At 47.3% G+C, this 57,671-nt stretch carries 52 protein-coding genes (2 of these 52 cut by a window edge); 24 read left to right on the top strand and 28 right to left on the bottom strand.

Annotated elements, in window-relative coordinates; genetic code table 11:
* The 4 genes from OU814_RS24150 to infC all read right to left on the bottom strand — a co-directional run.
* Positions 1-1,289, bottom strand: partial view of a DEAD/DEAH box helicase family protein gene (locus OU814_RS24150; RefSeq protein ID WP_190651992.1) — the 5' portion only. 190 nt of this gene lie to the left of the window's left edge; 1,289 of the gene's 1,479 nt are visible here — the first part of the coding sequence; its start codon is at positions 1,287-1,289; its stop codon lies off the left edge, out of view.
* A gap of 202 nt (positions 1,290-1,491) precedes the next feature.
* Complete coding sequence (locus OU814_RS24155; RefSeq protein WP_017288769.1) at positions 1,492-1,968, bottom strand: Crp/Fnr family transcriptional regulator; 477 nt, start codon at positions 1,966-1,968, stop codon at positions 1,492-1,494.
* A 36-nt stretch (positions 1,969-2,004) separates the two neighbouring features.
* The gene (locus OU814_RS24160; RefSeq protein WP_017288768.1) at positions 2,005-5,031 is read right to left on the bottom strand and encodes an Npt1/Npt2 family nucleotide transporter; all 3,027 of its coding nucleotides are present in this window, start codon (positions 5,029-5,031) and stop codon (positions 2,005-2,007) included.
* Between the two features lie 214 nt (positions 5,032-5,245).
* Positions 5,246-5,746 carry a translation initiation factor IF-3 gene (gene infC, locus OU814_RS24165; protein ID WP_017288767.1) on the bottom strand — a complete coding sequence of 167 codons (501 nt, stop codon included), beginning with the start codon at positions 5,744-5,746 and terminating at the stop codon, positions 5,246-5,248.
* Positions 5,747-5,992: 246 nt separating this feature from the next.
* Between infC and OU814_RS24170 the strand changes: the two genes are divergently transcribed.
* Genes OU814_RS24170 through OU814_RS24180 form a run of 3 tightly spaced genes read left to right on the top strand, consistent with a single transcriptional unit; the run spans position 5,993 to position 8,183 of the window.
* Positions 5,993-6,907 (top strand): alpha/beta fold hydrolase, encoded by a 915-nt coding sequence (locus OU814_RS24170; RefSeq protein ID WP_017288766.1) that lies wholly within the window; start codon positions 5,993-5,995, stop codon positions 6,905-6,907.
* Positions 6,907-7,446 (top strand): hypothetical protein, encoded by a 540-nt coding sequence (locus tag OU814_RS24175; RefSeq protein WP_268242330.1) that lies wholly within the window; start codon positions 6,907-6,909, stop codon positions 7,444-7,446. Before OU814_RS24170 ends, OU814_RS24175 begins: the two co-directional genes overlap by 1 nt.
* Complete coding sequence (locus OU814_RS24180) at positions 7,446-8,183, top strand: ABC transporter ATP-binding protein (RefSeq protein ID WP_268242331.1); 738 nt, start codon at positions 7,446-7,448, stop codon at positions 8,181-8,183. The genes OU814_RS24175 and OU814_RS24180 overlap by 1 nt, the downstream gene beginning before the upstream one ends.
* 138 nt (positions 8,184-8,321) lie before the next feature.
* Here OU814_RS24180 and psaB read toward each other — a convergent pair whose 3' ends face one another.
* From psaB to OU814_RS24195, 3 genes are all read right to left on the bottom strand, one after another.
* Entirely contained in the window at positions 8,322-10,535 is a 2,214-nt protein-coding gene (gene psaB / locus OU814_RS24185) for a photosystem I core protein PsaB (RefSeq protein WP_017288763.1), read from the bottom strand.
* Positions 10,536-10,555: 20 nt separating this feature from the next.
* Complete coding sequence (gene psaA, locus OU814_RS24190) at positions 10,556-12,811, bottom strand: photosystem I core protein PsaA (RefSeq protein WP_017288762.1); 2,256 nt, start codon at positions 12,809-12,811, stop codon at positions 10,556-10,558.
* Positions 12,812-13,693: 882 nt separating this feature from the next.
* Positions 13,694-14,512, bottom strand: coding sequence for a squalene/phytoene synthase family protein (locus tag OU814_RS24195; protein WP_190651988.1), 819 nt, complete (start codon positions 14,510-14,512; stop codon positions 13,694-13,696).
* Between the two features lie 170 nt (positions 14,513-14,682).
* Between OU814_RS24195 and OU814_RS24200 the strand changes: the two genes are divergently transcribed.
* The 6 genes from OU814_RS24200 to recQ all read left to right on the top strand — a co-directional run bounded on the left by OU814_RS24200 (position 14,683) and on the right by recQ (position 23,369).
* Positions 14,683-15,162 carry an EVE domain-containing protein gene (locus OU814_RS24200; RefSeq protein WP_144056219.1) on the top strand — a complete coding sequence of 160 codons (480 nt, stop codon included), beginning with the start codon at positions 14,683-14,685 and terminating at the stop codon, positions 15,160-15,162.
* Between the two features lie 53 nt (positions 15,163-15,215).
* Positions 15,216-17,012: a translational GTPase TypA gene (gene typA, locus OU814_RS24205; protein ID WP_026148710.1), complete on the top strand. Its 1,797-nt coding sequence runs from the start codon at positions 15,216-15,218 to the stop codon at positions 17,010-17,012.
* 459 nt (positions 17,013-17,471) lie between these two features.
* Positions 17,472-19,214: an iron uptake porin gene (locus tag OU814_RS24210; RefSeq protein WP_268242332.1), complete on the top strand. Its 1,743-nt coding sequence runs from the start codon at positions 17,472-17,474 to the stop codon at positions 19,212-19,214.
* A 162-nt stretch (positions 19,215-19,376) separates the two neighbouring features.
* Positions 19,377-19,823 (top strand): RrF2 family transcriptional regulator, encoded by a 447-nt coding sequence (locus OU814_RS24215; RefSeq protein ID WP_017288756.1) that lies wholly within the window; start codon positions 19,377-19,379, stop codon positions 19,821-19,823.
* A gap of 48 nt (positions 19,824-19,871) precedes the next feature.
* Positions 19,872-20,837, top strand: coding sequence for a cysteine synthase A (cysK, locus tag OU814_RS24220; RefSeq protein ID WP_017288755.1), 966 nt, complete (start codon positions 19,872-19,874; stop codon positions 20,835-20,837).
* Positions 20,838-20,987: 150 nt separating this feature from the next.
* Positions 20,988-23,369, top strand: a complete 2,382-nt coding sequence (recQ, locus tag OU814_RS24225; protein WP_268242333.1) for a DNA helicase RecQ — start codon at positions 20,988-20,990, stop codon at positions 23,367-23,369.
* Here the strand turns inward: recQ and OU814_RS24230 are convergent.
* Positions 23,366-23,887: a TM2 domain-containing protein gene (locus OU814_RS24230; protein WP_268242334.1), complete on the bottom strand. Its 522-nt coding sequence runs from the start codon at positions 23,885-23,887 to the stop codon at positions 23,366-23,368. The genes recQ and OU814_RS24230 overlap by 4 nt on opposite strands.
* A 134-nt stretch (positions 23,888-24,021) precedes the next feature.
* Here OU814_RS24230 and OU814_RS24235 point away from each other — a divergent pair, with 134 nt between their 5' ends.
* Entirely contained in the window at positions 24,022-24,426 is a 405-nt protein-coding gene (locus tag OU814_RS24235) for a hypothetical protein (protein WP_268242335.1), read from the top strand.
* Positions 24,423-24,845: an HNH endonuclease gene (locus OU814_RS24240; RefSeq protein ID WP_268242336.1), complete on the top strand. Its 423-nt coding sequence runs from the start codon at positions 24,423-24,425 to the stop codon at positions 24,843-24,845. Before OU814_RS24235 ends, OU814_RS24240 begins: the two co-directional genes overlap by 4 nt.
* A 13-nt stretch (positions 24,846-24,858) precedes the next feature.
* On the opposite strand, the gene ligA is transcribed toward OU814_RS24240, so the two are convergent.
* Positions 24,859-26,880 (bottom strand): NAD-dependent DNA ligase LigA, encoded by a 2,022-nt coding sequence (ligA, locus tag OU814_RS24245; protein ID WP_268242337.1) that lies wholly within the window; start codon positions 26,878-26,880, stop codon positions 24,859-24,861.
* Positions 26,881-27,140: 260 nt separating this feature from the next.
* On the opposite strand from ligA, the gene OU814_RS24250 reads away from it, so the two are divergent.
* Positions 27,141-27,341 (top strand): hypothetical protein, encoded by a 201-nt coding sequence (locus OU814_RS24250; RefSeq protein WP_190651982.1) that lies wholly within the window; start codon positions 27,141-27,143, stop codon positions 27,339-27,341.
* On the opposite strand, the gene OU814_RS24255 is transcribed toward OU814_RS24250, so the two are convergent.
* The 8 genes from OU814_RS24255 to OU814_RS24290 form a co-directional block, all read right to left on the bottom strand.
* Positions 27,307-27,957 (bottom strand): HAD family hydrolase, encoded by a 651-nt coding sequence (locus OU814_RS24255; RefSeq protein WP_268242338.1) that lies wholly within the window; start codon positions 27,955-27,957, stop codon positions 27,307-27,309. The genes OU814_RS24250 and OU814_RS24255 overlap by 35 nt on opposite strands.
* A gap of 82 nt (positions 27,958-28,039) precedes the next feature.
* Positions 28,040-28,390: a hypothetical protein gene (locus tag OU814_RS24260; protein ID WP_017288746.1), complete on the bottom strand. Its 351-nt coding sequence runs from the start codon at positions 28,388-28,390 to the stop codon at positions 28,040-28,042.
* A 42-nt stretch (positions 28,391-28,432) separates the two neighbouring features.
* Positions 28,433-28,843 (bottom strand): MerR family DNA-binding protein, encoded by a 411-nt coding sequence (locus tag OU814_RS24265; protein WP_017288745.1) that lies wholly within the window; start codon positions 28,841-28,843, stop codon positions 28,433-28,435.
* Positions 28,843-29,097, bottom strand: a complete 255-nt coding sequence (locus OU814_RS24270) for a hypothetical protein (protein WP_017288744.1) — start codon at positions 29,095-29,097, stop codon at positions 28,843-28,845. The genes OU814_RS24265 and OU814_RS24270 overlap by 1 nt, the downstream gene beginning before the upstream one ends.
* On the bottom strand, positions 29,094-31,355 hold the full coding sequence (locus OU814_RS24275; RefSeq protein ID WP_268242339.1) for a heavy metal translocating P-type ATPase: 2,262 nt from the start codon (positions 31,353-31,355) through the stop codon (positions 29,094-29,096). The genes OU814_RS24270 and OU814_RS24275 overlap by 4 nt, the downstream gene beginning before the upstream one ends.
* 20 nt (positions 31,356-31,375) lie before the next feature.
* A complete protein-coding gene (locus tag OU814_RS24280; protein WP_017288742.1) occupies positions 31,376-31,570 on the bottom strand; it encodes a heavy-metal-associated domain-containing protein in 195 nt (64 codons plus the stop codon).
* 175 nt (positions 31,571-31,745) lie between these two features.
* Complete coding sequence (locus OU814_RS24285; protein WP_268242340.1) at positions 31,746-33,581, bottom strand: polysaccharide deacetylase family protein; 1,836 nt, start codon at positions 33,579-33,581, stop codon at positions 31,746-31,748.
* Positions 33,582-33,807: 226 nt separating this feature from the next.
* Positions 33,808-34,479: a HEAT repeat domain-containing protein gene (locus tag OU814_RS24290; RefSeq protein ID WP_026148708.1), complete on the bottom strand. Its 672-nt coding sequence runs from the start codon at positions 34,477-34,479 to the stop codon at positions 33,808-33,810.
* A 127-nt stretch (positions 34,480-34,606) separates the two neighbouring features.
* Here OU814_RS24290 and hisB point away from each other — a divergent pair, with 127 nt between their 5' ends.
* Positions 34,607-35,239: an imidazoleglycerol-phosphate dehydratase HisB gene (gene hisB, locus OU814_RS24295; RefSeq protein WP_017288739.1), complete on the top strand. Its 633-nt coding sequence runs from the start codon at positions 34,607-34,609 to the stop codon at positions 35,237-35,239.
* Complete coding sequence (locus OU814_RS24300) at positions 35,236-35,787, top strand: hypothetical protein (RefSeq protein ID WP_268242341.1); 552 nt, start codon at positions 35,236-35,238, stop codon at positions 35,785-35,787. Before hisB ends, OU814_RS24300 begins: the two co-directional genes overlap by 4 nt.
* A gap of 31 nt (positions 35,788-35,818) precedes the next feature.
* On the opposite strand, the gene OU814_RS24305 is transcribed toward OU814_RS24300, so the two are convergent.
* Positions 35,819-36,640, bottom strand: coding sequence for an SDR family NAD(P)-dependent oxidoreductase (locus OU814_RS24305; protein ID WP_268242342.1), 822 nt, complete (start codon positions 36,638-36,640; stop codon positions 35,819-35,821).
* Positions 36,641-36,917: 277 nt separating this feature from the next.
* Here OU814_RS24305 and crtW point away from each other — a divergent pair, with 277 nt between their 5' ends.
* The gene (gene crtW, locus OU814_RS24310; RefSeq protein ID WP_017288736.1) at positions 36,918-37,682 is read left to right on the top strand and encodes a beta-carotene ketolase CrtW; all 765 of its coding nucleotides are present in this window, start codon (positions 36,918-36,920) and stop codon (positions 37,680-37,682) included.
* A gap of 30 nt (positions 37,683-37,712) precedes the next feature.
* Complete coding sequence (locus OU814_RS24315) at positions 37,713-38,546, top strand: class I SAM-dependent methyltransferase (protein ID WP_268242343.1); 834 nt, start codon at positions 37,713-37,715, stop codon at positions 38,544-38,546.
* Between the two features lie 24 nt (positions 38,547-38,570).
* Here the strand turns inward: OU814_RS24315 and OU814_RS24320 are convergent, their stop codons facing one another.
* From OU814_RS24320 to OU814_RS24330, 3 genes are all read right to left on the bottom strand, one after another.
* On the bottom strand, positions 38,571-38,933 hold the full coding sequence (locus tag OU814_RS24320) for a hypothetical protein (protein WP_017288734.1): 363 nt from the start codon (positions 38,931-38,933) through the stop codon (positions 38,571-38,573).
* 100 nt (positions 38,934-39,033) lie between these two features.
* The gene (locus tag OU814_RS24325) at positions 39,034-40,728 is read right to left on the bottom strand and encodes a hypothetical protein (protein ID WP_268242344.1); all 1,695 of its coding nucleotides are present in this window, start codon (positions 40,726-40,728) and stop codon (positions 39,034-39,036) included.
* Between the two features lie 46 nt (positions 40,729-40,774).
* Entirely contained in the window at positions 40,775-43,621 is a 2,847-nt protein-coding gene (locus OU814_RS24330; protein ID WP_268242345.1) for a glycerol-3-phosphate acyltransferase, read from the bottom strand.
* 124 nt (positions 43,622-43,745) lie between these two features.
* Between OU814_RS24330 and OU814_RS24335 the strand changes: the two genes are divergently transcribed.
* From OU814_RS24335 to OU814_RS24345, 3 genes are all read left to right on the top strand, one after another.
* Positions 43,746-45,443 (top strand): iron uptake porin, encoded by a 1,698-nt coding sequence (locus OU814_RS24335; protein ID WP_268242346.1) that lies wholly within the window; start codon positions 43,746-43,748, stop codon positions 45,441-45,443.
* A gap of 11 nt (positions 45,444-45,454) precedes the next feature.
* Entirely contained in the window at positions 45,455-46,348 is an 894-nt protein-coding gene (locus OU814_RS24340) for a hypothetical protein (protein ID WP_268242347.1), read from the top strand.
* A 112-nt stretch (positions 46,349-46,460) separates the two neighbouring features.
* Positions 46,461-47,771 carry a cytochrome P450 gene (locus OU814_RS24345; RefSeq protein ID WP_268242348.1) on the top strand — a complete coding sequence of 437 codons (1,311 nt, stop codon included), beginning with the start codon at positions 46,461-46,463 and terminating at the stop codon, positions 47,769-47,771.
* A 164-nt stretch (positions 47,772-47,935) separates the two neighbouring features.
* On the opposite strand, the gene psb30 is transcribed toward OU814_RS24345, so the two are convergent.
* On the bottom strand, positions 47,936-48,064 hold the full coding sequence (psb30, locus tag OU814_RS24350; protein ID WP_017288728.1) for a photosystem II reaction center protein Ycf12/Psb30: 129 nt from the start codon (positions 48,062-48,064) through the stop codon (positions 47,936-47,938).
* A 184-nt stretch (positions 48,065-48,248) separates the two neighbouring features.
* On the opposite strand from psb30, the gene OU814_RS24355 reads away from it, so the two are divergent.
* From OU814_RS24355 to OU814_RS24370, 4 genes are all read left to right on the top strand, one after another.
* The gene (locus OU814_RS24355; RefSeq protein ID WP_017288727.1) at positions 48,249-48,953 is read left to right on the top strand and encodes a response regulator transcription factor; all 705 of its coding nucleotides are present in this window, start codon (positions 48,249-48,251) and stop codon (positions 48,951-48,953) included.
* The gene (locus OU814_RS24360; protein WP_017288726.1) at positions 48,950-50,116 is read left to right on the top strand and encodes a sensor histidine kinase; all 1,167 of its coding nucleotides are present in this window, start codon (positions 48,950-48,952) and stop codon (positions 50,114-50,116) included. Before OU814_RS24355 ends, OU814_RS24360 begins: the two co-directional genes overlap by 4 nt.
* A 205-nt stretch (positions 50,117-50,321) precedes the next feature.
* Positions 50,322-51,110: an alpha/beta fold hydrolase gene (locus tag OU814_RS24365; protein ID WP_268242349.1), complete on the top strand. Its 789-nt coding sequence runs from the start codon at positions 50,322-50,324 to the stop codon at positions 51,108-51,110.
* Positions 51,111-51,209: 99 nt separating this feature from the next.
* Positions 51,210-51,905, top strand: a complete 696-nt coding sequence (locus OU814_RS24370; RefSeq protein ID WP_017288723.1) for a hypothetical protein — start codon at positions 51,210-51,212, stop codon at positions 51,903-51,905.
* 126 nt (positions 51,906-52,031) lie between these two features.
* On the opposite strand, the gene OU814_RS24375 is transcribed toward OU814_RS24370, so the two are convergent.
* The 5 genes from OU814_RS24375 to OU814_RS24395 form a co-directional block, all read right to left on the bottom strand.
* Positions 52,032-52,997, bottom strand: a complete 966-nt coding sequence (locus OU814_RS24375; RefSeq protein WP_326498326.1) for a glutathione S-transferase family protein — start codon at positions 52,995-52,997, stop codon at positions 52,032-52,034.
* A 387-nt stretch (positions 52,998-53,384) separates the two neighbouring features.
* A complete protein-coding gene (locus OU814_RS24380; RefSeq protein WP_017288721.1) occupies positions 53,385-53,693 on the bottom strand; it encodes a hypothetical protein in 309 nt (102 codons plus the stop codon).
* Positions 53,694-53,857: 164 nt separating this feature from the next.
* Positions 53,858-54,118, bottom strand: a complete 261-nt coding sequence (locus OU814_RS24385) for a hypothetical protein (RefSeq protein ID WP_017288720.1) — start codon at positions 54,116-54,118, stop codon at positions 53,858-53,860.
* 244 nt (positions 54,119-54,362) lie between these two features.
* Entirely contained in the window at positions 54,363-54,689 is a 327-nt protein-coding gene (locus tag OU814_RS24390) for an NfeD family protein (RefSeq protein WP_190651967.1), read from the bottom strand.
* Between the two features lie 228 nt (positions 54,690-54,917).
* A complete protein-coding gene (locus OU814_RS24395; RefSeq protein ID WP_026148706.1) occupies positions 54,918-55,436 on the bottom strand; it encodes a DUF6658 family protein in 519 nt (172 codons plus the stop codon).
* Between the two features lie 151 nt (positions 55,437-55,587).
* Between OU814_RS24395 and OU814_RS24400 the strand changes: the two genes are divergently transcribed.
* Positions 55,588-56,493, top strand: coding sequence for a UPF0104 family protein (locus OU814_RS24400; RefSeq protein WP_268242350.1), 906 nt, complete (start codon positions 55,588-55,590; stop codon positions 56,491-56,493).
* Here OU814_RS24400 and OU814_RS24405 read toward each other — a convergent pair.
* On the bottom strand, positions 56,484-57,671 hold the 3' portion of the coding sequence (locus tag OU814_RS24405) for a hypothetical protein (RefSeq protein ID WP_268242351.1). It continues 210 nt past the right edge of the window; the window shows 1,188 of its 1,398 coding nt (coding positions 211-1,398); its start codon lies beyond the right edge, outside the window; its stop codon occupies positions 56,484-56,486. The genes OU814_RS24400 and OU814_RS24405 overlap by 10 nt on opposite strands.

A 57,671-nucleotide genomic window follows, 5' to 3' on the forward strand; every position in this document is an offset into this window, starting at 1 on the left:
CCTGGATCTTTGCTTTTGCGCAGAATTCGTCCCATCCGTTGAATGTACTCGCGTGCAGAACCCGTGCCCGAAAGCACGATCGCAATACTTGCATCGGGAACATCTACCCCTTCATTTAACACACGAGAAGCAACGAGCGAGCGATACTCTCCTTGCTTAAATTTGGTCAGAATCTCATGCCGTTCTTTCACAGGCGTTTGATGGGTAATGGCGGGGATCAACAGATCCTGAGAAATTCGATAAACTGTAGCGTTATCATCTGTGAAAATGAGCGTGCGTTCAGGATAATGACGCGCGAGTAAATCGGCAAGAACTCTCAGTTTTCCCTCGGTTCCAAATGCGATCGCTTTTGCTTCTCGATGCGCTAACATCGCTCGGCGTCCGGCTTTGGATCTCGCGCTTGCTTGCACAAATCGCTGCCAACCCTGAGCGCTACTTAGATAGAGATTCGATTGTTTGAGAAAGGCATTGCGAATTTGAATCAGTTGATCGTAGCGTTCTCGCTCCTGTTGAGAAAGTGCGACACGAATCTGAATTGCTTCGTGTTTCGCAAGGGCTGAACCGGATAATTCTTCTGGCGTTCTCCGATAAACTTCTTGTCCGATTAACGTCTTGAGATCTTCATGTTTGCCATCGGTGCGCTCTGGCGTTGCCGTCAACCCTAAGCGATAAGGCGCGATCGCATATTCTGCAATCACTCGATTAAAGTCGCTGGGCAAATGATGACATTCATCAAAGACTAGCAGCGCATATTGATTGCCTAATGTTTCTGCATGAATCGCGGCACTGTCATACGTTGCAACCAGAATCGGAGTGCGATCGCGCGATCCTCCGCCCAACAATCCAATCTCTGTATCAGGAAATGCAGCACATAAGTTCGCATACCATTGATGCATCAGATCCAAGGTTGGAACCATGATCAACGTACTGCGCTGGGTCGCTTGCATTGCCAACTGTGCCAGATACGTTTTCCCAGCTGCGGTCGGTAAGACCACGACACCTAATCGTCCTGAAGTTTGCCAAGCGTCTAAAGCTTCTTGCTGATGAGGATAAGGCTCCATTTCCACAGCAGGAACGAGATCGATCTGATTAAATCCTTTTGCGCGATCGTCGATTTCAATGCCTTCTGAGCGCAGTGCTAACATCAATTCTCGATATTGATTTGCAGGCACCCGAAACTTCTCAATGCGATCGTCCCACACGGCAAATTCGATCCACGCTTTGCCCTTAGGCGGTGGATGAAGAATCAGCGTTCCACGATCGTAAGATAGAGCAGGCTTGCGTGGCATTTTAGTACATTTGTCACTTAATCCTTCTGCTGATCGTACCGGATTTTCGTGAGAAATGTTTTATAGTTCGATCCAGTCAGTTCGGATGATCCTTAGAGCACTTGATGCATCAAATTCGTTCGGACTGAATCTAATCTCGCACAGAGCTAGAATTGCTGATTCCGAATTCACGAATTGCTCAAGTTAAATGACTCAATTCCAATTACTGAATCTGTGTAATCGGCTCACCTTTGAGCAACCGAATTTCCTGTTCCTGCACCTTAATCTTCTTATTCATCTCTCGCACCCGACCTGTGAGAATCTTGACCAAATTTAAGGCAATCCCAGGCGTTTCATCGACTGCTTCATATAGCTGCTGCTGCGTCAAGACCAAACACTCACAAGGCTCGATCGCCGTCACGGATGCCGATCGCGGTTCCGAATCGAACAGCGACATCTCTCCAAAAAAATCTCCACGTTTATAGAACGTCAAATCTCGGCTGCCACTATGCACCCGAACGACTCCTTTAGAAATGACATACATGGAGCGTCCTTCTTGACCCTCAATCAAAATCGTATCGCGCACCCCATACGATCGCTCTTCCATAATCGATGCCAGCCGCACCAGGAAATCGTCCCGCAATTCCTTAAAAATAGGGACTCCTCGAACAAGCAATAAGCGTTCAAAACTGTTCAACATGGCTGGCTTTTTTCAACTTACAAACTAGATATCACCCTAAGATTCGGTTTTCAGGCGCGGTAGCGCTTCAGGATGTTGTGCTGGCGGACGCATCCCCAACTTTTTCATCATCTCTTGAACTTGCGCTGCCACAATGGGATTGCGCTCGTTCTGAAATCCTTGCAGCACCAGTCCTAACTTCTGAGGAAATTGGGTTGCGATATAGCTCAGAGCGGCTTCTCGAACATAGCCTCTCGGATGTCGCAAGCCTGATCGAATCGCATCTGGGCTGATATTCCAATGTGCCCGTTTTGCGAGATGGAAACAGCAAGCTAATGCCCAATCTGAAATAAAATGCCGCAGCTCGAGTAAATGGTTCAGTCGCTCGCTCGGTTGCATCGGCGTATACGGCACAAGACTCGATAAACTCTGCAGCTTATCGATCGGCAACTCTCGATCCAAAACTCCCAGTAGTGCCCGTTTACTATTAATATCCAAGGTACTATCGAGAATTTCTAACCCTTGCGCGATCGCGGATTTCGATTCTGACTGTAAGTTATACTCTGCAACTCGAATCGAACCAATCGGATAGAGAAACTTCATCAGCAAGAAGATCCGCTCCAAACTATCGGCAGGCAACGTTTCTAATGCCGATCGCAAGAGCATCGTCTCATCACAGCGAATCCGCTCCAAAATCAAATCCATCGAAGCAGCATACACTTGCCCGATAAACATCAATTCTTGTTCGATCAGTTGTTCAATCCCTACACGTCCTAACTGCTCTGCGACTGCATCAATTCCTTTCTCGTTGGGCACTTTCAGCAGGATGCGTAATAGGGCACGTCGCGGAACTCCCCAAGAAGTTGTCAATCGAGAAATCAGCAGATCTAAAGCTTCTGGAGTGCCAATTTGTCCGATCGCACTCATCGCTTCAGTCCGAACTAACAGCGGTCGCTCCACATCATCCACAAGCCGAATCAGATTGTTGAGTGCGGTATCTTCTAAGCTCACGAGAGCTGACTTGGCGGCTTCGCGAGTGGGGCGATGATATAAACCCACCATCAGGTAACGGTAGAATTCTTCGGATCGAGTTGCCGCGATCGCTTCTAACGTTGCGGCTCTCACCTCAAACGATGGATCTTTGACCAACTTAGAGACATAAGGTTTGAGCCACAATCGTAAGCCTTGTAGATGTACGGCTCCTCCCAATGCCCGACAGCCAATCACGCGATCTTGAACTTGCTTGCTCGTCAACATCGAATGCAAGACATAGGTTGCTTCTGCCTTTTCGCTCATAGTCCCTTGGCGCAAAATCAGCGATGCTGCGGTCGCTCGCACAATAGAAGGATGATTTGGCTTGAGGTAATGCCGCAATTCACTGAATGAAGCAGATTCTTCGGTCAACCAGATATAGCGCAAAGCAACTGCCATTACTTCCGGAGCGGGACGTTGAGCGCAGAGTGATTTGACTGGATTTAAATATGCCGGATTCGGATGCTTGAGCATCACTTCGATGCTTTTGTACTGCAATTCTGGCGAAAGTCTAGAAAGCAGTGGAGCCAGAACTTCTCCTGAATTTCTGCCATCAATTTCACTTAAGAATTCGATACAGGCACGTTTATCTTCTTCGGTTCCGGGTTTTTCTAAAGTATCGATCGTCTTCTGTCGCAACGCTTTCAAATCGACCTCTGAGGTGCTCAACTGTCCACGCCCCGCATTCAGAACGAGCAGATTGAGATACTCTTTTTTTAATGCACCAATCGTCCAGAGCCACACAATCGCGGCTGCAATCATCAGACTGAAACTGAGCGTCTGTTCTGCAACGCCAATGCCATTCATACTGAGTTTGACTAATCCCATGAGAATTAATCCAGTCACAGCAGTAGAAATAGGCTCTGCAATACTCCGAACTTTTGCTTGTTCTTGGTTACGAATATGGTCAGGAACAGAATAAAAGAGAAATGGCACACTTCCACTTAGCAGCGTGTAATGCAGTAATTCATAGAGAAACCGCAGTGCTAAAACTCCATAAAACACAGGAATCATCCCGGTCATGGAGATGCCTGTGAGACTCATGACGACGATCGGCAGCAGCATAATCGAGGTGAAAACCCCCATGCGATCGAGAACACGGCTCGAAAACATCCACTGCATCGCCAATTCGCAAATCCCCAATGCCCCGTTAAACAGTCCGAGAAAGCCAGCAACTTCGCCACCTACAATCTGAGAAGCCAGCCCCGAATCTTTGCCTAATTGCGTCAGAAATTGAAACTCAACCAGCAAGAGAAAAACCTGTGCCAGCGAAAAGAAGATCTGCAACAACTGCATATAACTTTTCATCTGTCCCTGAAGTCGGGGCGGAGAATGTTCGGCATTGTTGTCTTCTCGACGACGACGAGCCGTAGGAAAAGCTTGCCGATTGGCAAGACTCAAGCCAAACAGGACGATCGCGCCGAAGACCATCAGCCCAAATGCCAGAAGCAGTACGCTTGGAACCGCTTGATCCCGTGGAAATTGCCGCAGGACCCAAGGTAACGAAAACCCACCAAACACATCTGCAACCAGAATGCCGCTACTGATTAACGGATAGGTACGCTTAATTTCTCGGATATTAAACAACTGATTAGCGGTAATCGAAGCGTTCAAATCATTGAGAACATGGCTTGCCTCTAGCCAGAGCTGCATGGCAAAGATCGTAATCTGCACAATATAAAAGCTGCCAATCTGTGCTTCCGCAGATTCGCTAAGACCCAATGAAAAGAAGGGAAGGGGTGCAGCAAGTAAGAGCGCAATCCAAATAATCACCGATCGCAGCGGCAAAAATGTTTGCAGCCACGAGTACAACATTCCTAAAAGAATCTTCAGACCAGCACTTGTGATGTAGATGACGGGAAGATTCGCTGCGCCAAATTCTGAGAGAAAGCGATCGACCGAACAGGCTTCAAGCCACATCAGACCGGATGAAGTTGCGCTATAAGCCGTAAACATCCAAAACGTGCGCTGTCCTTCGCCTTTTCGGAGATTAATCCAGCGCAGGAACCGATTTTCGCCTGATTTTTGGGGAGCCGAATTTGACGCAACCATGTGGGGGTGTTCTCGTTAAATCGATGCACATGATTCCTTGATGTATGTGAGGAATCCTCCCTAAGATGCCCAAGTTTCTACCGAAGCAAAAGGGACAGCAAGAATTGATCTCACTGTCCCTTAATTGGGTTGGGGGAATGGAGGAATAGGGGAATGGCGATATTACGCTTCACAAGGGAGTATATCGTCTGAATCTCCCCATCCCCCTAATTCCCTACTTCTTCGGTGCGAGCAGCATCATCATATTGCGCCCTTCTTTCTTCGGTGCTTGTTGCACTTCCGCAATTTCTTGGAGGTCAGTCGCCATCCGCTTCAGCAGAGTTTCTGCAAGATCACTGTGCTGAATTTCTCGTCCACGGAACATGATCGTGGCTTTGACTTTATCCCCTGCCTTCAGGAAGCGTTCAGCTTGATTGATTCGCACGTTATAGTCGTGCTCCTCAATTTTGTAGCGCATTTTTACTTCCTTGACGTCTACGGTATGCTGTTTCTTCTTAGCTTCTTTCGCCTTCTTTTCTTGCTCGAACTTATGCTTACCGTAGTCGATGATCTTGACGACAGGCGGATCAGCTTTATCGCTCACGAGAACGAGATCGAGTTCTTTCTCGTCTGCCATTGTTTGAGCTTCACGTGAGGTCATAATGCCAAGCTGAGAACCATCTGCATCAATGACACGAACTTTCGGAAACCGAATCCGTTCGTTGATTACGGGCATGTCTCGATTGGGTCTTTTTTCTATCACAGGCACCTGTTGAATTAAGTGGATAAGGGAGACAATGTGCGATCGATTTGTCTGTCGATCAGTAAACAATTGTCAATTCGCTGAGAAATCGTACTCGTCATTCTACTCAGTCTGACGAGTTTTCGGGGAATTTCTTAACTTTAATTCTAAAGGAGGGATCAAGAATTGGATATCGAACCTGATGATTAGAATAGATAAATGTTTACATGAGTCGAGTGCATGGTGGTAGACGCATTACCTTGGCGACAACGAATTGGCAGTCAACGCGATTGGATGTGGCGCGGTTGGCAAACTCGGTATACTTATTTGCGATCGCAAAAATCAGAAATTGCGCCGCCGCTGCTGTTCATTCATGGGTTCGGCGCTTCGATCGGGCATTGGCGACATAATCTGTCGGTGCTGAGCCAGCATCATACGGTGTATGCACTGGATTTGTTGGGATTTGGGGCTTCGGAGAAAGCGATCGCGCCTTATAACTTAAGACTCTGGCTCGAACAGGTGCATGATTTTTGGCTGACGTTTGTGCGTGAACCTGTCGTGCTGATTGGAAATTCGATTGGCTCTTCGGTCTGTCTGGCAGTGGCGAAGGCTTACCCAGACATGGTCAAAGGAGTCGTGATGCTGAATTTACCCGATTCTTCGGTGCTGGAGCAGCCAGAATGGTTCGACTCGGCAGTGAAGGTCGTTCGTCCAATTATGGTGGTAGGGAAAAGTATTTTTACGTTTCCATTGATTTTTAATCCGTTCTTTCGAGTGTTGAGAAGTTCGCGCTTGATTCGGCTCTGGGCAAAACAAGCTTATGCAAGTTCGGACGGGATTACAGACGAACTGATTGAAATTTTAGCGACTCCAGCGCGAGATACAGGTGCAGTCAAGGCGTTGCGATCGATGGTTAATACTCCAAAAGTAACGGAATACCGAGCGCGATCGATTTTGCCGACAGTGCGGGTTCCGATGTTGCTGTTTTGGGGGAAGCAAGATAAATTCGTGCCGCCGAGTTTGGCTGAGTATTGTGTCAAACTCAATCCAAAACTGGAATTAGTTGAGATTGAGAATGCAGGGCATTGTCCCCACGACGAACGCCCGGAGGAAGTGAATCGCAAGATTCTCGGTTGGATTAAGGAGTGTGTGTGATGACAGATGTTTTTCGGATCTCGCCTTTAATTCGACTTACGTTGCTCAGTTTGTACATCGCGTTAACGACTCCGCTGCCTTTTCTCGCGGAGGCGACAGATGCGCCTGTTCCGAGTCGTTGGCTTTGGGTAGGAATTGCGATCGGATTTCTTATCCTCTTCGCTGCATTAAGTGAACGAGTGATTGTCGATTCAGAAGGAATTCAAGTTGCTTATCCAGGGTGGGTTCCAAAGTTTTTCCGCCGGGGTTGGCAGCTTGCTTGGGCAGATGTGAAGGCATTGAAACCGCGATCGACCGGTCAGGGCGGATTAGTCTACTATTTTCTCAGCCAATCGGGTGAAGGCTATCTTTTGCCAATGCGTATCGTTGGATTTGCGCGATTCGTCGATCGCGTTCAGGCAGAGACCGGAATCGATACGACTGATGTCAAACCCTTGTCACAACCGTGGATGTATTTGATCTTGTTAGGCTTCACCTTCTTCCTGTTGCTGATTGATGCTTGGACAATTTCGACCGCTTTCACGTTAGGCAAGATTTGATGCAATTACAAGTAGAGAACGTGAGTTTTTCTCATTTCAGGCTGAGCAAAAGAGGCAATACTCTGGAAGATCATGCCCTGCTGCGCAATATCTCGTTTGGCGTGAACCAGGGAGAACGAATTGCGATCGTCGGTGCGTCCGGCTCAGGTAAAACGACGTTGCTCAGACTGCTCAACCGATTAGCTGAACCAACTCAGGGGTCAATCCAGTTTGAAGGCAAAAGCTTTCAGGAAATCTCAGTCACAAAATTGCGCCAGCAAATTCTGTTTGTTGCACAAGAACCCAAATTGTTTGGCATGACGGTTCGAGAAGCATTGAGCTATCCATTAAGTTTGCGAAATCTCAAAGATGTTGACCGATGCGTGGATGAATGTTTTGAGCGCATGAAGATTGCTCGGGATTGGTACGATCGCACAGAGCAAGAGCTTTCAACAGGAGAAAGACAGTGGATTGCGATCGCAAGAGGGTTAATCTGTCAGCCTGCGATATTGTTACTCGATGAACCAACCGCGAATTTAGATGCAAATCGGAGCGAGTTACTGTTGCGGATTTTAGCGCAGGTGGATTGTACGGTTTTAGCCGTAACGCATCAGTTTGACTGGGCAGAGCAGTTTAGCCAGCGGGTTTTGCAGTTAGAGCGGGGGCAATTAGTCGCTGATACCAATCGAGCGGATTGGCAAACCATCAGAACAGCGATCGCGCAAATTGAAATCGAAGAAGCTGAAGAATGGGATTAAGCGTTTGACGTCTTGGATGCAAGATTCTTCCTCAAGACGTGCCATACGTATAACCCGACTGAACCTGAGGCTCTATACCAAAAATCCCCCACCCAAAGGTGAGGGATTTCTTTCATTTACCTACTGCATTCAGTTCGATTAGCCGAACTTACCTGCTGTAGAAGCAATCACGAAGGCTGCATACGTCAGCACATAACCTGCCGTGAAGTGAACCAGACCAACCAACCGAGCTTGAACGATCGAGAGAGCAACCGGTTTGTCTTTCCAGCGAATCAAGTTCGCGAGCGGAGTGCGCTCATGCGCCCAAACCAGAGTTTCGATCAATTCTTGCCAGTAGCCTCTCCAGGAGATCAAGAACATGAAGCCGGTTGCCCAGACCAAGTGTCCCAAGAGGAACATCCAAGCCCAAACCGCCAAGTTATTCATGCCATACGGGTTGTAACCGTTGATCAATGGAGCAGAATATTGCCACAGGTAGTCACGCAGCCAACCCATCAAGTAGGTCGAACTTTCGTTGAACTGAGCCACGTTACCCGACCAGATCGCTAAATGCTTCCAGTGCCAGTAGAACGTTACCCAACCGATGGTATTCAACATCCAGAACATTGCCAGATAGAAGGAGTCCCATGCAGAGATATCGCAGGTACCGCCACGACCCGGACCATCGCAAGGGAATGCGTAGCCAAAGTCTTTCTTATCCGGCATCAGCTTCGATCCACGAGCATCCAACGCACCCTTGACCAAGATCAAAGTGGTGGTGTGCAGACCGAGCGCGATCGCGTGGTGAACCAAGAAGTCACCAGGACCAATCGTCAAGAACAGTGAGTTAACACCACTGTTAATCGCATCTAACCAACCCGGCAACCAAACGTTACCGTGGTTCGGCCAAGCCGTTGTTGCGATGCTGTCAGGGTTCGACAGTAGAGCATTGAAGCCATACAGTGCCTTACCGTGAGTCGACTGAATCCATTGAGCAAACACAGGCTCAATCAAGATTTGCTTTTCAGGAGTACCAAACGCAACGACAACATCGTTGTGAACGTACAGCCCGAGAGTGTGGAAGCCCAAGAACAGCGACACCCAGCTCAGGTGAGAGATAATCGCTTCCTTGTGACCCAAGATACGTGCAAGCACGTTGTTCTTGTTTTGGTCTGGATCGTAATCACGAACCCAGAAGATTGCGCCGTGTGCAAATGCGCCCACCATCAAGAAGCCAGCAATGTATTGGTGATGAGTATACAGAGCAGCTTGAGTCGTGAAGTCCTTCGCAATGAAGGCATAGGGCGGCATCGAGTACATGTGCTGCGCAACCAAGGACGTCACCGTTCCCAACGCAGCCAAAGCAAGACCAAGTTGGAAGTGCAAGGAGTTGTTGACAGTGTCATACAGTCCAGTGTGACCGTCACCCAAACCACCAGCCGGCGGTTTGTGAGCATTCAGGATGTCCTTGATGCTGTGACCAATCCCGAAGTTGGTGCGGTACATGTGACCTGCCACGATGAAGATCACCGCGATCGCTAAGTGGTGGTGAGCCATATCGGTCAGCCACAGCGATTCTGTTTGCGGGTGGAATCCACCGAGGAACGTCAAGATCGCAGAGCCAGAACCTTGAGCTGTACCAAAGATATGTTCAGCAGTATCTGGATTTTCTGCATACACACCCCAATTTCCAGTAAAGAAAGGTGCAAGACCTGCAGGGTGCGGCATGGTGGACAAGAAGTTGTCCCAACCCACATGCTGTCCGCGAGATTCAGGGATAGCAACGTGGATCAAGTGACCTGCCCAAGCCAAAGAGCTAACACCGAACAAACCAGACAAGTGGTGATTCAAACGCGATTCAGCGTTCTTAAACCAAGCCAAGCTCGGACGGAATTTAGGCTGAAGGTGTAACCAACCTGCGAACAGGAGGACAGCAGACAAGATCAACAAGAAGATCGAACCTTGGTACAGATCACCATTGGTTCTCATGCCGATCGTGTACCACCAGTGGTAAACACCTGAGTAGGAAATATCGACAGGATAGTTCGCACCACCTTGGGTAAACGCATCTACCGCAGGCTTACCGAACTGAGGATCCCAAATCGCATGAGCGATCGGGCGAATGTTGAGCGGATCTTTGATCCATTGCTCAAAGTTGCCTTGCCAAGCAACGTGGAATAGGCTACCAGATGCCCACAAGAAGATGATTGCCAAGTGACCGAAGTGAGTCGCGAAAAGCTTTTGATAGAGCTTCTCTTCCGTCATTCCGTCGTGGCTTTCAAAGTCGTGAGCGGTGGCAATCCCATACCAAATCCGACGAGTAGTAGGATCTTGGGCAAGGTCTTGACTAAATTTGGGGAACTTAGTTGCCATAGCTGTTTGTTAATCCTCGCTCATCCGATTGACAATGATCGAGCTAGGAAGAATGCCCACGTTGTGGCAATCCCGCCTAATAGGTAGTGAGCAACGCCCACAGCCCGTCCTTGAATAATGCTCAACGCACGAGGCTGAATTGCAGGTGCAACTTTGAGCTTGTTGTGTGCCCAAACGATCGATTCGATCAGTTCTTGCCAGTAACCGCGTCCGCTAAACAGGAACATCAAGCTGAATGCCCAAACAAAGTGAGCGCCCAAGAACATGAGTCCATAAGCTGACAACGCAGATCCGTAAGATCCAATCACCTGAGCCGCTTGTGCCCACAGGAAGTCGCGCAACCAACCATTGATTGTGATCGCACTTTGAGCGAAGTTACCGCCCGTAATATGGTCTACCGTTCCATCTGCTCCAACCGTGCCCCAAACATCAGACTGCATTTTCCAGCTGAAGTGGAAGATAACGATCGACAAGGAGTTGTACATCCAGAACAGACCGAGGAACACGTGATCCCATCCAGACACTTGGCAAGTACCGCCACGACCCGGACCATCGCACGGGAAGCGGAAACCAAGATTCGCTTTATCAGGAATCAAGCGTGAGCTACGCGCAAACAGCACACCCTTCAAGAGGATAAGAACTGTTACGTGAATCGTGAAAGCATGAATATGGTGAACCATGAAGTCCGCCGTACCCAACGCGATCGGCATCATGGCAACTTTGCCAGCGACAGCGACCGTTCCACCGCCAAATGCAAAGCTCGCAGGAGCCAGCGCATTCGGAGCAGTTGTGCCCGGTGCAAGCGTATGCAGGTTTTGTACCCACTGCGCAAACACAGGCTGCAATTGAATTGCGGTATCCGAGAACATATCTTGCGGACGACCCAAAGCACGCATCGTGTCGTTATGCACGTACAGACCGAAGCTGTGGAAGCCCAAGAAGATACAAACCCAGTTCAAGTGAGAAATGATGGCATCGCGATGGCGCAATACGCGATCGAGCAAGTTGTTTTGGTTCACAACTGGATCGTAGTCACGCACCATGAAGATCGCTCCGTGAGCGGCTCCACCGACGATAAAGAATCCACCCAACCACATGTGGTGAGTAAATAGCGACAACTGCGTTGCATAGTCAGTTGCCAAATACGGGTAAGGCGGCATTGCATACATGTGCTGAGCCACGATGATGCTCAAAGAACCAACCATTGCTAAGTTGATTGCCAGTTGAGCGTGCCAAGAAGTGGTCAGAACTTCGTATAAGCCTTTGTGACCTTCCCCAGTGAAAGGACCTTTATGTGCTTCCAGGATTTCCTTCATGCTGTGACCGATACCCCAGTTGGTGCGGTACATGTGTCCAGCGATGATGAACAACACAGCGATCGCCAAATGGTGATGTGCCGTGTCAGTCAGCCAGAGACCGCCCGTGACCGGGTTCAAACCACCTTTGAAGGTGAGGAAGTCAGAATATTCACCCCAGTTGAGGGTAAAGAAAGGAATAAGACCTTTTGCGAAGCTGGGATAGATATCCGCCATCAATTGGGTGTTCAAGATGAACTCATGAGGCAGAGGAATCTTATCCGCAGGTACGCCCCGATCGAGCAACTCGTTCACAGGTAGGGAGACGTGGATCTGGTGTCCCGCCCAACCCAACGAACCGAGTCCGAACAGACCGGCCAGGTGGTGATTCATCATGGACTCCGCATTCTGGAACCATTCCAGTTTGGGAGCGCGTTTGTGATAGTGGAACCAGCCTGCAAACAGCATCAAACCAGCCATGACGAGACCGCCGATTGCGGTGCAGTAAAGCTGAAATGTGTTCGTGAAGCCAGCACCCCGCCACATTTGGAATAAACCAGAGGTGATCTGAATTCCGTGGAAGCCGCCGCCGACATCCGCGTTAAGAATTTCTTGACCGAAGATGTCCCAAACCACTTGCGCGCTGGGTTTTACACCAGTCGGGTTTGCAAGCCATGCTTCATAATTTGAAAACTTAGCGCCGTGGAAGTACATTCCACTCAACCAAATGAACACAACGGCTAAATGACCGAAGTGCGCGCTAAAAATTTTACGAGAAACGTCTTCTAAGTCGCTTGTATGGCTATCGAAATCGTGAGCGTTAGCGTGAAGGTTCCAAATCCAAGTGGTGGTTTTGGGTCCCTTAGATAGGGTTCGATCGAAGTGTCCCGGCTGTCCCCATTTCTCGAAAGAAGTCGGGGTGGGATCTTTATCAACGACGACCCGCACCTTTGCCTCGCGCTCCGGTGGGCTAATTGTCATTGAGACTCTCCTCTCTCTAGACAAGGAACGAGGAATCCCGATCCGGCACTGGTTCTCAAACCCTTCTGTTAAGCAAACTCGCGACGGGATGACAAGGCATAAGACCTAGTTGCGGATTCCGCAGATGTCGCTGAGTAGCTTGGTCTGAGATTCCAGTTGGCTCCCAGGTATTGGGATCGCGCCTTCGTGGGTTCTCAATGGGTCATTATAGGGCTTTGATGAAAACGTTTCAGAAGCTTATTAACAATAATTCAAAGTTCGGATTTTCTTGACTCTGCTTGGATCTGAGGCATTAGCTGAAATCGAAAAGTCAAGAGGTTTGTGATTAACTTTACATTACTCAAGGATTGAGATTTTTGATTCATTCGCTTAAGCATAGTTGATAGTCTCTGAATCTTGTTGTTCATAAAAATTGTTGTACGTCCTGAGCTAGAAGCAGGATTGAGTCCGTGATCTCGACGTTTTCCGGCCGGAAGCGATGCTACGGCCTGGTTCAAGCTATGACAATCCTGCTAGGTTTCATAACCCAAGATTTTTCAACATGGAAGCTCAGGGAGATTTAGATAGCCCAATGAGCGTACGATCGCGTTCTTTAATCTTTCTTAACAGAGCAAATTAGTATCGCTCTGTAACAGCAAATTTCTCATTCTGTGAAAGATTGAAGCCGTATTGTGGGAAGTTCCTGTGGGATCTCACGAACTGACTGAGATGGCTTGCGCGAGAGCTTTTGGGGAAGATGAAGATTGTTAGAGAGTTCATGTGCAAATCACAATGAAGCGCTATCGATTTGCATCATGCAGAGAGACTAAAGCGATTCGCTGCAATCGCGTTTCCAATCCACCACGGACTGGAAACGCAAAGGTTGATCTCATTCAAACGGTTCTAACTCGCTGTCACTTGCTGAACCAGTTCCATGACTTCCGATCGACTGAGTTTTTCTGCCCCGTGCTGTATCGCTTCTAAAGTTGCATAAGCCAACGTTAGAATGACGCGGCAGAAATCCCGTGCCGGGCTGATTTCAGGCAGCGACTCGACATAAGCACTCGCAAGTTCAAGCTGGCGGCGGGAATAAGCTTGCATCTCATCGTCTGTCCACCCCTTCGGGTAGAACGCTACACCACGAGTAAAATCCTCGCCGTGATTTCGCAAAATATTCACCGACTGTAACCCCCGACCGAACCCCACTGCTTGAATACGATCGGTCTTCGTTCCGTCATACCAAGCCCAAAGATCCGATAGCAACAATCCAACCGAAGCTGCCACGCTAAACGTATATTGATCAAGTTCCGTTTCAGTATGAATTGCCCAATTACAGTCTGCCCAATGCGCCATGCGGTCAGACATGGTAGAAATCGCTTCCCAAATTCGAGGAGCAATTTCCGCAGGCGCATAAGAGAGCCATTCATCCAGTCGCAGTGTGACTTCTTCAAGATGCTCAAGTTCTGAGGCAAAAATTGGACGGAAATCTTCAGACGTAAAACCGCGATCGCCCGCTTGCAACACCAAACTGATTTGCCGAAGCATTCGAGACTTGGCTGCATTCTCTAAATCGGGATGGTCTTCGATTTGGTCGATCGCTCTCATGCACAAATATGCCGACGCTACCGCTTCTTTGAGTCCGGTCGGCAGGCGACTAATGGGAATGAAAAATGTCCGACTCGTCTCCTTCAAAACATCCAAGGCGGTTTTTTGTAAGTTCATATGATTTCACTCCTCTCTCGAAACTTTTATAACAGGTTGCGTTCTCGAAAAACTGTTTATTCACGTGTCACTCAATAATTTCTGCTTATTCGCAACCTTACAAGATGTTGGAACTCAGTGCGGTAGACTGCTGGGGAATTTTGGGAATCAGCATGAAATTGGAATTGAACATGAAATATTGGTTGATGAAATCAGAACCTGATGTCTATGGGATTACGGATCTCGAACGCGATCGCATCACTCTCTGGGACGGTGTTCGCAATTACCAAGCGCGGAATTATTTAAAGTCAATGGAGGTCGGAGACCTTGCGTTCTTCTACCATTCCAATGCCAAGCCACCTGGCATCGTCGGCTTGATGCACATTGTGGAAGCTCGTGTCGTCGATCCCACTCAATTTGATCCAGACAGTGATTATTACGACGCAAAATCTTCACCAGATGCTCCCCGATGGCATACCGTTCGAGCAGAGTTTGTTAAGAAATTCCCAATGATTTCGTTGGAGATTTTACGACAAACATTTACACCCGAAGAATTAGCAGTCGTCCGGCAAGGCAATCGCCTCTCTGTATTGCCTGTAGAAAAAGAAATCAGCGATCGAATTTTCAACTTAATTTCAGAACAAATTTCCAACCGAACCAGAAGCCGTTAGGATAGAATTGTTAAGCTCTTATTACGATTCTTTTCAACCCTTACGGTCTATCTATGACTCTTCCCATTCGCAACGTTGCTATCATCGCTCACGTTGACCACGGTAAAACTACACTGGTCGATGCTCTTCTTAAGCAGGCGGGAACGTTCCGCGAGGGAGAAGAGATCCCGGACTGCGTAATGGACTCGAACGATCTAGAGCGCGAACGCGGCATCACGATTTTGTCTAAAAATACCGCTGTTCGATACAAAGATACTCTAATTAATATTGTCGATACACCTGGACACGCCGACTTCGGTGGTGAAGTTGAGCGAGTTTTAGGCATGGTAGATGGCTGTCTACTCATTGTGGACGCAAACGAAGGTCCAATGCCTCAGACTCGCTTTGTGTTGAAGAAGGCATTAGAGAAAGGACTGCGCCCGATCGTATTTGTGAATAAAATCGATCGTCCTCGTGCCAATCCAATGATTGCCGTTGATAAAGTTCTGGATCTGTTCATTGAACTGGGTGCAGACGATGACCAGTGCGAATTCCCTTATCTCTTTGGTTCTGGTCTTTCCGCGTTTGCGAAGAACACGCTGGAAGAAGAATCAGATGATATGCAGCCGCTCTTTGATGCAATTTTGCGTCACGTTCCGCCGCCAGTTGGCGATGCGTCGAAACCCCTTCAATTGCAAGTGACAACACTAGATTATTCAGATTATCTCGGTCGGATTGTGATCGGAAAAATTCACAACGGCACGATTAGGGTTGGGCAGCAAGCTGCGATCGTTACCGAAACTGGAGAAGTCGTCAAATCTAAAATCTCGAAGCTAATGGGCTTTGAAGGTCTAAAGCGGATTGAAATTAGTGAAGCAACGGCTGGAAACTTAGTTGCAGTGGCAGGGTTTGCAGGTGCAAACATCGGTGAAACAATTACTGATCCGAATGATCCTCAAGCATTGCCTCTGATTAAAGTCGATGAGCCGACATTGCAAATGACATTCTCTGTGAACGATTCGCCGTTTGCTGGGCAAGAAGGGACGTTTGTAACCTCACGGCAACTCCGCGATCGACTGTTCCGCGAACTCGAAACAAATGTGGCGTTGCGAATTGAAGAAACCGATTCACCAGACAAATTAGCCGTGTCTGGACGGGGTGAACTGCACCTTGGGATCTTAATCGAAACAATGCGTCGGGAAGGTTACGAGTTCCAAGTCTCTCAGCCACAAGTGATTTTCCGTGAAGTAAACGGGCAACCTTGCGAACCCTTTGAAACTCTAGTCTTAGATGTTCCCGAAGAAGCAGTCGGAGGCTGTATCGAACGTCTCGGACAGCGCAAAGGCGAAATGCAAGATATGCAGGTTGGAACCAATGGACGCACGAATTTGGAATTTGTGATTCCAGCTCGCGGTTTGATTGGATTCCGGGGTGAATTCATGCGTCTGACTCGTGGGGAAGGCATCATGAACCACAGCTTCTTGGAATATCGCAAGATGAGTGGGGACATTGAAGCCCGTCGGAATGGGGTGCTGATTTCATTTGAAGAAGGAACCGCGACATTCTATGCCATGCAGAACGCTGAAGATCGTGGAGTCTTCTTTATCAAGCCTGGAACGAAAGTCTACAAAGGCATGATTCTGGGTGAGCACAATCGCCCACAAGATCTCGAACTCAACGTCTGCAAAGCGAAGCAGCTAACAAACCACCGTGCATCAGGTGGTGAAGAACTGGTTCAATTGAAAGAGCCAGTTGATATGAGTTTGGAACGGGCACTTGAGTATATCGGCCCTGACGAACTGCTAGAAGTCACCCCCGAATCGATTCGATTACGGAAAGTGGCAAAAGCGAAGAGATTAGCGAAGAAATAGGTTGAGCAGCGGGAGGTTAATCACTTCCCGCTTTTTATTTGGAGAGCGATCGCACTCTTCTCAGTCGATTCGTTAGAATCAACCCTCCCATGCGTATCAGATCCCTACGACAGTACTCAAGCCCAGCATTCGACCCGCAAATTCAGACTTCGACGGATTGAGCGCCGTTGAGCCTGAACTTTTGGTGCGAATTTCATGAACTTCTTCTTAACTTGGAGTGAATCCAGTTAAGAACTGAATAGACTTTTCTTTATGAAGATTTAGTAAAGAACTGATGGTGTTCCTGATCACAACTCTCTTGATAAGCAGCCTGAAACGTTGATTTCGCTGATAATTTGAAATTTCAAGCAGTTTGGAATCTGAATTGTACTAGGCTATACTGTTACGGAATGTTGTAATTTTGCCATCAAGGCGAAGTTGCAATGTTTTCAATCTGATGGTGTGAATACGGAAGTGACCATGTCTAATAATTTGTGGAAATCGCTGCTGGTTAATCCAGTGCTTTTGAGTGCGACCCTGACTGTCTCCGCGACGATCGGCATTGCGACCGCCGCTAATGCATCTGAAATTAAAGCTGATACGACCGCTCCGAGTACTTCGCTTGACCAATTGAATGCATATAGCAACGAAGGAGTTGTATCGGCGAATGACGCTGGACAAGTCACTTCAGTCTCACAATTGTCGGATGTCAGACCCACCGACTGGGCATTCCAAGCGCTGCAATCCTTGGTTGAGCGCTATGGTTGTATCGCAGGTTATCCCGATCGTACCTACCGTGGGAACCGAGCGCTGACTCGTTACGAATTCGCCGCTGGTTTGAATGCTTGTCTCGATCGCGTCAACGAATTGATCGCAGCATCCACGGCTGACCTCGTTAAGAAAGAAGATTTGGCAACCCTGCAAACACTGCAAGAACAATTTGCAGCAGAACTCGCAACTTTACGCGGTCGTGTGGATTCACTGGAAGCTCGCACCACCACTTTAGAGAAGCAGCAATTCTCCACCACTACCAAACTGCAAGGGGAAGCAATTTTCTCAATTTCTGGCGCACAAGGCGACAGCAAAGCAGTTAGCTCCTTGTTGGAGAGAAGAGCAGCAGAAACGGGCGCAGCCGTTGCAAGACCTGACGTTGACGACAATACCACCTTCAGCAACCGAGTTCGTTTGAGCTTGAGAACGAGCTTCACCGGACAAGACACATTGTTGACCCGGATTCAAGCACGAAACATCACCGACTTCGCGGGTGCAGCAGGCACAAACATGGCTGACCTCTCCTATGAAGGCGGTCGGACGGCAGACAACTCGGCATTCGTCGATAAATTGTTCTATCGTTTCCCGATCGGGCAAGGTGGAGCCGTTACCATTGATGCGATCAACGGTGAGTTCTACAACAACGTCAACAACTTCAACCCACTGCTAGCAAGTGATAGCCAAGGCTCGATCTCGCGCTTTGGTCGTTTCAACCCAATCTACCGTCAAGGTGCAAGTGGTTCAGGAAGCGGTGCGGGTGTAACTCTAAACTATCCATTAAGCCAAGCATTCACGGTATCGCTCGGCTATTTGGCTGATAATGGCAACGATCCGACCGACAAGAATGGATTGTTCAATGGCTCAAATGCAGCATTGGCTCAGCTTGCTTTCAAACCCTCTTCAAATATTGACTTGGGTTTCACTTATGTCCGCTCTTATGACCGTTTGACAGGTGCGAGTGTTTCCAGTGGAACAGGCAGCGCCTTGTCGAACAACCCATTCGGTAATTTCATTAATGCAGGTGGAGTTCGGGGTTCGGCAGTTTCAGCAGACCACTTTGGTGTTCAAGGGTCGTTCAAAGTAACGCCGGGCCTCGTCTTATCAGGTTGGGGCGGTTTGACCAAAGCCCATGCTGAAAACAGAGCAACCAACGCAGATGCAACAATTCTGAACTGGGCTGTGGGTCTTGCATTCCCTGACTTGGGTGGAAAGGGCAACATGGCGGGTCTGATCTTCGGGATGCCGCCGAAAGTGACCGATAGTGATTTGGTCGTGAACGGTATTCGTCAGGAAGACGAGGATACTTCGTTCCACTTGGAAGGTCTTTACCGTCTGCGATTGAACGACAAGATCTCGATCACGCCGGGCATCATTGTATTGTTCAATCCTGAGCACAACAATGCAAACGATACGGTTTATGTCGGGACAATTCGGACGACTTTCTCGTTCTAGTCTAAATTGATGCCTTGCTAAAACTTGAAAGCCTCGCGATTTGCGAGGCTTTTTTTATATCAAAAAATTGGAAACCTACAAAACCCTAGTGGATAACCGGAGTATACTAGGAGAAAGAGCCTTCAACTCGATCTGAAATCATCTGTTTACCTGAGTGTGCCCGTGGAGATTTCCTGTAAAAGCGAATATGCCCTGCTTGCGCTGATTGAACTCGCGATCGCTTACGAGAGCAAAGAGCCGCTCCAAATTCGGCAAATTTCTGTTCAACAAAATATTCCCGATCGCTATTTAGAGCAACTGTTGGCGATGTTGCGGCGGGGTGGGATTGTGCGATCGCAGCGGGGTGCGAAAGGGGGTTATCTGTTAGCAAGAGAGCCGTGGAAAATTACGCTGTTTGAGATCTTGGCATGTTTAGAAGGATTTGATACGCAGCCGATCGATCAAGAGACGGCGCTAAAATCTGGTAAAACGCTCGAAGGAGCAGTCATTTGTGAAATTTGGCACGAAGCTCAAGAAGCCGCAAATGCTGTCTTTCAGAAATATACGCTGAAAGATTTGTGTGAACGGCGAGATGCGCGTCGTCAATTGGACTTCATGTATTACATTTAATTTTTGCCCAGACGTAAGAGATTGCGTCATTTACCCATATTTTTCTCTATGCGGATTGCTCAGAATGTTACAGCTTTGATTGGACACACTCCTCTTGTCCAACTGAATCGCATTCCTCAAGCCGAAGGATGTGTCGCGCGAATCGTTGCCAAGCTCGAGGGCATGAATCCTTCGGCTTCAGTCAAAGATCGAATCGGAATTAATATGATTTTGGCGGCGGAACGAGAAGGATTGATTTCTCCTGGCAAAACAGTTTTAGTCGAGCCGACTTCGGGAAATACAGGAATTGCGTTGGCGATGGCTGCGGCTGCAAAAGGCTACCGACTGATTTTGACGATGCCGGAAACGATGAGTTCGGAGCGGCGAGCCATGCTGAGAGCTTATGGTGCGGAGTTGGAGTTGACTCCGGGAATCGAAGGGATGGCAGGTTGTATCCAACGCGCGCAGCAGATTGTCGATACGACGCCTCATGCTTATATGTTGCAGCAGTTTCGCAACCCTGCGAATCCTCAAATCCACCGTGAGACGACGGCTTCGGAGATTTGGGAAGACACAGAAGGCGAGGTTGATTTTGTTGTAGCGGGAATTGGAACAGGCGGAACGATCACAGGAGTTGCTGAGGTGATTAAGCAACGCAAGCCAAGTTTTAAAGCGATCGCAGTTGAACCTTCTAATAGTCCTGTACTCTCCGGTGGTCGTCCAGGGCCGCATAAAATTCAAGGAATTGGGGCAGGGTTTATTCCACCTGTACTGAATGTGAATCTGATTGATGAAGTGATTTCAGTGTCAGATGAAGATGCGATCGCGTATAGTCGGCGGTTGGCAAGAGAAGAAGGATTACTGTCAGGAATTTCCAGTGGAGCCGCTTTAAAAGCAGCGATCGAGATCGGGAAGCGCCCGGAGAATGATGGCAAGCTGATCGTGATGATTCAGCCGAGTTTTGGAGAGCGATATTTAAGTACAGCGCTGTTCCAAGATCCAGAGTTGACGATGCCGTCCATGTTGAATGGATAAGGGTTTTCGGCTCGACCCAATCGTAGCCGATGCAAGAGATTTACCAATGGTCGCAACATGCATAGAGACGTAATTGATTGCGTTCTACACATGTTGCGACCATCTACTTTGCTGGAAGGAAATATCTTGTACTACTAGCGATCAGAAGAGATGCGATCGTATCTCTTGTTAAGCTGGATTAGTACTGCTATTCTGTTGCAGTTGCAGCGCTTCGGCGTTTGGGGCATTTTGGCAATCCTGTTCTCTCTTCTCAAAGTCATGTCTACGTCTTTATCGATTTCGCTCGATTCGCCTTCGTTAGAAGAGGCGCTAAAACATTACTTTGGGTATGACAGTTTTCGTCCGGGTCAGCGCGAGATCATTGAACATGTTTTGGCAAATCGAGATCAGTTGGTGATTATGCCAACAGGCGGCGGGAAGTCGATTTGTTTTCAACTGCCAGCCTTGCTCAAACCAGGATTGATGATTGTTGTTTCGCCGCTGATTGCATTGATGCAGGATCAAGTTGAACTCTTACGAGACAATGGGATTTCAGCAACATTTCTGAATAGTAGTTTGTCAGCAGAGGAGCGGCGATCGCGAGGTCGAGCGGTGATGGAAGGCAGAATTAAACTGCTTTATGTTGCACCAGAGCGGTTGCTGAGTGAGGATTTTCTTCAAGGAGTGATGCCGCACATCGTAGAGCGAGTGGGGATTTCAGCCTTTGCGATCGATGAAGCGCACTGTGTTTCAGAGTGGGGGCATGACTTTCGCCCTGAGTATCGGCAACTGAGTACTTTACGATCGCGCTATCCGAACATTCCCATCATTGCTTTAACTGCGACTGCAACGCATCGAGTCCGAGATGACATTGTGCAGCAGTTGAACTTACATCAGCCGCGAGTGAATGTTTCGAGCTTTAATCGTAGTAACTTGTACTATGAAGTTCGCCCAAAGACGAAAACGGCTTATGCCGAGGTTGTTCAGCAGATCAAAGAAACGCCCGGAGCCGGAATTATTTATTGTTTAAGTCGGAAACGAGTCGAAGAGATTGCAGCTCGGTTAAAGCAAGATGGCATTGCAGCACTGCCTTATCATGCTGGACTCAATGCGGAAACGCGCCAAGATAATCAAACTCGTTTCATTCGAGATGATGTGAGAGTGATGGTCGCGACGATCGCATTTGGGATGGGCATTAATAAGCCGGATGTGCGATTTGTAATTCACTACGACATTCCCAAAAACATTGAAGGTTACTATCAAGAATCAGGACGAGCCGGACGAGATGGAGAACCTTCGACTTGCACCTTGTTTTATAGCTATGCCGATGTAAAAACGATCGAATACATCATTTCTCAGAAAGTAGACCCCAACACGGGTGAAGCTCTCGAAGATGAACAACGCATTGCGACTCAACAATTGCGGCGCGTCATTAACTATGCAGAAGCAACCGATTGTCGTCGCACGATTCAGCTTTCTTACTTTGGTGAAGACTTTGCAGGTCAGTGCGATAACTGTGATAACTGTAAGTTCCCGAAACCTGTTGAAGATTGGACGGTTGAAGCGCAGAAATTTCTTTCTTGTATCGCACGATTTGCTCAACGAGGGCGCACGTTTGGCATGGTGCATACGATTGATGTACTACGCGGGTCTAAAAGTAAACGCGTTCTTGACAATAAGCACGATACGCTGAGCACTTACGGGATTGGGAAAGATATCAGTGCCGATGATTGGAAGATGCTAGGTCGATCGCTGATTCATCAACGTCTAGTAGACGAATCAACGGATGGTTACTCTGTGCTAAAACTCAATGATTTAAGTTGGGAAGTGTTGCGATCAGAGAGAAAGGTTCACATCGCGATCGATAAAGCTAAACCTGCGCTGACGATTGCTCAAACTGTTGCAGTTGATACGCCTGAATCCGAAGAACTCTTTGAGCGCTTGCAAAAACTCCGCAAACGTCTAGCAGACGAACAATCTGTGCCGCCGTATGTGGTTTTCTCGAATGCAAGTTTGCGGCTCATGGCACAGCAACAACCGCAGACGCGCCAGCATTTTCTCAATATTTCTGGGGTGGGAACGCGCAAGCTGGCACAGTATGGAGATGTCTTTTTAGCAGAGATTCGAGAGTTTCGAGTAGATAATGGGTTGCCGATCGAGATCGAGCCGACTTCAGAAGCCAAGATTACAAAATTAGAGAACCATGTGACAAAGCTCGATTCTGCTCCAGTTCCGCCTGCTGCGAATGAAGCAACTTATACGCAGCTTTATACGCTGGAACTCTTCCAGCAGGGCATGAAGCCTTCAGAGATTGCAGAGGAGCGCAAAATTCGTTTAAGTACCGTGATGACGCATTTGGCAGATTTGATTGAGATGAAATATCCAGTGGATCTCGATCGCTTAGTTGCGCGCGATCGCCAAGCAAAAATTCTCGAAGCGATTCAGCAAGCAGATGATTTCTCGCTGTCTAAACTGCGCGATCGCTTAGGTGATACTTACGGTTGGGATGAAATTCGGTTAATGCGATCGTGGTGGAATATTCAGAATCACTAAAGTTCTTTGAATTCGTAGAGGACAATTCCTGTTTCTGGATCATTGCCGATTTCAAGATAACCACTGTTTAGCATTTCTTTCAGTAAGGTTTCAACCTGCTGAAAACTCAGTCCGGTTGCCATTACGCCTTGAGTCACAGACAGCTTTCCACCTCTCGATTCTGCTGCTTTTAAAAGCTCGATCGTCGCTTGCTGCCGAGACATCGATTCCATCGAATCAAAGAGCTTTGGCGATCGCATCGCTGCAAATTTGGAAGATTGCAATGTGATCTGCTCGATTTTCAGTGCGATCGGGTTTTGCTCTATTAGCGGTCTGTACTGTTCTCCAAGACGAGCATTGTGAACTTCGACCATTTTGGGAATGAGAAGCAGATCAAATAATTGCCCAAAGCCGAACAGCCCAAATGTGCCAAGCCAAAGAAATCCTGTTGCAGTCTGACCATTGTAAAGGCGGTGCAGTCCAGATAGACCCACTAATCCGCCTAACCATAGAACATAGGCTGTTCCGACTTTGTTCATAGCGTTGATCGCACTTCACTGCCGCTATGATAGCGAGAATTTCAGGTCTGTTCGATGCCGTGGTCGCTTTCCCCACTACTTGAACCGATCTCACTTTTAAGCATTGGTGTAAACTCTAAGAACAATCAGCCTTTATGCGGTTAAGCGATTCAATCCTTGATCCAATTTCAACTTCCATGCAAATTACGATCGACCTTCCTGAAGCGCTGCTAACGCGCCTCAATGCTCAAGAGCAAAGCTTGCCTCAAGTTCTAGAAGTGGGACTCGATGAACTGACTGCCAGACCGCAAGCTGGATTTACAGGCTTTGCAGAAGTTCTAGAATTTCTCGCGAATCTTCCAACTCCCGAAGAGATTCTTGCATTGCGCCCCTCAGAAACGCTGCAAGCTCAAATCGATCAACTTTCTGAAAAACATAGAGCCGAATCGCTAACTCCCCAAGAAAAGCAACTCTGGCAACAATACGAATATCTAGAGCATGTCATCAGCATGGCGAAAGCAAAAGCTTATCTCAAACTGAATTCCCAAGCGATCGCATGAGCAAAACTTACGTTCCTGCTGAATTGCGACGTAGAGTAACAGAACGGAGCAGAGGATGTTGTGAATACTGTTTGCGTCCAGAACTTTTCTCCCTTAGTGTCCATGAAATCGATCATGTGATTGCAGAAAAGCATGGCGGCAAAACGACAGAAGATAATCTCGCGATCGCGTGCAAGATTTGCAACACGATTAAAGGCAGCGATATTGCTTCTATCGATCCAGAAACCGACGAAGTGACTGCACTTTACAATCCAAGGCGCGATCGCTGGCGAGAGCATTTTCGACTAGAAGGATCTGAACTCTTGCCTTTAAGCGATCGCGCACGAACAACAATTCGTCTACTTCAACTCAATCGCAGCGCCATTCTAAAGGAGCGCCCATTATGGCTTGCCACTGGAGTGGTTTATACTCCAACCTAAAGCAATTTTTACTTTACCCCTGGATGAGTTGAACTAGATCCGCTTCCGAAAGGATTGAGACTCCTAACGTTTGCGCCTTTTCCAGTTTCGAGCCTGCCTTCTCTCCAGCAACTAAGTAATCTGTCTTCTTACTCACAGAATCCGTTACTTTACCGCCTGCTTTCTGAATCAAGGCTTGTGCTTCATCCCGCTTCAGGGTCGGCAAAGTTCCAGTAATCACAAAGGTTTTTCCTGAAATTGCTGTCTCAACTTGAGCAACTGGTACAACTTCGCCTTTGAGTTGAATTTCGGCTTGTCGTAAGCGATCGATGAGTTCCTGATTACCATGATTCTGAAACCACTGCGAGACCGATTGGGCAATCTCAGATCCAAATCCTGGCACGGCTGAAATCTGCTCAGGTGTTGCTGCTGCTAACTCTTCCACACTCGGAAACGACTGGGTCAAAGTTTGAGCGTTCACACTGCCAACATGCCGAATGCCTAACCCGTACAACACTCGTGACCAGGGCTGAGATTTGGAGTCTTGGATTGCTTTGACAATCTTCTCGGCGGATTTTTTGCCCATGCGTTCTAGCGTCAGGAGTTTCTCGATCGTTAAATCGTACAGTCCAGCAACCGAATTCACGAGATTTTGATCCACGAGTTGAGCTACTAATTTCTCGCCTACGCCGTTGATATCTAATGCGTCACGGCTTGCCCAGTGCGTTAATGCACCGCGTAAGATCGCAGGACAAGACGCATTAATACATCGCGTTACCGCCTCATTTTCGGGTTTCACAACAGGCTCATGGCACTCCGGGCAATGAGTTGGCATTTCAAACAGTCGGGCATTCTCAGGACGCAATTCGGTCAGCACTCGCACGACTTCAGGAATAATTTCTCCTGCTTTGCGAACAATCACAGTATCGCCAATGCGACAATCGAGTTCGGCAATGCGATCGCGATTATGCAAGGTTGCTCGCGATACTGTTGTGCCTGCTAATTGCACAGGTTTTAGTTCGGCAACGGGTGTAATCGCGCCTGTTCGTCCAACATTGACACTAATATTTTCTAAAATTGTCGGAGCTTCTTCTGCCGGATATTTCAGCGCGATCGCCCAACGTGGAAATTTCTGGGTAAATCCAAGTCGAGTTTGCAGGGCAAACGAATTGAGTTTGATCACAACTCCATCTGTCATATAGCGGAGTTGAGTACGATCGATTGACCAGCGATCGCAATAGTCCTGAACAGCTTGTAAATCAGCACACTTTTCTCGTTCTGGATTGACTCGGAATCCCATTTCTCGTAAGAGTTCTAAAGCCTGCCATTGCGTTTCTAGTTCACCTGGAACATGCAGCGTGTAAGCAAAGAAATCGAGCCGACGCTGGGCGACGATTTTAGAATCAAGCTGGCGTAAGGTTCCGGCAGCCGCATTGCGGGGATTGGCGAAAAGTGATTCTCCGGCTTTTTCGCGATCGCAGTTAATCTGCTCGAACGAGTCGAGAGAAAGAAATGCCTCGCCTCGAACTTCGACCACAGGCGGCGGATTTTCTAAATTCAGGCGCAGCGGCACAGACCGAATCGCCCGCACATTCTGAGTAATTTCTTCTCCGGTCGTCCCATCTCCACGGGTCGCACCCCGCACGAGCAGCCCATTTTCATACGTCAGCGCCAAGGCATTGCCATCAATTTTCAGTTCGCAGACATACTCAAATTCAGTCACATCGGGCGCAACTTTCCGCCAACGCTGTTCCCAGGTAGCTAAGTCGGCATTTCCGAAGGCATTTTCTAAGCTATAGAGTGGAATATTGTGCTTGACCGAAGTGAAGTGGCTAGCAGGACGTTCTCCGACTCGTTGCGTCGGACTGTCTGGGGTAATCAGTTCTGGGTAGTGCGACTCGATCGTTTGTAGTTCGCGGTAAAGCTGATCGTAGACCGAATCTTCGATCGTCGGCGCATCTAGCACGTAATAGTCATAACTTGCCTGCTGTAACAAGCGTCTAAGTTCTTGGACACGCTGCTGAGTTTCCGGGGTCAACTGTGCGACTGAATCCATGCCTTTTCCTCTGCCAATCTCAATCAGAGCATAGTTTACTTGCTAAAATCACTCCTCTACCAGGAAAATGATGTCAAAAGCTTCAGTATTTTAGTACTATTTTCGTTGATTAAGCTCAAGCAAGCTGAAAATTTGAGGATGAAAAAATAAGACTGAGACAGGATTGACGCATGTACTCTGTCTCAGTACGATTACAGAAGGGTGATACCAGATTGAGCAAAGAACGTTGTTAAGGTCCCGATTCGTTCTGGAAAATGTGTATGAACCCCCCATCCGAAATTCCACGCGCCCCCAAACCTGAATCCGAAGAAACCCCTATTTCAGAAGCTGGTGGCATGTTTGATGCATTTGTGAGTTTAGAAGAGATTGCTCCTGACGTAACGTGGTCAGATGCGATCGCAGATCAGTGGGGAATCCCAAACACCCCTAATCAAGCAGCGCCCAAAGTTCTGGAGCAGTAAAGTCCTGAATCGCCAGCGTGGTTCCCATGTGTTTTAAATCCTTTGGGGTTTGAGTCGATGCGATACCAACGGTCAAAATTCCGGCAGCGATCGCAGATTGGATCCCCAGAGGTGAATCCTCAAACGCGATCGCTTGATCGGGTTCGAGTCCAAATTGTTTCAATGCATAAGTGTACGGTGCGGGATCAGGCTTGCCGATGCCGACTTCTTCCGCCAGAATGACGCGATCGAACACATCATCTAATTGCAAAGCCTTCAGCATAAACTCAGCATTCTTACCGGGTGCATTCGTCACCACTGCTTGCTGGATATGCCGCTGTTTTGCCCAGTCGATCAGATCCATCAAGCCGGGAGTGAGCGGTAATTGCTGCGCAAGCGCACGAAACCGGGCTTCTTTTTGTTCTGAAAGGGCTTCACCCTCAGCAGCACTTAACTGAGGTAAGAATTTGGCGATCAGGCGCGGGTTCGTACTGCCGCTCATTTCCTGCTTATAGAAGGTTTCGGTGATCTCAATGCCGAATTCTTTGAGACAGTCCTGCCAGGCAATAAAATGAATCGGGTCAGTATCTGCGATCGTTCCATCTAAGTCGTAGAGAATAGCCTTTAGCGATTGCACGATCGTACCTTCACAAAACTTCACGGCTAAGGATAGCGTGAATCGGCACAACTAGCCATCTATTCAGCGGATATTTTTTGGCTTAGCACTGAGCGATCGAGCGCGTTGAAGGGACACCGAAAATTGGAGTGGCATCTAAGCCAGTAACTTGTTGAAATTCAGTTGGCGTAAACGAAATCGCGATCTGATTCGCCTGCCAATGGTGCAATAACGCTTGAACTTGCTGAAAAAACTCAATTCCTCGGGTCATGGGAACTTTCACCCAGTTTTGCACCAGAATTTCGACCAGTGCCAGTTCGATCAAGGCAGGCGGATACAGTTGTAACAATTCGGTCAAACAGTCTTGGCACAGCTCAATGTTTTCGCTATCTAACTGATAGCTACTGATGATGTGTTTTACTCGCTGTTGTTGAATTTGTTCCTGAAGGCTCATCGGAAATGAAATTGCGCTACAAACAAGCTTAGCTTAAGTTGATCAATTCGATTCACTTTCAATGATTGGACAAATGGTTGCAGCAGAATTTGTGGCTTGCTGTGCGAGTAATTCTTCTAATTCCTGCTTGAGTATTTGGAGTTGCTGAATTTGGCGATCGATGTCACTCAATTTACCTTTGAGCGCCTGCTGAACCCGCTCACATGGCAGATCTCCTTGATCGTGTACTTCTAAAAACTCATGAATCTCCGATAGACTCATGCCCAAATGTTGCGCCCGCTTGATGAAATTTAGACGAGTGAATACATCCGCGCTAAATAATCGAAATCCGCCTTCTGTTCTGCCTACAGTTTTGAGTAAGCCTAGCTCCTCGTAGTAGCGGATTGTTTTAATCGGAATTCCGCTTTCTCTTGCAACTGTACCAATCAGTTTTGCGTCCTCTTGAACCAACATTAGTTCTCTCCTGTTTGAATTTCGCTTTGAGGCGAACCCTTGCGACGTTTAGGTTTGCTCGATAGGAACCACCACAGTTCTAGACTGATTAATCCTATCCCGCCTAAAGTGACGATCGCTTTATTCTCAAGCGGCTGTTCGATGCGATGGAACTGTCCAGTTTGAGCAGGCTGCATTTCCATGTTGTGAGGAGTTTGAGCCACTGCACGATTCATCAAAAGTAATCCTAAAATAGCAATGAGTGTGTTTTTCATCTTCCAAAGGGCTTGGGTTGAAAATTGCGAAGTCGGAGCGCGTTCGTAACCACGGAAACAGAGCTAAATGCCATCGCTGCTCCTGCAATAATTGGGCTGAGCAACCAACCGAAGAACGGATAGAGAATGCCTGCTGCGATCGGAATGCCTGCCACGTTATAGATAAACGCGAAGAACAGATTCTGCCGAATGTTGCGAATCGTGGCACGACTGAGTTGAATGGCAGTCACAATGCCTTGTAAGTCCCCAGAAATTAGAGTGATATCACTCGCCGCGATCGCAACATCGGTTCCGGTTCCGATCGCGATTCCCACATCTGCTTGTGCAAGAGCAGGCGCATCATTGATGCCATCACCCACCATCGCAACAATTTTGCCTTCAGATTGCAAAGTTTCAACAGTTGCAGCTTTTTCATCAGGGCGGACTTCTGCAAACACCCGCTGAATATTCACCTCGCGTGCAATCACATCAGCAGTCCGGCGATTGTCTCCCGTCAGCATGACGACTTCTAAGCCGAGCTTTTGTAAAGCACGAATTGCAGAAATCGACGAAGGTTTTACCGCATCTGCGATCCCCATAATTGCTTCAACTTGGCGATCGACCGCAATCCAGACAACCGTTTTGCCCAGTGATTCGAGTCGATCCCACTGCGATCGCAAAATGCTCGTCTCAATGTCTAATTCTGTCATCCAGCGATGTGTGCCAATCTGAATCAGTTGATCCGCGACATAACCTTGAACTCCACTTCCCGCGATCGCTTCAAAGTCTTGAGCGCTCATGAGTTCGACAGTTTGAGCTTGTGCATAGTGCACGACTGCTTCTGCTAAGGGATGTTCTGAGTTTTGCTCGATCGCAGCAGCTAAACGGAGCAGATTTAATTCATTACGATTCGCAGTCCCTCGAACCGTAACAAAATCCGTGACCGTTGGTTTCCCTTGGGTAATTGTTCCAGTTTTGTCGAGAACGATTGTTTGTAGTTTATGCGCCAGTTCTAAACTCTCTGCTCCTTTGATTAAGATGCCATTCTCTGCACCTTTACCCGTACCGACCATAATCGAGGTCGGAGTTGCTAAACCTAATGCACAGGGACAGGCAATAATAAGCACGCCAACTGTCGGAATCAACGCCATCGTCACATTGCCCATGACGTTGTACCAGAGAATAAACGTTGCGATCGCAATGGCTATCACCACCGGAACGAACCATCCGGTCACTTGGTCTGCCAAGCGTTGAATCGGAGCTTTTGAGCCTTGTGCTTGTTGCACCAGTTTCACAATCTGAGCGAGAAAAGTATCTTTGCCCACTCGTGTTGCACTGAAGATAAAGCGACCTGTTTTATTTAAAGTCGCTCCAATCACCTCATCGCCAACTTGTTTACTCACAGGCACACTTTCACCTGTAACCATCGATTCCTCGATCGTCGATCGACCTTCAATAATCTCCCCATCGACCGGAATCTTTTCACCAGGACGCACAATCACGAGATCTCCGACCGTCACTTCCGCGATCGGGACATCCATCTCCTGTCCTTGGCGAATCACGCGCGCTGTTCTTGCCTGCAACCCAATCAGTTTACGAATCGCCTCAGAAGTGCGTCCTTTAGCACGATGTTCTAACAACCGACCTAGTAAAAGCAGCGCAATAATCACACATGCCGCTTCAAAGTAAACATCTGGAGCAAGCCCTTGAGCGATAAACCACTGTGGAAAAAACGTTGGAAATAGAGAATATAGGTAAGCAGAACCCGTCCCGATCGCAACCAAGGTATCCATCGTCGCAGTGTGTCGCTTCAGAGCTTTCCAGGCATGGATAAAAAAAGACGCACCACACCAAAACAGCACAGGCGTTGTCAATATCAACTGAGTCAGTGGATCATGCAACTCCATCGGAATCCAGGGAATCGGCAGTCCGAGCATGGCAGGAAGCGACCCGATCACCAACACAGCGCTGATGATGCAAGCGACCCAGACTTTGCGGCGCAACTTGCGATTTTGAACTTGTCGTTCTCGCTGGTCTGCATCCTCTTCATCCGCTAGCACATTCTCTTGCATCGGCTGAGCAGAATAACCTGCGTCATCAACAGCTTGCTGAATCTCAGCTAGATTGGTTTTGCGAGAATCGTAAGCGATCGTGGCTTGCTCTGCGCCAAAATTGACGCTGCACTCATTGACACCCTCGACTGAGCGAATCGCATCTTCAATATTCTTCGCGCAGGCGGCACAACTCATGCCTTGAAGTTTAAGCGTGGTGGTTTCCATAAGACAAATTAGGAAAAGAACTAAGCAACCGTGTAACCTGCATCCGTAATCGCTTGTTTTACAGCAGTTTCTGAAGCCTGCGTCTCGATTTGGACAAGTTTAGTTTTGGGATCAGCGGTCACGATCGCAGTTGGATCGATCGATTTGATCGCGCTGGTAATCGTATCGCTACAAGCAGAACACGCCATATTCGGAACCGTAAGTTGTAAGGACATGAATCAAACTCCTGAACTGAAATTTGGAATCTTTATATGATCATTCTGAAATCTCTAGTGGGCTGGAGAGTCAAGTTATTTTTTTAGATTCTGTCTGAAGCATGAGAAAGAAGGCTGCCATTCTGGAATTCAGAACAACAGCCTTCTTTTCAATTTGATGCACTACTTTCTAACCCTAGGGCTTTGCAGCCGTTTGACAAGCCGAATCTGTTTGTACAGGCGGCATCAATGCCACAATATGAGGGACTGGGCGGGGCGTATAGCTCATCATCGACTCCCCTTTGAATGCCAGCGCGGCACTGGCTCCCGAATCGAGCATCACGGCTTCTCGCAATCCTGCTTTTGCCAGCGCTTCACCGAGATTCACGGAGTTAACATAATCACCCGAAACTCCGACAACCGGACGATCAGCTTGATCAATTCCCCAGAACGCGCGATCGCGCTCTGCATCAAAGCCAAACAATCCTCTGAATGTCTCTGCCGACTGAGGTTTGCCATCTTTGACTAACCAAGCTCCTGCTACAAATGCATCTTTCACCCCAAGCAATTCTGCCTCGACTCCCTCACGCGTGTTGTGTTTCAACGGATTAAACGGGATATATCGAATCGTTTGATCGTTAATTAACACGAGCGGTCGCCCTTCTAATTTGGAGAGTGATCCTTGAGGAGCCGCAACGAATTCGCCAGTTGCAGAACTCATCACAGGTCCAATCATCTTATTAGAATCGAGAAATTCCAGCGAGAAAAAGCCCCCATCAACTGCCGCGATCGCAGGCGTTCCCTGCTTAATTTCTACGACCTGCGCCCGAGTTTTCGCATGAATCGTCGTCGGTTTTCCACCGGCTGCCAAAATCAAGGGCACTTTATTCACGGTGGTCTTAGTCAACTCCACAGGTGCGCTGAAATTCAGACCATTTTTGAAGAAAGTCATGGCAGGTCCGCCGTTGGCTTCGGCGATCACTTTCTCAGTTTGGGACTGTCCAATCCGTGAAATATTGAATAAGTTCTCAGACTCCGCTGCAAACAAGTTTGCCTCGTCGCTCATTGTCCAAGCCGCTTGATACCCCGCCGCGATCGCAGCTTGTTGAACTCGCTCGTCGTTCTTGCCTTCTGGATAGACAAAATATCGAATCGGAATCCCTAGCTTGGCTTCGAGCATCCGTTTCGATTCGGTCATCTCAAACGCTAACTTTGCATCATCCTTAATCTCGCGTAAATCCGCTGGATGATTGACACTGTGCGATGCGATCGTGATTAACGGATCAGCCGCCATCTCCTGAATCTGCGCCCAATTCATCCCCGGACGACCTCTAGGTTTGTCAATTTTGGCAGGATAAATCGAAAACGCACCCGGATACCCGTACTTCTTCAATAAAGGATAGACATATTTATAATGTCCTAAGTAACCATCATCAAAGGTGAGAACGACTGGCTTAGCAGGCAAAGGAATCCCAGTTTTCAAATGTTCGACGAGTTGAACCAAGCTAATCGGAGTCAACCCATTTTGTTGAATCAATTTTAGATGTGCCTCAAACTCTTGAGGAGTCACATCAAAAAAAACTTCTTTCTCCGCCACAATGTCGTGATACATCAGGATCGGAACTTTCGCCAATCGCGCTCTTGGATTGATTTGCGGAAACGGTGCTTCTGCGAGTTTTGCTTGCCAATCTTTCGCAAATTCAGATGATTTGGCTCTGAATGTCGTTGGTTTGAAATCAGTGGGAATTGATGTGGATGCTTGATATCCCAATTGCGTCCCCTGGGCACAAACGGGAGCAATGGCGACACTCAAACTAGAGTTGAGTTGCGGCGGCTCGTTGGCTAAGAACGTGGGAGTCAGCGATGAAATCTGGGGAGCCACTTCAGTTGGCAACCAGCGATTTCCTGAAGCAACGATCGCACCTGCCCCAACCAGAAGCGGTAAACTCCCAACGGCTAGAAATTGCCAGCCAGCTTTAGGAGCGATCTGTTTCGAGAAGCCCAACAAACGAGTCCAAGGGGATTTTTTCATGGTGAGGTCAGGGGAAGGTCACTTGAACTATATACTCGATTTGACTTGCATCCCTAAGTCATGCAAATTACACAACGAGAGGGATGCTTGTCAATCATTTCCCTGCTAGTCTCTCCCAATCCGGTGAAAAATCTCTGCCTTGAACAACTTGTATAGAATTCACTGAGACACAAACGCAAATATTTTCAGCACTCAAATGTTTTCAGCGCTCAAATATTTTCAGTACTCAAATATTTTCAGTACTCAAACGCTCTAGCGCGACACGAGCCGCTGCTGCCACATTCGGATTACCGTCTTTTTCCAAATATTTCAAAGCAGACAGACTCTTCTCGCTGGGCATATTTCCCAATGCCTCTGCCAATCGTTGACGAATCAACCAATCTTCAGATTGAGCGAAGCGCAAAATTGCGTTGACCGCATCGACGGCTTTAATCTCTCCCAAAGCCGCGATCGCAGCTTGCTGTACGACAATTTCTTCGCTGTCTAATGCCTCCATCAGCACTTGTTTCGCCCGTGCATCTTTCAAATTCCCCAAGGCAACGGCTGCACTAAATCTCACAAGCCAGTCGGTATCTTCATAAAACAGTCGCACCAATGGCTCAAAGGCTCTGATGTCTTCTAAATAGCCCAATGCTCCAGCCGCATCTGCGCGAATCCCGTAGTCCGATTCGGTTTCGAGAATATTGAGGAGGATCGGAAAACTTTCATCGGTTTGCTTAATTCCTAACGCAAACACAGCCATCGATCGAATTTGTAAACTCTGATCATTCAAGACTTTTTTAATCAAGGGCACAGCGTCCTCAGCCGGAATGTCTCGCAGATTGGCAAGCGCTACCATGCGATCGCGGGTACTGTCACTGTCGAGTTGCTGAGCGATTTGGTTGAGGCTGAGACTCATATTTTTTACAAAACTTAAAAATTGCATTTTCATTGTGACAGAATTCCGAGTTCTGTGCCGCCTCTATGAAGGGAGGCTTCCCGAACAAATCTATAATGGGATTTGCTTTACGTTTTGGATTGCCACTATGCAGACTAGCGATCGACCCTCCCTTTCTTCGACGTTTTCGGTTGCCCGGATTGCTTCTGTCTCTCGTAAGACGGGTGAAACTGATGTGCAAGTGACCGTCAATCTCGATGGCACCGGAAAATGCGTTGCCAAAACAGGGATTCCGTTTCTCGATCATATGCTGCACCAAATCTCATCGCATGGATTGATTGATCTCGATGTGCAAGCAACGGGCGATATCGAAATCGATGATCACCATACAAATGAGGATGTCGGGATTACGTTGGGGATGGCGATCGCGAAAGCGTTAGGCGACCGTAAAGGCATTGTTCGGTTTGGGCATTTCGTTGCGCCTTTGGACGAAGCACTGATCCAAGTTGCACTTGATTTTTCAGGTCGTCCGCATCTGAGCTATGGCTTAGAGATTCCAACGCAACGGGTGGGAACCTATGATACGCAGCTTGTGCGAGAGTTTTTTGTGGCAGTGATCAATCATGCTCAAATGACGCTGCACCTTCGCCAACTTGATGGAATCAATTCGCATCACATTATTGAAGCGACGTTTAAGGCATTTGCGCGATCGCTGCGAATGGCAGTAGAAATCGATCCACGACGGGCACATGAAATTCCCAGTTCAAAGGGTGTGCTGTGATGCGAGGCTGGCAAGTAGGAGTGGGATTGGCGCTGGTGTTGGGATCGCCTATCGTCGAAATGCGATCGGTCAGCGCTCAAGAGAGCATCTGGAAACGATTCACATCCAAGAGTCATGGCTTTTCTATTGTCATGCCCGGTACACCGACTGAGCGCAAACAAAGTGGACTGACCCAATTTGAACTGATTCGAGATGCAGAATCGGTACGGTATGCCGTAGGAGTTCTCAATTTACCTGCTGCTCCCGGAGAGGACAAAAAGCTGCAAAACGAAGTCTATGAAGGGATTCGTCGAGGAGCAGCGCGTGGACAAGCCGAACTCCTATCATTTCGCACGATTAAACTGGGTGAGTTCCCAGGACGGGAAATGAACTTTAAGCTGCCAGATAATATGGTGGCAAAATGGCGGGTTTATCTCGTCGATCGTCGTGCTTACTTTATCAATGTCACCACGACACAGGAAAATCAGCAGCGAGGACTGGCGACAAGCATTAATGTCTTTCTCAATTCGTTTCAACTGATCGGAACCCCGCCAAAGCAGCCGAATTAGGATTTCAATCTCTCTTGCTCAGGATTGTTCTTTAGTAATCTTTGTCACTGTTCTTAAAGGTTCGCCGCATCGCCCATTGTAAAAAGCCTGGGAACAAGCGGCTTGAGAGCAGTGACATATTTGCAGAACCGACCATGACATCCGTTTTCCGATGTTTGACCGCTGTCCAAATCGCCTTTGCTACGTCTTCTGGCTTCTCAACCACAGGAACACTCAAAACCTGCTCTAACTGCTTACGGCGTGCGATCGCATCTTCCTCATCCTTGCCGCGAAAAATCGCTCGCTCCATCAGATCACTTTTGATCAGACTCGGATAAATGCCACAGACAGTAATCCCTTTCGGCGAAAGCTCAGACTGTAAACTCTGAGTCAGCCCAGTCACGGCAAATTTACTCGTCGAATAAGGCACAAGATAGGGAATAGGAACCTTCCCACCCACGGATGCAACATTCACAATCATGCCGCGACCTTGAGCCAGCATGTGCGGGAGTAGAGCTTGAATTGTGTGAATATACCCCCAAAGATTTGTATCAATCACTGTATGCCAATCTTCTAGTGAGAAACTATCGGCTGGACCTGAACTATACACACCCGCATTGTTGACGAGGACATCGATCGTGCCGTACTGCGCGATCGACTGATCAATGAGCTTCTGAACTTGTTCTGGATTGCGAGTATCAGTTGGAATCGCAGTAACGCTCTGACCAATCGCCTTGACTTCTTCAGCCGCTGCGTTTAAGCGATCGATATTTCGAGCAGCCATAATTACGCTGTAGCCATTTCGAGCAAACTGAAGGGCAGTTGCTTTACCAATGCCTTGAGATGCGCCAGTAATCAGAACAGTAGAAGCCATAAACCTTAAACATGAGAACTATTTTTAGTGTGATGGGAATGGGTACAAATACGTCCCACTTTTGTCAGATCTGAGGATTTTGCAATCAATATTACCGTCTTTACGACAGAGACAAGGTTCGCCCCATAGGGAGATAGCGTTATCCAAGGCAATTTATAAACTCGACTCAGAAATTGAGAAGCAGAAAGCGTTTTCGATCGCGTTCCTCAATCTCAATAATGAATGTTAAAGTTTGTAAAGATGGTTTTTCAACCTCGATCTTTCCTGGAGTTTTCTTGTGGTTTCCTTCCGTTCAGCGCCAACTCAATTGGGTCAAGATTCTAAAATTCAAATCGATCGAGGTGTATGGGTTGCACTCACGATTTTAGGAATTTGGGCAGTGAGCTTGTTCACACTGCTCAGTATTGATATTACACAATTATCAATCCCATTTAGAATTGCAGGGCTTTTACTACAAACATTTCTATACACTGGGCTATTTATTACCGCACACGATGCGATGCATGGCGCTGTTTCGCCGAGTAATCGTAAACTCAATGACTTGATTGGCTCAATTGCATTGCGCGCCTATGCTTTATTTTCATTGAAATCAATGATCAAAACGCATTGGGAGCATCATGCACATCCAGCTTCTGATCTCGATCCAGACTTTCACAACGGCAAGAATAAAAGCCTTTTAGGATGGTATTCCTACTTCATGGTGCGCTATTGGAGTTGGACGCGAATTATCTCTTTGATTGCCATCTTTCACATTGTGCATCGACTCTTTCACGTTCCTGAAGCGAATTTAACTTGGTTTTGGGTCGTGCCTTCGATTCTCAGCTCCGTTCAATTGTTCTTCTTTGGGACATTTCTACCGCATCGTGAGCCAGCAGGCGGCTATCAAAACGAAAATCGTGCGACCAGTACTCGCTGGTCACCCTTCTGGTCATTTATTAGCTGCTACCACTTTGGCTATCATTTAGAACATCATGAACGCCCTGATCTCGCTTGGTGGCAACTTCCTGAATTACATCAACGCAAACTTCAAGAAGAAGGCTAAGCTTGAGAATGACGATCGCGGAATGATGTTATGGCAGATTGGGTCACGCTTCTCAATGAGTATTCAAACAAGGATTTAGAACAGCGGAAGATTTGGTATTCTCCGGTTGTGGAAGCCTACGATCGCGGAAGACCGAGCTATCCTGAAATGCTCATTCAGCGATCGATTGAACTTGCCAATCTTGCCCCCGACTCGAAAATTCTTGAAGTGGGCTGTGGTTCGGGGACGGCAACGGTTGATTTTGCCAAGTTAGGCTATGCGATCGATGCGGTTGAACCCAATCCAGAATTCTGCCGAGTGGCTCAGCGAAATTTTGCCGAGTTTCCGCAGGTCAAGCTTTACCCCCAATCTTTTGAGGAGTGGCAAGTTCAGCCGGAAACCTATCAGATTGTGCTGGCTGCGAATGCGTGGCACTGGATTGCCTCAGATATTAAGTATGTGAAAGCAGCAAAAACATTGCGGACTGGAGGTGCTCTAGTGCTGATTTGGAATATGTCGCTTGAACCGAGCTATGAAATTTATCAAATCCTGAATGAGGTCTATCAGGCTCATGCACCTGCGATCGCACCTGCGTATGAAGGGCGAGATAAGCAAGTTGAAATCTTGAGCGGATTAGGGAAACTCGTGAGTGATTCCGGATTATTTGAGGCTCCCGTCACAGAATTGATGCCTTGCGAAAGAACCTATGAGGTCGATCGCTATCTCGATCTTTTGAGTAGCTATTCACCCTATGTTTCTCTAGATCCACAGGTCAAAGAAGCTTTATTGTCAGGATTGAGAACGACGATCGAGGAAAAACTAAACGGTGAAATTCAACTGTCTAACTTAGCAGCAGTTCAAGTTGCGCGGAAAATTGAGGGTTAGTACTTTCTCTCACTCTCGTTTGTATCATCTCGGAAGCGTCCATGAGAAGAATAGGGTCACTCCAGCAATATTGAAAAGTAAAGTGAGTACTGCCCCAATGATGATGCCTTTAATTGTTGCGTAGCGTCGATCGAGCAGCAAAACAAAAATGACTGGAATCACATAAAACATCTGGGAAATCCCAATCCCAATCACCATAAAGGCAAGCGATGTATACCCATTCAGCAAGATAAACAGCGCTTGAGTGTCTGAGCGACTTGGCACGATCGTGATGAGAGCATAAATCAATAAGCCGATCGCAACTGCGATGACGAAGGCAATCCCATGCAATGCAATCAGTAACAGAATCCCTCGCAAGATTTTCTGCCATTCATTCGATCCACTCATATTGGTCTACCTAGACTACTCTCTACTCTCTGTCTCAATCCACACAAAACAACCCGCCTTAAGGCAAGCTGTCAACCACTGTAGCAAACTGTACCAAGCATCACCCCTCGGCAGCAGTCTTGATACAAGCTGCATCTAGAAGCATAAGTTTAGGCGTATTAAAAACCGAGCAATGGGCGAGCTTTGCAAGTGCCGGGATTTTTCCTTGCTGGAGGCTCGTTAATGCGATCGTAAACTCAGGCTCGAAACTGCTCAACCAAGCCGAATTCGTGAGATACAAAGGCGTAAATGCGGGTTGATCCAGCAACCAAAGTTTAATCTGATATTTGTCGATCGTTTGTTTTGCAGCTCTAAGATCTGAACTATACTGCGCTTGCATCACGTCTAAAATGCGTTGGCGAATTGGGCGATAGTATCCTAAATGAAACGGAAGCGAGTGTTCTTTACTAAATAAAACAGAGCGTTGAGCAAGAGTCGAAATATTATTGGCTTCATCAGATAGTGTTGCGACTAAAGTATCTTTCGGCTGAGTCTTTAAGAATTGATAGAGGGATGGATCTTTTATCACCCGAACATTGATCCTGGGAAAATCCTGTGAAACTTGTGGATAAGTGAAGAATACGAGCATTGTCATGGTCATCAATGTCAGCCTCGTTCCTAAAGTTATCCAGCGGCGTTGTGCTACGAGAGTTTTGCAGCCTCGCAGTAGAGTATCCAGCAGAATCGTGAGTACAATTCCAGCCGCGATCGCTAAGACAATCCGGAACGTGTGAGTCGTATATCGCGTTGGGAAGAACAGTCTTAGTAACAATAAATGAGCCGCAGCAAATAAGCCTAAAGAAACCCAAATCATTTTCGGGAGAATTGCGATTCGGTGATTGATCTGCTGGACTAGCGGAAATCGTACTGGATATCGCATCAAAATCGGCAGCAACACACCAAGCCAAATCAAGGGTGGCATCAACGGTGGAATGATTCCACTATGTTCACCAATCAGCCAGAATGCCCAGGGATTCGGATTAAAAAAGGGATGTCTTCCACCAGGATGGAGTTCTGGCATTGTCCAAGCTTGATCACGCGTGATCACAGGAGCGAATTGGCTCGAAGCGAGTCCATATGGAAGCAGCGCGATCGCGGTAAAACCAACACAGATGCCAACAAATTTTAATTGATTGAAATTTAGTCTTCTTGTATTCCCATCCCAAAGCGTGCAGCATAAAAGCGCGATCGTGATAAACACTAAAGGCGGATAAATCAATGCTTGTAGCACTAAAACGATCAGAATACCAAGCCGCTGATGACGAAGTAGATAGTATAGAAAGGCTAGAAATAACGGCGTTACGAAAGCTCTAGGAGTAGCAGAACCTAAATCATCTCTAGACCATACGCTTTGATTGAGCAGTAGCGTTGTAATAAATCCGGTGATCGGAAACGGAAACAGCCTTAAGCAGAGTGCAAAGCTATAAAAAGTTGTGATCAGTCCTAGACCGACAGGCAGAACTTTGCTGACCCAAAGCGGATGCACTCCGAGGATTGCCATTCCATGATAGAAAGCAGCATATCCTGGCGGAGTAATCGATTTGAAATATTGTGCAATCAAATCATTGGGTAAAAGAGTGGGGTCGAGAAATCGCTGCATCCAGAACACATATTCTCTAGCATCGTCTTGCACCACATATTCAGCTTGAAATGATTTCTGAAGTGCGAGACTACCATAGTAAAGAGCAAAGCCAAGACTTAACCCGAACCAAAGCCTGCTTGAAGTTCGATCGCTTGCTGTTGTTGGCTTAGCCATCAGAAATTGATGTGTTCTAGAGATTAGCGTTTTTATCACAACCTTGTTAGCCCTCGTCTAAGATCTCAACAATTCCGAGCTGTCCGTCAATCCGAACTTTTTGCCCATCTCGCAAAATTTCAGTGGCATGTTGAACGTCCATGACGGCTGGAATTCGATATTCTCGTGCCACGATCGCGCCATGAGAGAGCCGTCCTCCGACTTCTGCAATCAGTCCTCCGACTCGTGCCAAAACAGGCATCCAGCCGGAATCTGTGTAAGGAACGACGAGAATGGTGTCGCGATCGACGGTGCCTAATCCATTGAGCGATCGCATGACTCGAATTGTTCCCGCCACCTGTCCCGCGCTTGCTCCGATGCCTTGCAGCCGATTAGAAGCTTGCCAAGTGGGAAGAGCAGGAGTTGGGGGATCGTCTCCGTAGACTAATTGCGGAATCGGAGAAAGTTGGCGATCGTGATCAAACTGGGCGCGACGATGTTGAATAAGTTCTGAAAACTGTGAGGTTTTACCCTGCCGAATCTCCGCATACGTGAGAAAAAAGATATCGCCCGGCTGATGGAGAATGCCGGAAGCAAGCCACTGTTGTTCGATCGCAAGAAATCGCCAGCGGAGTTCAGCGAGAAATCGACTATAAATTTCGGTGACTTTCCCTTTCAAAGCAATCCGACGCTGTACGCCTTGATGTTTAATCTTTGGCGAAGTCGGTTCGGGAGTTGGATTTAAGCAGAATTGCCGAAATAAATCTCGAATCGGTTCAGGTTGCTCTCGCCACGTCGGAATCGCAATGTCTGTCCCAACTTCGCTGAGATAGCCGTAGCGATCGAGAATCTGATCAAACTGATGCAAAATCGCTTGCCCTTGAGCCGTTTTTTCAAGTTGAGTAAAGACATCTTCGGAGTTTTCTAACAGCGATCGAGCAGAGCTAGCAAGATTCGACAAGGCTCTCATCGCAGCAACTTCTGGAGTGTCTCGATTATCTACCTCGTCATCTTGGACTCGAAACATTGCTTTTCTCAAAGCAGCACTTAAGGGAGCCAGAATACTGTAGTAAGTTGCACGTTCTAGTAACTCAAGAATTTGCTGAATTTGCTCTGTTAGTTCCTCGATCGACAATTCAGACAGTTCTGAAGATCTCGGCTCCAAAGCTGCTAGAAAGCGCGGCTCATCTCTCGCGAAATCCTGCTCTAATCTCATTTCTCGCTTGAGTAATCGCATGAGTCCAGGCGAATTTGCCATCGTCGATTGTAAAGGAGGACGACTAAACTTCGCGCCTCTAGTCAGAAATTCCAAGCTCTCAGCAGGCAGCCCCATGCGTCTAAAAATCTGCCCGAGTAATGTCGCATTAAAATAAGCATGAGAATAATGCAGCGTAGCCGTTTCCTCAAAGTTCAGACCTTGAGCGCGTGTTCCCAGTACGATCGTAAAGATCTTTCCCCAAACTCCACAAGTCAACGGTCGATTAATTGACCAAGTTAGCGGTCGAATCGCTCCTGGAATCACTTCTGCGGCAATCTTTCTCGTCCAAATTGGAGCTAATGTTGTAATCGATCGAGCTTGGAGTAACCAGAGCTTTTCTCCGTCATAGCTCCACTCGATATCTTGCGGCACGCCATGAAAATATTCTTCTAAATGTCGAGCTAAGTAAGCAACTTGCTGAATCAATCTGTTCGGAACTGTCCCTTGTCCCGACACTTCTAGCATCTGCTCTTTTGGTAAAGCCCAATCTTGACCCACTTCGCGAACATTCACAATGTAGCTCTCTGGAGTCACCTGCCCTGACACAACTTGATCAGCATTTCCAGGCAAAGCTTCAATCAAAACTGCATCGCCTTGCCTCGAAATCGGATCGCGACTAAACGCTACTCCCGAAAACACACCTCGAATCTGATTCTGAACGAGCACAATCATCGAAGCATCTGGAATGGCGCGATCGCGTCGATACTGAACTGCTGATTCTTGCTCATACGAGTCTAAACAGCGCATAATCGCAGGCAACAGTAACTCTCGATGGGTCACATTTGCAATCGATTCGTACTGCCCCGCTGCCGACGCTGATTCTGAATCTTCTCCGATCGCAGAGGATCGAACAATCAAGGGCTGCTCTCGACTCGGCCGCATCGCCTGAATCAACGGCTGCGGATCATCTCCTGGCAAAAGCACCCAACCCTCCGGCACAGGATAACCCGATCGCTTTAACTCGGAGAGCGTTGCTGCCTTTTGTCCAACCTTGTCTGCTTTTAACGCTTGATCGAGCGAAATCAGCGATCGATCTTCGCGAAGAAATTGAAACATTGCTTTTGATCCTCTCTGTGCCGTATCAGATCTGAGATCCAAGTCATCTGGAATCTGGTTATAGATCCACCACAAAAACGCTGCCAGTCCCACTGATCCCACAATCAGCGGTGTTTCCTGTGGATGTCTCAATGCGGTAATCAGCGGAAACAAAATCAAAACCCCAAATTTTCCCGCTTGCCGCTCCCGCAAAATCGTAAATCCAATTCCCCCAATCAGAAACACCAGAAACGAGGTGAGTGGATCGTGAACGACATAGCCCCAAACTACATTGGTCGTCCCCGCTCCTTTTCCAATGAAGTATCGCCCATAAACCAGCGCAATCAGGGAAAAAATTTCCCACTCTGGACGATCCGGAAAGAACGATCGCGCGAGTAAAACCGCCGCAATGCCCTTCAATGCCTCCGAGAGCACCGCCAGCACCCCAACCCATTTACCCCCGTGATAAAACGCCGCCGAGACGCTCACATTCCCCGTTCCAAGCTGCTGCAACCGCTTCCCGGTCAGACGGGTCGTTATCCACCGAATCAATGGCAATCCGCCCAGAATCGGACAGAGTCCGAAAATCAGCAGAGCGCCCCAAACATGCATCAAGGTCATAGCGCGATCGAACCAGAACTTCTCTCTGAAAGTCTACCGAATTCACTCTGCACCGAGAAAGTAAGTGCGTTTTTATACAAGATATTGGGTATAAGGGGGGAGCCGCACTCAGATTCAACCCCCGATGTCTGAACTCGATACGATCGCTCATCCCCCGAAAACGCCACCGTCTTTTGTGGTGGCGCGCAAAACCCTTCAAAAGGCTCAATCTGCTGGTTTGCCAGCAAAAGCAAAAGTTGCTCCTCCAGAAGTAATTCGATCGCCAGAGTTTAGCGAACTCCCTAGCTCAGACAGTAGTGAACTCCCTAGCTCAGACAGCATGGAGCAAGTTACTTCTGTCTCACAGCTCTCCGATGTGCGTCCAAGCGATTGGGCATTTCAGGCACTTCAAACTCTCGTCGAGCGCTACGGTTGTATTGCAGGCTATCCGGATCAAACCTTTCGCGGCGATCGTGCTTTAACTCGATCTGAATTTGCAGCCGGACTGAATGCTTGTCTCGATCGCATTCAAGACCTAATTGCTTCCCAAACGACTAACATCATCACCCGTCAAGACTTAGAAATTGCTCAAAAGCTGCAAATAGAATTCGCAACAGACTTAGCTGCACTCAAAGGTCGCATCGATCGCTTAGAAGCTCGAACTACAACGATCGAGAAACAACAATTTTCCACGACAACACGATTGTTCGGACAAGCGATCGCTTCAGTTCAAACGAGCAATCGAGCCGATGTTGATCTCTTTCCCAGAGAGGGTATTCCAGAACGCCAAGGCAAGCTTCAAACGACACTTGCTAGCAATCTTCAACTCTCACTCGCAACCTCATTCACTGGCAGAGATTTACTACTAACGACCTTACAAACCGGAAACTTGCGATCGTCTGCCCCAAATTTATTAACGAATATGGGACGCTTATCCTATGAGTCTGAGCAAGACAATCAACTTGTAGTCAGCGATCTCTCTTACCGTTTCCCAGTGAGTAAAAACTTCGGGGTTTTAGTCGGCGCATCTGGGGTCACTCCCTCGAATACGTTTCGCGGGATCAATCCACTCGAAGGCTCTGGAGAAGGAGCACTTTCTCTGCTTGGACAGCGCAATCCGATTTTAGCGATCGGCAATGGCACAGGCGGCATCGGCTTCGATTGGCAAATTAATCGGCGCGTGAGTTTGCAAGGCGTTTACAGCGCGGAAATTCCTGGATTTCCTGGAAATGCGGATGTCGGTGGATTGATTGGCGGTCGATATGCAGCAGGGGCACAATTGACGATCGCGCCGACTCGCAACATCGATCTCGGCATTCATTACCTATTTTCTCGCAGCCCAGATGGCTTTTTGGGCACAGGAATCGGGGATTCTCAACTCCTTTCACCGTTTGCCCCAACCCACACAGCTTTTACGACTCATGCCGTCGGCGCGACTTTAGCCTGGCGGGTGAATCGGAAATTCACGATCGGCGGTTGGGGCGGTTGGACATCTTCTAGAGCGCTCAGCGTTGTGGGTTCAGTACAGACGACAAATTGGATGGTCTTTTCTGCCTTGCCGGATCTGTTTGTGCCGGGAAATCTCGGTGGCATCCTCTTCGGACAACCGCCTAAAATTACGAGCAGCAATCTACCCGAAGAGTACAACTTTCCTCGATTTAGCGATACAGGGAGCAAAGGCGGTCAGCCAGACACAGCCTTACATTTAGAACTGTTCTACCGAGCTAGAGTCAATCCAGCCTTGGAGGTGACACCTGGCGTAATTGTTATTTTCAACCCCAATCACAACAAAGCAAATGATCCAGTTGTCATCGGGGCAGTTCGGGCAACTTTTAGATTCTAGGAACAATGACCATGCTCTCGAAATTCTGGGTTACTTTTTCACTTGCGATCGCGGCTCTTAGCTGTCATAGTACGATTGCGTCTGCTCAAATCACCATCCGCAGTACTGGCGTAGTGACTGGAACAGTCGTGCCTCCGAGTCAAAATCCAAATTTCAACCAAGGCACAACCAGAGTCACGACAGATAGCCAAGGTCGCTATTTCCGAAATGGACAATTGGTATATTCTGCACAGGACTTTGATCCAAATTTAGTCCAAGTCGATAGTCAAGGACGCTACTTTGTAGACTTCCGAGGAATTCCAATCGTTTCAACCGATGGCACACTCACTTCTCCGGTGCTTTCAAACGGTCAACTCCAACCCATTCGCCGTAATCACAATGCCCCAACTCGCTTCCACGGCACAATTCAAGACGAATTAGTCGTACGAGGAAGATACGAAGGTATTGCCACCGATCCGAATACGGGATTGCAATATCAAGGAGTCTTCGATATCACTGGACAAGGACCGCGTTACAGCGATCGCAATGGCGGCACAAGCCCGACCGTTTTCGATTTTCGATCGCACTACAATTTTTCCGCTAATCCACAAATTCCTCCACGTCCGACTGTTTCATCTTTCCAAATCACTGCGATGCCAGTTCAACTGCGCGTCATCATTCCCGCAGGCTTAGCTCCACTCAGCACAACTCCCACTCCAATTACAAATCCAACGAGCAATCCGATTAGCAATCCGACTAGCAATCCGATTTCAACGCCGAGTGCATCCTCTACGATCGACAGTGCCCCGAGCTTTGGAGGTATGCTTAGCAATAACCCATTGCAAGACGTTAGCCGCGTTATCCTCGAAGGTTCAAAAAGTTCTGATGCGCAGATTGGTCCAAGAAGCCGGATTTTACTTCGCTGATTTTTCGTAAGTTTTAGAGGGTGTTTTAAGCCACGGAATGGACGATCGTGAACTTACTTTTGGCAACATAGAGATTAAACTCTAAGAGTTGACATTTACCATCCCTAGCAGCATGTCCAGTTCCCTCCCTTTGCCTCCCGGTTCTTCAGGATTACCCGTTATCGGTGAAACATTCGGTTTTCTGAACGATCCTGACTTTTCTACTAAACGACACAAACAGTTTGGCAACGTTTTTAGAACCAATCTCTTTGGTCGATCGACGATTGTTCTATCAGGAGTCGATGCAGTTCGCTTTGTGCTGCTCAACGAGAATCAATACTTTGTTATCAGTTGGCCCCCCAGCGTAAAGACATTACTAGGATCTGCCTCAGTCCCGGTTCAGCAAGGGAGCCTTCATCAACAGCGCCGTAAGCTATTAGTTCAAGCGTTTCAGCCAAGAGCACTAGCTAGCTATATTCCGACAATGACGAGCATCACCCAAAACTATCTCGATCGTTGGGCGCAGAAAGAGACGATCCGTTGGTATCCAGAACTGCGGAATTACACACTCGACATTGCCTGTCAGCTCATTGTGGGTATTTCATCTGGTTCGCAAACTCGGTTTGGAGAATTGTTTGAGATCTGGGTAAAAGGGTTATTTTCTGTGCCTCTGAAGTTGCCAGGAACTAAGTTTAGTCAAGCCTTAAAAAGCCGTCAGTTGTTGCTAGATGAGATTGAACGCGTTGTCAAAGCTCGCCAATCGCAAGAAAACATAGAATCAGATTCGCTCAGTCTTTTACTCAATGCGAAAGACGAAGAGGGAAATCGCTTGAGTATTGATGAACTCAAAGATCAAGTATTGACCTTATTGTTTGCGGGACATGAAACCTTGACTTCAGCGATCGCGTCTTTCTGTCTCTTGACGGCGCAACATCCAGCGATCTTAGAGCGGCTTCGAGCCGAACAATCGCAGTTTAAGAACGACGACTTACTCACACTCGAAGACTTAAAGCAGATGGACTTTCTCGATCAAGTCTTGAAAGAAGTGCTGCGAGTCGTATCTCCTGTAGGTGGAGGATTTCGAGAAGTCATTCAAGAGTGTGAGTTTGACGGCTATAAGATTCCTAAAGGCTCACAAGTCCTATACGAGATTGGTCAAACCCATCAAGATAGTACCCTTTATCCGAATCCGAAACAGTTTGATCCAGAGCGCTTCAATCCAGAGCAAAAGCTTGAGCCTTTTAGTCACGTGCCCTTTGGTGGTGGAATCCGCGAGTGTTTGGGGAAAGAGTTTGCCCGATTAGAGATGAGAATTTTTGCGGCACTACTCGTTCGCAATTATGAATGGGAGTTAGTTCCTGGACAGAATCTTGACTTGCAAATGATTCCAACACCGCAACCGAAAGATGGACTCCAAGTGAAGTTCCGACGAAAAGCTAGCTAGTTTGCTGCCTGCACCCTAGGAGAAGCAATTTGAAGAGAGCCAGAATTTAATCTGTTCATCGACAAATACGACATGAAAAAGCTCGATCATCGAAACGATCGAGCTATGGAGCTACTCTCTCTTAAACCTGAAAAAACTTTTTGATGTCACCTTGAGGAATCGACTTACAGATCTCCACCCCGGAGCGCTAGCAAGAAGATCACCACTGGCCCAGCCAGCATAATCATGGCAATCAATGCCAATTGAACGATTCCTGTAAGGTTAATATCGTTCAGAAAGCTCAAAAACTCCATCTGTCCCCCCAACAAGCCTTTAATATAGGAAAGTCACAAAGCTGCAATACGAGCTATTTTATCGGTACGCGCTCCCCAATCTTAAAGAACTTTACAAAACTCAATAAAAATCCGAAGGCAGCATCACGAAAATTCATTGCTAAACTCAAGGCAAGTCTTTTCGTCCCTTTTTTGCCCGGTTGATATGGAAATTCTGATTGTCGAAGACGAAGCTGAAATTGCTCAACTGATCCAACTTTATTTGGAAAAAGAGGGGTTTTCCTGTCGCACCTGCCGCGACGGACTCAGCGCGTTACAAATCTTCCAAGAACAAAAACCTGATCTGATCATCCTAGATTTGATGATCCCTGGATTAGATGGATTGGAGGTCTGTGCGCGGGTTCGTCAGAAACCGGGTACAAAAGATCCCTTTATCCTAATGTTGACCGCAAAGGGTGAAGAAATCGATCGCATTATCGGACTGTCCACAGGCGCAGACGATTACATGGTCAAACCCTTTAGTCCGAAAGAACTGGTCGCGCGAGTGCGGGCATTATTGCGGCGAACCATGCGCCAAGGTGGACAATCTCAGGTCTATCGCACCCAAAATTTTGTTTTAGATGTGGATCAGCGATCGGCATCTCGTCAGATCAATGATCAAGCCGAACCGCTTGATCTAACAACGCTCGAATTTGATTTACTCTCTACGTTTATGAGCTATCCCGGTCGAGTCTGGAACCGGACGCAACTGATCGACAAGCTTTGGGGCAGTAACTTCTTCGGAGATGAACGCGTCGTCGATACCCATGTCGCAAGATTGAGAAAGAAAATCGAACCGGACCCTGCAAATCCGACCTTTGTCAAAACGGTGATCGGAGTCGGCTACAAGTTTGAGGACACTACCCCATGACAAAGCCCAATCTCCGCACCCGTCTATTTTTGTCGCACATGATCGTCATGGTTGTGGGACTGAGTACCTTAATAACCGTGGGTAAAGTTTACACGCCCCGATTGTTTGTGCTGCATTTAGAACAATTGCAGGGCAGTGGCTTTAACGTGATTCGCGTCAAGCGACAACTGGTCGATGGATTCGAGTCGGCTTGGAGTCGAGGCGCATTTTGGTCAGTGGTGGTTGGGGGAACAACAGCGATCGGATTAAGTTACTGGGTGTCAAAGCGCATTATGCAGCCTTTGATTCAAATGGAACAGATTACCCAACGCTTTGCCGCAGGACATTTACAAGAACGAGTTCCAGAGAATGAAATTCCAGAACTGAACCGACTGGCAGATAGCTTCAATCGGATGGCACACGATCTTGAAGGCGTTGAACAACGCAGACGAGATTTAGTCGGGGACTTGACGCATGAGTTACGGACACCCTTAACCGTCATTGAAGGCTATTTAGAAGGATTGGCAGATGGCACGATCGAGCCTTCTTCGGATATCTATCAACGTCTTGCCAAAGAAACAGTACGATTACGGCGATTAGTCAATGATCTGCAAGAACTGTCCAAAGCAGAAGCAGGCTATTTACCAATTCAGCTTCAACCTGTGCAAATTCGACCGCTCTTAGTGGCGATCGTGCAAAAATTTTCTGACCAACTGCTCGAAGAGAGTCCAACGTTAAAAGTAGACTGTCCAGACACGCTTCCTCAAGCTTTAGCTGATCCCGAACGGGTCGAACAAGTGCTGATCAATTTGGTCGGAAATGCGCTCCGCTACACGCCCGAAGGCAGCATTACGCTACGCGCCTGGGCAGAACAAGAGCGAGTCTGGATTGCAGTGGAAGATACAGGCAAAGGCATTGCTGCGGAAGATTTGCCCCATGTATTTGAGCGATTTTGGCGATCGGATCGCTCGCGCGATCGCCATTCAGGCGGAACAGGAATTGGACTTGCGATTTCTCGACGACTGGTCGAATTACAAAAAGGCACGATCGAGGCTGAAAGCGAAGTCGGTCAAGGCAGTACGTTCCGATTCTCGTTACCGATTTTAGTGGAGAGACCCAAACTTTTGTCTTCGTTGCGCGATCGCGAATCTCCCGAATCGGCTTATCCCAAATCCAAACTCTAAGATTCAAAATTCGCTGTCATGTCTTCGACATGAACTTGTCAAACTGGATAACTACAATGACAAGGTTATCAATTCCGCATCGTTTTGTTATGCTTCCTGTAGCTCTTGTCGTGTTGATCATTGGAGCAATCACCTTAGGTGGGCTTGCCTCAATGCGTTATTTGTTCCCTCAGAGCCATCGCTCCTACTCGAATCGCAAACCTTAATGGCTACACCTGCTAGTTTAGATGGCACTCTCATTCGCTTCAATAAAGTAGCGCTGAAAGTCGCTCATTCACCTGGCAAATCTCCTGCGATCGTGTTTATTCACGGAGGCTTAGGCAGTCGGACAAATTGGTGTTTACAGTGGGATTATTTTCAAGCGCTAGGGCAAGAACTGCTTGCTTATGATCTCGCTGGACATGGTGAGTCTGGACGCTATCGACGCTACTCAGTGGGGAGACACCAGCGGGATCTCAATCGTTTGCTGCATCACTTCAAAATTCATCAGCCGATTCTATGCTGCCATAGTTATGGGGTTCCCATTGGTTTAGAGTGGGCAAAGCGGCATCATGCTAGAGCGCTGATCGCCATCGGCGGCGGAACGCATAATCTTACGCCTTGGTGGGAAATTCCGGTGATTAAATTTTTTGCGCTGGGCGGACATCATCTCTATCGCTGGCAGTTTGTCCAAACCTTATTGCAATCGATTTCAAATGAGCAGCTCGCAGAGTTTTACAGCCGCAATTCGATTCCGACGGATGCTCATCCTTTTGAAGCGATCGAGGGCTTTTGGGGCTATGACGCTCAGCACCATCCGATTTCTTGCCCAGTTACCGTGATTACAGGTGGCGATGATCCCATGTTTCCGCCCGCGATGGGTCATGAATGGTTAGCGAATCTTTTACATGTTCAATCTGAGCACAGCTCTCATATTACCGTTCCCAACGTTGGACATTTGGTGATGGCAGAAGCTCCAGAGGTAGTCCAGAATGCTATTACCAAATGGCTCTAACTTTAGCTCTAACTTTCTGCAACAAATACGACACAAAGATTAATCGATCTCCGCCTGAGTCTCTTTTAATGTTGAGATAGGAACTTAGGGGTTGAGACTATGGCAACGCAACGACGATCGCAAAAAAACATCACCTCAAATCACAAAACCCTCACCATTGAAGCAGAAACTGTACAGCCCGAAAATCAAGACTCAGAGAAGACTGAGGTTCATGAATTAAAGGCTGCTTTAGAACAAGCCCAGCAAACCGAAAAATCATTACAAGAGTCGATCACCCAATTAAAAGCGCAAGTCGAAGATCATGATGCGATCGTCAAACAGTTAGAACAAACCCAGCAAACCGAAAAATCATTACAAGAGTCGATCACCCAATTAAAAGCGCAAGTTGAAGATCACGATGCGATCGTCAAACATCTCCAAGCAAATGTCGAAGAAGCTCAACATACTGCTTTGAAGCTTGCAGAATCGAATCAAACTTTGATTGAAGAGAACAAGCAACTGAGAACCAGTGCTGGGAAAATCGATCATCTGCAATCTGAACTCGAAAAAGCGCAACAAGCAGCTTTGAAGCTTGCAGAATCGAATCAAGCTCTAATTGCTGAAAACAAAACCTTGCAAGAAAATCAAGCCACTGAGCAAAAATCTGCATTAGCAACTGCTCAAGCTGAGGCGGATCTGAGAAGCCATCAGGACATTTTGAAAAAACGCCAAGCTGTAACGCTTGCCCATCCAGTTTTCCCAAATAATTTTGCACCCGTGAAGAGTTCAGATCCTGATGTCGGTTGGTTTGATTAAATCATTTCGACAAGTCCACTCACTCAGTCCACTCACTCTGATTCTGCCCCACCCCGAATTCCATTTCGGGGCGGGTGCATAACACAGCGAGTCGATAATATCGAACTTAGAGAGCAATACTGTTTTCTAACTGAATCGATCGCGATCGTGCTTTTCACCAAAATCGATCTGCGGTCCGATCGGAACAATCCGAGTCGGATTAATCTGAGGGTGACTCATGTAGTAATGGCGTTTAATGTGGTCTAGATTGCAAGTCGGCTGAATCTGTGGATGTTGGTACAGTTCTTTGAGATAGTTCCACAGATTTGGATAGTCCAAAATTCGACGCAAATTACACTTAAAATGACCGTGATAAACCGAATCAAACCGCAACAATGTGGAGAACATGCAGATATCTGCTTCTGTTAAGCGATCGCCACACAGATATCTTTGCTTTGCTAATACAGCCTCCCAGTAGTCCAAATTCTGGAAAAGCTCGGTCACTGCTTCTTCATACGCTTCTTGCGTGGTGGCAAATCCCGCTCGATATACACCATTGTTAACTGGCATGTAGATTTTATCGATCGTGTCATCGATCTGCTGTTGGAGATCCTGTGGATAAAGATCATTCGTTCGCGTTGCAAATTCTGCAAATTCTGTATCGAACATGCGAATAATTTCGCGAGATTCATTATTGACGATCGTACTTTTCTCTTTATCCCACAGCACCGGAACTGTAACTCGCCCCGTATACTTTGCATCCGCTTTGACATAGATCTCTTGCAGATATTCAGCCTGATTGACCGAATCCGGAATCGCCCCCGGATTTTCAGAGAAATACCAGCCTTTCTCACTTAACACTGCATCAACAATTGAAAGCCCAATGACTGCCTCTAATCCTTTGAGCGATCGCATCATTAACGTGCGATGTGCCCAAGGACAAGCTAGCGACACATAAAGATGATAGCGCCCTGAGGCGGCTGGAAATCCGCTAGAACCATCAGCCGTAATGCGATCGCGAAACGTCGTAGGCTTTCGGTTAAATTTTCCGCTTTGATCCTGCTGATTCCACTCGGTTGTCCACTTTCCATCAACCATCATCCCCAATGCCATACTTAACCCCTACTGTTTTTCAACAAGTACTGTTTCCTTATCATTAGAATGTATGACAGTTTCTAAGTCCGGCATCTCTTGCCAACAATGTGTACAGAACCAATACACCTTGCCTTGACGAACATGACGAAGAAGCTTTTCTGAGCAGCAAGGACATAGAGGCATAGCGTTAACCTTATTTTTGAATAGAGACAAATTAAATTACGAGGCTAATGTCTCCCCACTATCAGTCATAACAATAAAGGTTTCATTCAACATCTGCCATAGGGAACTTACCCGTTGAGTAAGGAGATCTCCGGTTTTTCTTGTTAATTTTATTGATCATTTGGTTGAGAAGCAGACTCAATTTGTAGCGTATTTAACCAAGCAATTCTTGTTAGAAGAACACTAAAGTTTTAATGACTCCGTGATTAATTCCATCGAGAACTGTAGCCAGTTTTGAGAGACTTCATCCTGACATTGTGCTTTTGCTGGCAAACTGAGCCAGGTTGCAAACAAAATCTGACTCATTGCGATCGCAATCCATATCCAAAATCGATTCTGCTTAGTGACCTGAGTTGCAGCAAAATTTGGTGACGATCGCACTTTCCGCCGCTGCTTCGACCACCTCGAAAACCAGAGCATACTCGTAATTCTGATTCCTGTTTGATCCACACCTCGCCGACTGAGATAGTCATCTGATGAAATCCGCTCCATAATCCCCTTGATCCTCCAGGTACACACTAAACCTCAGAACGATCACTCCTCTCCACACAGGACAGTTCAAAACTTCGTTGAAAAGTTTGAGCACAATCTACGCCAGTTTGAAGAAGAGGAATCACCGTCCTGAGTTTTTCAATGGGGATAGGAACATCTCAGTTTTAAGGAATGACGATTTCTTTGACAACGCGATCGTCTTCGACCACACCCAAACTCCGACCTTTCTTCTTCTCTTCGCGTGCAATCCCGTACAATGCCAATCCTGTTCTGAGTACCTCCGCCATGTTCTTGCCTGACTCATCCGAAAGCGATTGCAATAAGTCGTAAGCTTCCGGAGACAAATCTAGATTTAATCTCTTTCTGAGTTTGGTGGTGGCAGATTTTTTTGAAGTTGAATCTGTCACAGGAGAATTCTCCACCATTGTTATCTAATCCTCTACGAGCAACTACGCGATTCCGCAAGCCATTTCATCATAAGTATTGAAGCAAAAGCTGCACCCCGATGGAATCTGCTTTGAATACACTTTTGCTCACTCATACTATCTCCATTATCCACACCTTTCTGGTTTTGAACATGGGTCTTGTTATGAACAATTGATATGTAATTATTCTGTGAATTTTATACTTAACCTTGCCCACGATCGACTTCTCGTAGGCAGGGTTCTTCTACGCAGCGATTTCTCCTCGTTTCTTAGGTCGCAATGCACGGACTTGCGGAGTAGCGAGCGGTTCAACGACTAAGATCAGTTCCACCCGATCGACAACACGAACGCTAGCTCCGGGTAGCAATACAACGTTGTCTAGACACAAAGCTGTCCACCAACTGCCCCGAAATTCGACCTGCCCAAGTTGTCCAGGTCGTAATTTCTCACAGACTTGGGCAATTTGTCCTAATTCATAAACTTTCTCTGCAATCTCGAGATCAGGTTGATGATAGGCATCCGCGATCGAAAAGAAAGATTTCCAGAATTGCAACCCGCTTACACATTTCATGACTGCCTCCAGTTGTGGATTTGAGGTTAGATTCAATAACACTCACTCACTTCGCAGAGAATAATCTTTCGCTGCACCACGCTGAATCTAAGTAAAATTTAAGTAAATAAGCCACTTGAATTCAGCTTTTATTGGATTATATATTGTGTATTTTTTGTGTGTCAAGGCTTCAAAAAAAACGCCCGGCTGATCCGAGCGTCATCATATGAGGTTAATTTGAGGCTGAAATTATTTGACCGTGTCCTTTGCTGCGTCGATGGCATCTTGAGCCTTATCGCTCAGAGTTTTCGTGGTTCGCTTTGACTGATAAGCAGCATCATCTGCGGCATCTTTCACATTGTCTTTGATGTTTTGAGTTCCTCGACCGACTGCATTTTTCGCAGTTTCTGTAACGCGATTGACCCGTTCTCCCATCGTGTCACCCAATTCGTCAGAGGTCTTCTCTAGTGCGTTGCCATAACGCGCATCCACATTGCGCTTTGCATTATCTACCAAGGACTTCGCTTTTTCTGAAGGAATTTGTCCTGGTGGCGTGTCATCGTAATTGTTCATGCCGCCTTTGTAAGGCTGGGTTTGATTCACAGGATGCGGATCATTGTCTAAAGAAGTCGATGTCGATAAAGAAGGCATTTTAGCTTGAGCCGCACCACTACAAGCGGTGTTCAGTAACAACATGACTCCAGCAAGGAATGCGATCGTGATTTCTTTTAATCGAAGTGCTTTGACAACCGATGCGATTTTGCTCATAAAAATCTCCATTGAATTTAGAAATTGTGCATATCGAGACACCTAGACGATATAGAACCGCATGATTTCGTGCCCTCTAGCGCAAGTTGCATCTCAGGTTTCAAATTTCAGCATTTCTTTCTGTCCCTAGAACGATTACGCTGAGTAAGCGTTGCTGAGGCTTTGGATTGTGAATCGCAAGCAGTTAAAACCTTTTTTGCGCGGGCTGATTTTGGCTGCCGTGCTGTTTTTCCTGCTGAAAACGTTGGCAAATCATTGGCGCGAGGTTGCTCAAATCCGAATTGATGCGGCTGGAATTGCTTGTTTAACGATCGCACTCGGAATCACCCTTTTCGCTCATATCTTTGCAGGCTACGTCTGGGCATGGATTCTGAAACTTCTGTCTTATCGCGTTTCTGGCGCTTGGGGTGCAAAGACCTACCTGACAACGAATCTAGCGAAATACCTGCCTGGAAATATTTGGCACTTCTATGGGCGCATTTCTGCCGCTACAAAACTGAAAATTCCTGTGGAAGCGGCAACTTTAAGCATTCTCTTAGAACCGCTCTTGATGGTAATTGCAGGCTGTTTGTTTGTTCTGATTGGATCAGGGTCAATCGCTTGGCTGCAAATTGGCATCGCGATCGCGATCCTGATTGCAATTCACCCGATCTTTCTCAACCCGATTCTTCGACAAGTCAGCAAGCTCAAGCCATCAACTTCAATACTGCGACTTGAAAAATATCCGCTTTTGCCATTACTCGGAGAGCTCGGCTTTTTGGGATTGCGATCCATCGGCTTTGTCTTTGCCGTTTTAGCACTGCGTACGGTGAATTGGGGAGATCTACCGCTTCTCGTCACCGCATTTTCATGGGCATGGCTCCTCGGACTGATCACGCCAGGACTCCCAGGAGGCATTGGTGTATTTGAAGCGGTCGCAATTGCATTCCTAAGCCGATCGTTTCCAAGTGGTGAAATTTTAGCGATCGTGGCTCTGTATCGCTTGGTCAATACCCTGGCTGAAACTTTAGGAGCAGGATTGGCATGGATTGACGATCGGCTCTTTCCTCAAGATTGAGAGACTTCTGGAGGTTGAGGGCGAATGATTGGCTTCATCTGCGAGAAAATCCGATAGTGATCCAGCGTCGTCTGAGTTGGAGGAGTTTCTTGCATTTTGACAAGATTGTATTGGACGTTTTCGGCATGAATTGCAAAAGTAACGTTAAAGAATTCCAAGAAGTTGACAACCCAATGGCACTCTTGCTCGGGTAACTGTTCGTAATAGCGAATGAGGGCAGCGATTTGAGCCTCAAGATGCGATCGCGAAGCATTACAAATCAGCACCAGTTTGAGCAAGACAATCACCAAAGTCATGGGGTTACCCTGTGCCAGAAGTAGCACAAACAGCGGCGATGGATCTTTGCGATTTTCAGTCGTCAACGCTTCAATCAGGCGATTACAGGTTCTCAACACCAAAGCATCACTCAGCGCCCTCTGTTCATAATCTGGATAGAGTGCTTCTAATTTCTCAACCAGTCTCGCCTCAAATTCGGCTGCGAACTGACTGTGATGATCGACCGAGAAAATCAGATACTTTTGCAGACTTTGCTTGAATTGTTGATAGTTCAAAGTCTGAATTTGATTAATAAAAATATGCGCTAAATTAGCATAGCTATATTGTCCACGCCTTGCCACGATCGCTTTAATTAACATCAAAACGTTATCGCCTAAAGCAGTCGGATTCTTTGGCATTTTTTCAGCGGATGTTGCAGACTGCGATTTTGCAATATACATCGCTAGATCAAACTTAAATCGGTCTTTGAGCTGGCGAGACAGTGCCCGTGCTGCTTCTCGTTGCTCAATCGGATTCTTGGTATCGACATATTGGGGAACCAGTAAATAAGAAGTATATCGACTCACCCATTTCTCTTTGGGCTGTTCCTCGTAGCGTGCAGTAAAAAGTTTTAAATCAGTATAATCTTGACTATTTCTGAAATCTTCAATCCAAGCTTTGAGACGGTTTGCAGAAGGAGAAATAGATGGGGCTGCGATCGCAATTTCTTGAAACGATCGCACTAATTCTTGAATTGATTTGTACTGTCTGGCTGCATCCCAATTATTAACAAGAATATAGCAAGCCCGTTTCAGCGTATTTTTAAATGCAACTTGATTATTACTGATGACAAGCTGATGCACAGCCTGAGCCGCGCCAGAAGTTGCTGTATCCCCTAGATAGAAAAACAAACGCTTAAATTC

It is taken from the genome of Leptolyngbya sp. GGD (genome assembly GCF_026735145.1).
In the GTDB taxonomy this organism is placed as follows: domain Bacteria; phylum Cyanobacteriota; class Cyanobacteriia; order Leptolyngbyales; family Leptolyngbyaceae; genus Leptolyngbya; species Leptolyngbya boryana.

Excerpts from the sequence above, each read along its gene's own strand:
- OU814_RS24155 (WP_017288769.1), bottom strand. The coding sequence starts at position 1,968 with ATGTTGAACAGTTTTGAACGCTTATTGCTTGTTCGAGGAGTCCCTATT.
- OU814_RS24160 (WP_017288768.1), bottom strand. The coding sequence starts at position 5,031 with ATGGTTGCGTCAAATTCGGCTCCCCAAAAATCAGGCGAAAATCGGTTC.
- infC (WP_017288767.1), bottom strand. The coding sequence starts at position 5,746 with ATGCCCGTAATCAACGAACGGATTCGGTTTCCGAAAGTTCGTGTCATT.
- OU814_RS24170 (WP_017288766.1), top strand. The coding sequence starts at position 5,993 with ATGGTGGTAGACGCATTACCTTGGCGACAACGAATTGGCAGTCAACGC.
- OU814_RS24175 (WP_268242330.1), top strand. The coding sequence starts at position 6,907 with ATGACAGATGTTTTTCGGATCTCGCCTTTAATTCGACTTACGTTGCTC.
- OU814_RS24180 (WP_268242331.1), top strand. The coding sequence starts at position 7,446 with ATGCAATTACAAGTAGAGAACGTGAGTTTTTCTCATTTCAGGCTGAGC.
- psaB (WP_017288763.1), bottom strand. The coding sequence starts at position 10,535 with ATGGCAACTAAGTTCCCCAAATTTAGTCAAGACCTTGCCCAAGATCCT.
- psaA (WP_017288762.1), bottom strand. The coding sequence starts at position 12,811 with ATGACAATTAGCCCACCGGAGCGCGAGGCAAAGGTGCGGGTCGTCGTT.
- OU814_RS24195 (WP_190651988.1), bottom strand. The coding sequence starts at position 14,512 with ATGAACTTACAAAAAACCGCCTTGGATGTTTTGAAGGAGACGAGTCGG.
- OU814_RS24200 (WP_144056219.1), top strand. The coding sequence starts at position 14,683 with ATGAAATATTGGTTGATGAAATCAGAACCTGATGTCTATGGGATTACG.
- typA (WP_026148710.1), top strand. The coding sequence starts at position 15,216 with ATGACTCTTCCCATTCGCAACGTTGCTATCATCGCTCACGTTGACCAC.
- OU814_RS24210 (WP_268242332.1), top strand. The coding sequence starts at position 17,472 with ATGTCTAATAATTTGTGGAAATCGCTGCTGGTTAATCCAGTGCTTTTG.
- cysK (WP_017288755.1), top strand. The coding sequence starts at position 19,872 with ATGCGGATTGCTCAGAATGTTACAGCTTTGATTGGACACACTCCTCTT.
- recQ (WP_268242333.1), top strand. The coding sequence starts at position 20,988 with ATGCGATCGTATCTCTTGTTAAGCTGGATTAGTACTGCTATTCTGTTG.
- OU814_RS24230 (WP_268242334.1), bottom strand. The coding sequence starts at position 23,887 with ATGAACAAAGTCGGAACAGCCTATGTTCTATGGTTAGGCGGATTAGTG.
- OU814_RS24235 (WP_268242335.1), top strand. The coding sequence starts at position 24,022 with ATGCGGTTAAGCGATTCAATCCTTGATCCAATTTCAACTTCCATGCAA.
- OU814_RS24240 (WP_268242336.1), top strand. The coding sequence starts at position 24,423 with ATGAGCAAAACTTACGTTCCTGCTGAATTGCGACGTAGAGTAACAGAA.
- ligA (WP_268242337.1), bottom strand. The coding sequence starts at position 26,880 with ATGGATTCAGTCGCACAGTTGACCCCGGAAACTCAGCAGCGTGTCCAA.
- OU814_RS24250 (WP_190651982.1), top strand. The coding sequence starts at position 27,141 with ATGAACCCCCCATCCGAAATTCCACGCGCCCCCAAACCTGAATCCGAA.
- OU814_RS24260 (WP_017288746.1), bottom strand. The coding sequence starts at position 28,390 with ATGAGCCTTCAGGAACAAATTCAACAACAGCGAGTAAAACACATCATC.
- OU814_RS24265 (WP_017288745.1), bottom strand. The coding sequence starts at position 28,843 with ATGTTGGTTCAAGAGGACGCAAAACTGATTGGTACAGTTGCAAGAGAA.
- OU814_RS24270 (WP_017288744.1), bottom strand. The coding sequence starts at position 29,097 with ATGAAAAACACACTCATTGCTATTTTAGGATTACTTTTGATGAATCGT.
- OU814_RS24275 (WP_268242339.1), bottom strand. The coding sequence starts at position 31,355 with ATGGAAACCACCACGCTTAAACTTCAAGGCATGAGTTGTGCCGCCTGC.
- OU814_RS24280 (WP_017288742.1), bottom strand. The coding sequence starts at position 31,570 with ATGTCCTTACAACTTACGGTTCCGAATATGGCGTGTTCTGCTTGTAGC.
- OU814_RS24285 (WP_268242340.1), bottom strand. The coding sequence starts at position 33,581 with ATGAAAAAATCCCCTTGGACTCGTTTGTTGGGCTTCTCGAAACAGATC.
- OU814_RS24290 (WP_026148708.1), bottom strand. The coding sequence starts at position 34,479 with ATGAGTCTCAGCCTCAACCAAATCGCTCAGCAACTCGACAGTGACAGT.
- hisB (WP_017288739.1), top strand. The coding sequence starts at position 34,607 with ATGCAGACTAGCGATCGACCCTCCCTTTCTTCGACGTTTTCGGTTGCC.
- OU814_RS24305 (WP_268242342.1), bottom strand. The coding sequence starts at position 36,640 with ATGGCTTCTACTGTTCTGATTACTGGCGCATCTCAAGGCATTGGTAAA.
- OU814_RS24315 (WP_268242343.1), top strand. The coding sequence starts at position 37,713 with ATGGCAGATTGGGTCACGCTTCTCAATGAGTATTCAAACAAGGATTTA.
- OU814_RS24320 (WP_017288734.1), bottom strand. The coding sequence starts at position 38,933 with ATGAGTGGATCGAATGAATGGCAGAAAATCTTGCGAGGGATTCTGTTA.
- OU814_RS24325 (WP_268242344.1), bottom strand. The coding sequence starts at position 40,728 with ATGGCTAAGCCAACAACAGCAAGCGATCGAACTTCAAGCAGGCTTTGG.
- OU814_RS24330 (WP_268242345.1), bottom strand. The coding sequence starts at position 43,621 with ATGACCTTGATGCATGTTTGGGGCGCTCTGCTGATTTTCGGACTCTGT.
- OU814_RS24335 (WP_268242346.1), top strand. The coding sequence starts at position 43,746 with ATGTCTGAACTCGATACGATCGCTCATCCCCCGAAAACGCCACCGTCT.
- OU814_RS24340 (WP_268242347.1), top strand. The coding sequence starts at position 45,455 with ATGCTCTCGAAATTCTGGGTTACTTTTTCACTTGCGATCGCGGCTCTT.
- OU814_RS24345 (WP_268242348.1), top strand. The coding sequence starts at position 46,461 with ATGTCCAGTTCCCTCCCTTTGCCTCCCGGTTCTTCAGGATTACCCGTT.
- psb30 (WP_017288728.1), bottom strand. The coding sequence starts at position 48,064 with ATGGAGTTTTTGAGCTTTCTGAACGATATTAACCTTACAGGAATCGTT.
- OU814_RS24355 (WP_017288727.1), top strand. The coding sequence starts at position 48,249 with ATGGAAATTCTGATTGTCGAAGACGAAGCTGAAATTGCTCAACTGATC.
- OU814_RS24360 (WP_017288726.1), top strand. The coding sequence starts at position 48,950 with ATGACAAAGCCCAATCTCCGCACCCGTCTATTTTTGTCGCACATGATC.
- OU814_RS24365 (WP_268242349.1), top strand. The coding sequence starts at position 50,322 with ATGGCTACACCTGCTAGTTTAGATGGCACTCTCATTCGCTTCAATAAA.
- OU814_RS24370 (WP_017288723.1), top strand. The coding sequence starts at position 51,210 with ATGGCAACGCAACGACGATCGCAAAAAAACATCACCTCAAATCACAAA.
- OU814_RS24375 (WP_326498326.1), bottom strand. The coding sequence starts at position 52,997 with ATGGCATTGGGGATGATGGTTGATGGAAAGTGGACAACCGAGTGGAAT.
- OU814_RS24380 (WP_017288721.1), bottom strand. The coding sequence starts at position 53,693 with ATGGAGCGGATTTCATCAGATGACTATCTCAGTCGGCGAGGTGTGGAT.
- OU814_RS24385 (WP_017288720.1), bottom strand. The coding sequence starts at position 54,118 with ATGGTGGAGAATTCTCCTGTGACAGATTCAACTTCAAAAAAATCTGCC.
- OU814_RS24390 (WP_190651967.1), bottom strand. The coding sequence starts at position 54,689 with ATGAAATGTGTAAGCGGGTTGCAATTCTGGAAATCTTTCTTTTCGATC.
- OU814_RS24395 (WP_026148706.1), bottom strand. The coding sequence starts at position 55,436 with ATGAGCAAAATCGCATCGGTTGTCAAAGCACTTCGATTAAAAGAAATC.